The organism is Streptomyces sp. NPDC059008, from assembly GCF_042749045.1.
Classification (GTDB): domain Bacteria; phylum Actinomycetota; class Actinomycetes; order Streptomycetales; family Streptomycetaceae; genus Streptomyces.
Genome location: NZ_JBHYJC010000004.1, coordinates 262,174 through 316,168, shown reverse-complemented (window position 1 = coordinate 316,168; position 53,995 = coordinate 262,174). Strand labels below are relative to the sequence as shown.

Annotated in this window: 52 protein-coding genes, 1 tRNA gene and 1 riboswitch; of the genes, 30 read left to right on the top strand and 23 right to left on the bottom strand. The window is 71.3% G+C overall.

Annotated elements, in window-relative coordinates; translation table 11 throughout:
- Positions 1-530: cbb3-type cytochrome c oxidase subunit I (locus ACFWZH_RS09215; protein ID WP_384427312.1), on the bottom strand; the 530-nt coding region annotated here is incomplete at its 3' end.
- Positions 531-657: 127 nt separating this feature from the next.
- Here ACFWZH_RS09215 and ACFWZH_RS09210 point away from each other — a divergent pair.
- The 6 genes from ACFWZH_RS09210 (at position 658) to ACFWZH_RS09185 (ending at position 7,397) form a co-directional block, all read left to right on the top strand.
- Positions 658-1,197, top strand: a complete 540-nt coding sequence (locus ACFWZH_RS09210) for an RNA polymerase sigma factor (RefSeq protein ID WP_384427310.1) — start codon at positions 658-660, stop codon at positions 1,195-1,197.
- Complete coding sequence (locus ACFWZH_RS09205; RefSeq protein ID WP_384427308.1) at positions 1,190-2,242, top strand: CU044_5270 family protein; 1,053 nt, start codon at positions 1,190-1,192, stop codon at positions 2,240-2,242. The genes ACFWZH_RS09210 and ACFWZH_RS09205 overlap by 8 nt, the downstream gene beginning before the upstream one ends.
- 540 nt (positions 2,243-2,782) lie before the next feature.
- Complete coding sequence (gene proP, locus ACFWZH_RS09200; protein WP_384427307.1) at positions 2,783-4,294, top strand: glycine betaine/L-proline transporter ProP; 1,512 nt, start codon at positions 2,783-2,785, stop codon at positions 4,292-4,294.
- 183 nt (positions 4,295-4,477) lie between these two features.
- A complete protein-coding gene (locus tag ACFWZH_RS09195) occupies positions 4,478-5,560 on the top strand; it encodes a DUF2330 domain-containing protein (protein ID WP_384427341.1) in 1,083 nt (360 codons plus the stop codon).
- Between the two features lie 224 nt (positions 5,561-5,784).
- The gene (locus tag ACFWZH_RS09190; RefSeq protein WP_384427305.1) at positions 5,785-6,102 is read left to right on the top strand and encodes an antibiotic biosynthesis monooxygenase family protein; all 318 of its coding nucleotides are present in this window, start codon (positions 5,785-5,787) and stop codon (positions 6,100-6,102) included.
- A 761-nt stretch (positions 6,103-6,863) separates the two neighbouring features.
- A complete protein-coding gene (locus ACFWZH_RS09185; protein ID WP_384427303.1) occupies positions 6,864-7,397 on the top strand; it encodes a GNAT family N-acetyltransferase in 534 nt (177 codons plus the stop codon).
- 58 nt (positions 7,398-7,455) lie between these two features.
- On the opposite strand, the gene ACFWZH_RS09180 is transcribed toward ACFWZH_RS09185, so the two are convergent.
- Together ACFWZH_RS09180 and ACFWZH_RS09175 are read right to left on the bottom strand one after the other, a co-directional pair.
- Entirely contained in the window at positions 7,456-9,543 is a 2,088-nt protein-coding gene (locus ACFWZH_RS09180) for a DHA2 family efflux MFS transporter permease subunit (protein ID WP_384427301.1), read from the bottom strand.
- A gap of 502 nt (positions 9,544-10,045) precedes the next feature.
- A complete protein-coding gene (locus ACFWZH_RS09175; RefSeq protein WP_384427299.1) occupies positions 10,046-10,207 on the bottom strand; it encodes a hypothetical protein in 162 nt (53 codons plus the stop codon).
- A 144-nt stretch (positions 10,208-10,351) separates the two neighbouring features.
- Between ACFWZH_RS09175 and ACFWZH_RS09170 the strand changes: the two genes are divergently transcribed.
- Together ACFWZH_RS09170 and ACFWZH_RS09165 are read left to right on the top strand one after the other, a co-directional pair.
- Entirely contained in the window at positions 10,352-11,008 is a 657-nt protein-coding gene (locus tag ACFWZH_RS09170; protein ID WP_384427297.1) for a peptidoglycan-binding protein, read from the top strand.
- Between the two features lie 300 nt (positions 11,009-11,308).
- Positions 11,309-11,989: an HAD-IA family hydrolase gene (locus ACFWZH_RS09165; RefSeq protein ID WP_384427295.1), complete on the top strand. Its 681-nt coding sequence runs from the start codon at positions 11,309-11,311 to the stop codon at positions 11,987-11,989.
- A gap of 191 nt (positions 11,990-12,180) precedes the next feature.
- Here ACFWZH_RS09165 and ACFWZH_RS09160 read toward each other — a convergent pair whose 3' ends face one another.
- Both ACFWZH_RS09160 and ACFWZH_RS09155 read right to left on the bottom strand, forming a co-directional pair.
- Entirely contained in the window at positions 12,181-12,762 is a 582-nt protein-coding gene (locus tag ACFWZH_RS09160) for a TMEM165/GDT1 family protein (protein ID WP_384427293.1), read from the bottom strand.
- 187 nt (positions 12,763-12,949) lie between these two features.
- A complete protein-coding gene (locus ACFWZH_RS09155; RefSeq protein WP_384427291.1) occupies positions 12,950-13,708 on the bottom strand; it encodes an ABC transporter permease in 759 nt (252 codons plus the stop codon).
- 208 nt (positions 13,709-13,916) lie between these two features.
- On the opposite strand from ACFWZH_RS09155, the gene ACFWZH_RS09150 reads away from it, so the two are divergent.
- From ACFWZH_RS09150 to ACFWZH_RS09120, 7 genes are all read left to right on the top strand, one after another.
- Positions 13,917-14,561, top strand: a complete 645-nt coding sequence (locus ACFWZH_RS09150; protein WP_384427289.1) for an HNH endonuclease family protein — start codon at positions 13,917-13,919, stop codon at positions 14,559-14,561.
- 194 nt (positions 14,562-14,755) lie between these two features.
- Positions 14,756-16,480 (top strand): alkaline phosphatase D family protein, encoded by a 1,725-nt coding sequence (locus ACFWZH_RS09145; protein ID WP_384427287.1) that lies wholly within the window; start codon positions 14,756-14,758, stop codon positions 16,478-16,480.
- A 207-nt stretch (positions 16,481-16,687) separates the two neighbouring features.
- On the top strand, positions 16,688-18,652 hold the full coding sequence (locus ACFWZH_RS09140) for an FAD/NAD(P)-binding protein (RefSeq protein ID WP_384427285.1): 1,965 nt from the start codon (positions 16,688-16,690) through the stop codon (positions 18,650-18,652).
- 78 nt (positions 18,653-18,730) lie between these two features.
- A complete protein-coding gene (locus tag ACFWZH_RS09135; protein WP_384427283.1) occupies positions 18,731-19,195 on the top strand; it encodes a DoxX family protein in 465 nt (154 codons plus the stop codon).
- A gap of 183 nt (positions 19,196-19,378) precedes the next feature.
- A complete protein-coding gene (locus ACFWZH_RS09130) occupies positions 19,379-20,023 on the top strand; it encodes a DedA family protein (protein WP_384427281.1) in 645 nt (214 codons plus the stop codon).
- 88 nt (positions 20,024-20,111) lie between these two features.
- The gene (locus tag ACFWZH_RS09125; protein WP_384427279.1) at positions 20,112-20,735 is read left to right on the top strand and encodes a GNAT family N-acetyltransferase; all 624 of its coding nucleotides are present in this window, start codon (positions 20,112-20,114) and stop codon (positions 20,733-20,735) included.
- A 205-nt stretch (positions 20,736-20,940) separates the two neighbouring features.
- The gene (locus ACFWZH_RS09120) at positions 20,941-22,116 is read left to right on the top strand and encodes a methyltransferase (protein WP_384427278.1); all 1,176 of its coding nucleotides are present in this window, start codon (positions 20,941-20,943) and stop codon (positions 22,114-22,116) included.
- 15 nt (positions 22,117-22,131) lie between these two features.
- Here ACFWZH_RS09120 and ACFWZH_RS09115 read toward each other — a convergent pair whose 3' ends face one another.
- Positions 22,132-22,743: a TetR/AcrR family transcriptional regulator gene (locus ACFWZH_RS09115; protein WP_384427276.1), complete on the bottom strand. Its 612-nt coding sequence runs from the start codon at positions 22,741-22,743 to the stop codon at positions 22,132-22,134.
- Positions 22,744-22,837: 94 nt separating this feature from the next.
- Between ACFWZH_RS09115 and ACFWZH_RS09110 the strand changes: the two genes are divergently transcribed.
- The gene (locus tag ACFWZH_RS09110; RefSeq protein WP_384427274.1) at positions 22,838-23,296 is read left to right on the top strand and encodes a cupin domain-containing protein; all 459 of its coding nucleotides are present in this window, start codon (positions 22,838-22,840) and stop codon (positions 23,294-23,296) included.
- 84 nt (positions 23,297-23,380) lie between these two features.
- Positions 23,381-24,037, top strand: coding sequence for a nucleoside/nucleotide kinase family protein (locus ACFWZH_RS09105; protein WP_384427272.1), 657 nt, complete (start codon positions 23,381-23,383; stop codon positions 24,035-24,037).
- Positions 24,038-24,040: 3 nt separating this feature from the next.
- On the opposite strand, the gene ACFWZH_RS09100 is transcribed toward ACFWZH_RS09105, so the two are convergent.
- Positions 24,041-24,412 (bottom strand): hypothetical protein, encoded by a 372-nt coding sequence (locus tag ACFWZH_RS09100; protein WP_384427270.1) that lies wholly within the window; start codon positions 24,410-24,412, stop codon positions 24,041-24,043.
- 114 nt (positions 24,413-24,526) lie between these two features.
- Here ACFWZH_RS09100 and ACFWZH_RS09095 point away from each other — a divergent pair, with 114 nt between their 5' ends.
- The 3 genes from ACFWZH_RS09095 to ACFWZH_RS09085 all read left to right on the top strand — a co-directional run bounded on the left by ACFWZH_RS09095 (position 24,527) and on the right by ACFWZH_RS09085 (position 27,533).
- Positions 24,527-25,117, top strand: coding sequence for a MarR family winged helix-turn-helix transcriptional regulator (locus ACFWZH_RS09095; protein ID WP_384427268.1), 591 nt, complete (start codon positions 24,527-24,529; stop codon positions 25,115-25,117).
- A 42-nt stretch (positions 25,118-25,159) separates the two neighbouring features.
- Positions 25,160-26,008 carry an alpha/beta fold hydrolase gene (locus tag ACFWZH_RS09090; RefSeq protein WP_384427266.1) on the top strand — a complete coding sequence of 283 codons (849 nt, stop codon included), beginning with the start codon at positions 25,160-25,162 and terminating at the stop codon, positions 26,006-26,008.
- A 127-nt stretch (positions 26,009-26,135) separates the two neighbouring features.
- Positions 26,136-26,351: riboswitch (cobalamin riboswitch) on the top strand.
- Between the two features lie 30 nt (positions 26,352-26,381).
- Positions 26,382-27,533 (top strand): HoxN/HupN/NixA family nickel/cobalt transporter, encoded by a 1,152-nt coding sequence (locus tag ACFWZH_RS09085; protein ID WP_384427339.1) that lies wholly within the window; start codon positions 26,382-26,384, stop codon positions 27,531-27,533.
- Positions 27,534-27,560: 27 nt separating this feature from the next.
- On the opposite strand, the gene ACFWZH_RS09080 is transcribed toward ACFWZH_RS09085, so the two are convergent.
- From ACFWZH_RS09080 to ACFWZH_RS09070, 3 genes are all read right to left on the bottom strand, one after another.
- The gene (locus ACFWZH_RS09080) at positions 27,561-28,061 is read right to left on the bottom strand and encodes a VOC family protein (RefSeq protein WP_384427264.1); all 501 of its coding nucleotides are present in this window, start codon (positions 28,059-28,061) and stop codon (positions 27,561-27,563) included.
- A 355-nt stretch (positions 28,062-28,416) separates the two neighbouring features.
- Positions 28,417-28,632 (bottom strand): 4-oxalocrotonate tautomerase family protein, encoded by a 216-nt coding sequence (locus tag ACFWZH_RS09075; protein WP_384427262.1) that lies wholly within the window; start codon positions 28,630-28,632, stop codon positions 28,417-28,419.
- Between the two features lie 386 nt (positions 28,633-29,018).
- Positions 29,019-29,090 (bottom strand) — tRNA-Val (locus ACFWZH_RS09070).
- Positions 29,091-29,231: 141 nt separating this feature from the next.
- Between ACFWZH_RS09070 and ACFWZH_RS09065 the strand changes: the two genes are divergently transcribed.
- The 7 genes from ACFWZH_RS09065 (at position 29,232) to ACFWZH_RS09035 (ending at position 35,743) form a co-directional block, all read left to right on the top strand.
- Complete coding sequence (locus tag ACFWZH_RS09065) at positions 29,232-30,617, top strand: hypothetical protein (protein ID WP_384427261.1); 1,386 nt, start codon at positions 29,232-29,234, stop codon at positions 30,615-30,617.
- Positions 30,618-30,822: 205 nt separating this feature from the next.
- Positions 30,823-31,530, top strand: coding sequence for a DUF4383 domain-containing protein (locus ACFWZH_RS09060; protein ID WP_384427259.1), 708 nt, complete (start codon positions 30,823-30,825; stop codon positions 31,528-31,530).
- 149 nt (positions 31,531-31,679) lie between these two features.
- Positions 31,680-32,384, top strand: coding sequence for a FadR/GntR family transcriptional regulator (locus ACFWZH_RS09055; RefSeq protein ID WP_384427257.1), 705 nt, complete (start codon positions 31,680-31,682; stop codon positions 32,382-32,384).
- 160 nt (positions 32,385-32,544) lie between these two features.
- A complete protein-coding gene (gene dgoD, locus ACFWZH_RS09050) occupies positions 32,545-33,690 on the top strand; it encodes a galactonate dehydratase (protein ID WP_384427255.1) in 1,146 nt (381 codons plus the stop codon).
- Positions 33,691-33,817: 127 nt separating this feature from the next.
- Complete coding sequence (locus tag ACFWZH_RS09045) at positions 33,818-34,438, top strand: bifunctional 4-hydroxy-2-oxoglutarate aldolase/2-dehydro-3-deoxy-phosphogluconate aldolase (RefSeq protein WP_384427253.1); 621 nt, start codon at positions 33,818-33,820, stop codon at positions 34,436-34,438.
- The gene (locus tag ACFWZH_RS09040; protein ID WP_384427251.1) at positions 34,426-35,502 is read left to right on the top strand and encodes a sugar kinase; all 1,077 of its coding nucleotides are present in this window, start codon (positions 34,426-34,428) and stop codon (positions 35,500-35,502) included. The genes ACFWZH_RS09045 and ACFWZH_RS09040 overlap by 13 nt, the downstream gene beginning before the upstream one ends.
- Positions 35,503-35,527: 25 nt before the next feature.
- The gene (locus ACFWZH_RS09035; RefSeq protein WP_384427249.1) at positions 35,528-35,743 is read left to right on the top strand and encodes a zinc ribbon domain-containing protein; all 216 of its coding nucleotides are present in this window, start codon (positions 35,528-35,530) and stop codon (positions 35,741-35,743) included.
- Positions 35,744-35,845: 102 nt separating this feature from the next.
- Here ACFWZH_RS09035 and ACFWZH_RS09030 read toward each other — a convergent pair whose 3' ends face one another.
- The 3 genes from ACFWZH_RS09030 to ACFWZH_RS09020 all read right to left on the bottom strand — a co-directional run bounded on the left by ACFWZH_RS09030 (position 35,846) and on the right by ACFWZH_RS09020 (position 38,498).
- Positions 35,846-36,505 (bottom strand): O-methyltransferase, encoded by a 660-nt coding sequence (locus ACFWZH_RS09030; protein ID WP_384427248.1) that lies wholly within the window; start codon positions 36,503-36,505, stop codon positions 35,846-35,848.
- 203 nt (positions 36,506-36,708) lie between these two features.
- On the bottom strand, positions 36,709-37,368 hold the full coding sequence (locus tag ACFWZH_RS09025; protein WP_384427246.1) for a LuxR C-terminal-related transcriptional regulator: 660 nt from the start codon (positions 37,366-37,368) through the stop codon (positions 36,709-36,711).
- Positions 37,359-38,498, bottom strand: coding sequence for a sensor histidine kinase (locus ACFWZH_RS09020; RefSeq protein WP_384427244.1), 1,140 nt, complete (start codon positions 38,496-38,498; stop codon positions 37,359-37,361). The genes ACFWZH_RS09025 and ACFWZH_RS09020 overlap by 10 nt, the downstream gene beginning before the upstream one ends.
- Positions 38,499-38,607: 109 nt before the next feature.
- Between ACFWZH_RS09020 and ACFWZH_RS09015 the strand changes: the two genes are divergently transcribed.
- Positions 38,608-39,246 (top strand): DedA family protein, encoded by a 639-nt coding sequence (locus tag ACFWZH_RS09015; protein WP_384427242.1) that lies wholly within the window; start codon positions 38,608-38,610, stop codon positions 39,244-39,246.
- Here ACFWZH_RS09015 and ACFWZH_RS09010 read toward each other — a convergent pair.
- From ACFWZH_RS09010 to ACFWZH_RS09000, 3 genes are read right to left on the bottom strand one after another with little or no spacing between them, the layout of a single operon-like run.
- Positions 39,209-40,030: an HAD family hydrolase gene (locus ACFWZH_RS09010; RefSeq protein WP_384427240.1), complete on the bottom strand. Its 822-nt coding sequence runs from the start codon at positions 40,028-40,030 to the stop codon at positions 39,209-39,211. The two genes, ACFWZH_RS09015 and ACFWZH_RS09010, sit on opposite strands and share 38 nt — an antisense overlap.
- Positions 40,030-42,567 carry a phosphoribosyltransferase gene (locus ACFWZH_RS09005; protein WP_384427238.1) on the bottom strand — a complete coding sequence of 846 codons (2,538 nt, stop codon included), beginning with the start codon at positions 42,565-42,567 and terminating at the stop codon, positions 40,030-40,032. The genes ACFWZH_RS09010 and ACFWZH_RS09005 overlap by 1 nt, the downstream gene beginning before the upstream one ends.
- A gap of 15 nt (positions 42,568-42,582) precedes the next feature.
- Complete coding sequence (locus tag ACFWZH_RS09000; RefSeq protein ID WP_384427236.1) at positions 42,583-43,755, bottom strand: HpcH/HpaI aldolase/citrate lyase family protein; 1,173 nt, start codon at positions 43,753-43,755, stop codon at positions 42,583-42,585.
- 217 nt (positions 43,756-43,972) lie between these two features.
- On the opposite strand from ACFWZH_RS09000, the gene ACFWZH_RS08995 reads away from it, so the two are divergent.
- Positions 43,973-45,094, top strand: coding sequence for a TerD family protein (locus ACFWZH_RS08995; protein WP_384427234.1), 1,122 nt, complete (start codon positions 43,973-43,975; stop codon positions 45,092-45,094).
- A gap of 47 nt (positions 45,095-45,141) precedes the next feature.
- Here the strand turns inward: ACFWZH_RS08995 and ACFWZH_RS08990 are convergent, their stop codons facing one another.
- The 6 genes from ACFWZH_RS08990 to ACFWZH_RS08965 all read right to left on the bottom strand — a co-directional run bounded on the left by ACFWZH_RS08990 (position 45,142) and on the right by ACFWZH_RS08965 (position 49,711).
- Entirely contained in the window at positions 45,142-45,888 is a 747-nt protein-coding gene (locus ACFWZH_RS08990) for a Tellurium resistance (RefSeq protein ID WP_384427232.1), read from the bottom strand.
- A gap of 94 nt (positions 45,889-45,982) precedes the next feature.
- Positions 45,983-47,113, bottom strand: a complete 1,131-nt coding sequence (locus tag ACFWZH_RS08985; RefSeq protein ID WP_384427230.1) for a DUF475 domain-containing protein — start codon at positions 47,111-47,113, stop codon at positions 45,983-45,985.
- Positions 47,114-47,166: 53 nt separating this feature from the next.
- Positions 47,167-47,742, bottom strand: a complete 576-nt coding sequence (locus ACFWZH_RS08980; RefSeq protein ID WP_384427228.1) for a TerD family protein — start codon at positions 47,740-47,742, stop codon at positions 47,167-47,169.
- A gap of 188 nt (positions 47,743-47,930) precedes the next feature.
- Complete coding sequence (locus ACFWZH_RS08975; RefSeq protein ID WP_128505933.1) at positions 47,931-48,506, bottom strand: TerD family protein; 576 nt, start codon at positions 48,504-48,506, stop codon at positions 47,931-47,933.
- A gap of 169 nt (positions 48,507-48,675) precedes the next feature.
- Positions 48,676-49,134 (bottom strand): peroxiredoxin, encoded by a 459-nt coding sequence (locus tag ACFWZH_RS08970; protein ID WP_384427226.1) that lies wholly within the window; start codon positions 49,132-49,134, stop codon positions 48,676-48,678.
- A gap of 148 nt (positions 49,135-49,282) precedes the next feature.
- Complete coding sequence (locus tag ACFWZH_RS08965; protein ID WP_384427224.1) at positions 49,283-49,711, bottom strand: DUF3052 domain-containing protein; 429 nt, start codon at positions 49,709-49,711, stop codon at positions 49,283-49,285.
- A gap of 518 nt (positions 49,712-50,229) precedes the next feature.
- Between ACFWZH_RS08965 and aceE the strand changes: the two genes are divergently transcribed.
- The gene (gene aceE, locus ACFWZH_RS08960) at positions 50,230-52,962 is read left to right on the top strand and encodes a pyruvate dehydrogenase (acetyl-transferring), homodimeric type (RefSeq protein WP_384427222.1); all 2,733 of its coding nucleotides are present in this window, start codon (positions 50,230-50,232) and stop codon (positions 52,960-52,962) included.
- Between the two features lie 77 nt (positions 52,963-53,039).
- On the opposite strand, the gene ACFWZH_RS08955 is transcribed toward aceE, so the two are convergent.
- Positions 53,040-53,453: a peptidase inhibitor family I36 protein gene (locus tag ACFWZH_RS08955; RefSeq protein ID WP_384427220.1), complete on the bottom strand. Its 414-nt coding sequence runs from the start codon at positions 53,451-53,453 to the stop codon at positions 53,040-53,042.
- Positions 53,454-53,995: the final 542 nt, after the last annotated feature.

The following is a 53,995-nucleotide window of genomic DNA, read 5'->3' as shown; positions in this document are numbered from 1 at the left end:
ATGCCGGGAGCCCGCATGCAGATGATCGTCGTGATGAAGTTGACCGAACCGAGGATCGTGCCGAAGCCGGAGAAGGCCAGACCCATGATCCACATATCGCCACCGATTCCCGGGGAATACACGGAGTCGGAGAGCGGCGCATAGGCGAACCAGCCGAAGTCCGCGGCCCCTTGTGGTGTCAGAAAGCCGCCGACCGCGATCAGCGAGCCGAAGAGATAGAGCCAGTACGCGAGCATGTTCAGCCGGGGAAAGGCGACATCGGGCGCGCCGATCTGCAACGGCATGATCCAGTTCGCGAAGCCGGCGAACAGCGGGGTGGCGAACATCAGCAGCATGATCGTGCCGTGCATGGTGAACGCCTGGTTGAACTGCTCGTTCGACAGGATCTGATGGCCGGGACGAGCCAGCTCGGCACGCATCACCAGGGCCATCAGCCCGCCGACGCAGAAGAACGCGAAGGCGGTGACCAGATAGAGCGTGCCGATCGTCTTGTGGTCGGTGGTCGTCAACCACTTCACGGGGAGCTTCATGCCCCGTAGGTGTCCGGAGCGGATGCGAACCTCACCGCCTACGGGCGCGCGGGGCCGTTTCGACGGGGTGTGAAGTTTCACCCGAGGCGGGTGTGAAGATCGGGGGCATGCCGGACACCAAGGGTTCATGAGTACGGACGACGCCTTCGCCGAGGCCTACCGCGCGTACTACTGGGCGGTCAGCCGCTTTGTGGCGCGGCGGCTGGACGGGCAGGCACACGACGTCGAGGAAGTGGTGGCGGAGGTCTTCTCCATAGCCTGGAGACGCCGCTCCGAGCTGCCGGACACCCCGCTGCCGTGGCTGTACGGGGTGGCCCGCAACTGTCTGGCCAATACGGTGCGGGGCCTGGGCCGCTACCGGCGGCTGCTGCACCGGCTCGGCAACCACGAGGCGGCACACCAGCGGCAGACCGTGGACAGCCCGGACACGGAGCGGCCCGGCTCCTGGGTGCACGAGGCACTGGCCCGCCTCTCCCCCGGCGACCAGGAGGTGCTCCGGCTGACGGCCTGGGAGGAACTGACCATCGAGGAGCTGGCGATGACCCTCGGCTGCGGTCAGAGCGCGGCAGCCATGCGGCTGCACCGGGCGCGCCGCCGCCTGCGCGCCGAGATCGACCGTACGCGGACGACCGTGTCCGCACGAGCAGGAGGCGACGGCAATGAGTGACGAACTGGGCCTGCTGCGCGCGGCCAATCCGGTACGGGCCGGCGAAGGCCCCTGGCGGGACCGCCCGCTGCACGCCCGCGCCGAACGCGACCTCAACCGTCTGCTGCACAGCAGGCGCACCAGGCGGGCCGGGCGCCGCCTGGTCCTGCGGGCCGAGGCCGCGGTGCTGGCCCTCTTCGCCGTCCTGGCCTTCACCTTCTCCGACGCCGGCAGCAGCCCCGCGGCCGCCGCGCCCGCGGCGCTCGTACCGCACTCCAGCGCCCCGCCCGTCTCCCTGGACGCACTCGCCCGCAGGGCCGAGGCCGGCGCCCGGACGGCCGGCGCCGCGGACGGCCCGCGCCGGGGCAGCCATCTGCAGACCTGGTACATGAGCATGGAGTCCGGCCCGGATGCCGCGCCTCCCGTCACCGTTCCCGAGGAGCGCATCACCCGCTGGAACGCCGACGGCAGCGGCTCGGAACTGGTCGTGGCCACCGACCCGCGGCACCCCGGCCGCCCGGTGATCCACGACGACGACGGCCACTGGCGGACCGTCAGCGACGGCAAGGTCCTGCACCGCAGGACCTATCCGGCGGGCTCGGCCGCGCGGCACGGCGGGCTGGCCGCCCGTACCAGGCCGCCGACGGACCCCGTGGCGCTGCGCGAACATCTGGCGTCGCTCTACGGCGGAGCCGGGGGTCCCTCCCGCCCGAGCGGAGTCGAGCGTGGGGCAGGCGCCGGCACCACGCCCCAACTACTGCTGGCGCTGGACTCGTTCCGCCAGGAGTGGACACCGGGGCCACGGGAGACCGCCGCCATCGTCCGGATGCTGGCCGACGCGGGCGGACTGCGTCCGGCGGGCGCGGTCACCGACCGGCTGGGCCGGCGCGGGCAGGCGTATGTCTACGACGGTCCCGACGGCGCCTCGAACGCGACCCGTCAGATGGTGATCCTCGACCCCCGCAACGGCGGGCTGCTGGGCCTGGAGGTCACCTTCACCAAGGACCTCCCCGACTTCCAGATCACCTCGGGCGAGGTCATGTCGTACGTCGCCTGGATGCCGTGACGGGGCCACAGGGGCGATGTGGCGGCCGACCACGGACGCGGCACCGAACGGGGCGTGGCGCGGCAACGCCGGTGCCGCCCGAGTGGCGCGACAGGCCGGCATGGCTGATCCTTGAGGGAACGCGACGATCCACACCGGCGCGGCGGTACCCCGTACCGCCGCGCCGTTTTGCGCGGTCCGGACTCCCCCTCACGATCCGGGCTCCCCTTACGATCCGGGCTCCCCTTGTGCGGCCGCGTCACCCTCTGTGTAGCCGGGCCCGCCCCTCGCGTGAGGCAGGTCACCACGCGTCAATGGTTGCAGTCGATCACCGCGAGATGGATCACAGACCAACGTCCCGCGCATTGCTCCACGAAAGGGAGTTTCCCCTGCAAGGAGCGGGTATACGGGCGACTGTGCGGTCATCCGCACACTGTCCGTAATGAACATGTCTGCCCCTATGGTCGAACTTTGCCCGTCGCTCCATGGCGGGCTCCGTCCCGCCGTTCCGCGGCGGGCGATGTCATGTAGTCGTCCCAGAGAGCGCAGGCGAGCGAACACGTGCCGACGCAGTCCCCCGTCGCACCCGGCCCCCGAAACCCCGTCGGCAGTCGTGCCGGCGCCGCATCCGGTCCGCAGCCGGAGAGCAGAGCGGATCTGCACGAGCAGGTCCCGGGCGAGGTGACCGTCGTCGATCCCGCGATGGTCAAGCGTGCGGTCTCGGCGGCAGCGCTCGGCAACGCGATGGAGTGGTTCGACTTCGGCGTCTACAGCTATATCGCGGTCACTCTGGGACATGTCTTCTTCCCGTCCGGGAATCCGACCGCGCAGCTGCTGTCGACGTTCGGCGCCTTCGCGGCGGCGTTCCTGGTGCGTCCCATCGGCGGCATGGTCTTCGGGCCGCTCGGCGACCGGATCGGCCGGCAGAAGGTCCTCGCCATCACCATGATCATGATGGCGGTGGGCACCTTCGCCATCGGCCTGATCCCGTCGTACGCCTCCATCGGGGTGGGCGCGCCCATCCTGCTCCTCGTCGCCCGCCTGGTACAGGGCTTCTCCACCGGCGGTGAATACGGGGGCGCCTCCACCTTCATCGCCGAGTACGCGCCCGACAAGAAGCGCGGATTCCTCGGCAGCTGGCTGGAGTTCGGCACGCTGGCCGGTTACGTCGGCGGTGCCGGTCTGGTCACCCTGATGACCGCCCTGCTGTCCACCGAGGACCTGCACTCCTGGGGCTGGCGCATCCCGTTCCTGATCGCCGGACCGATGGGCATCATCGGCCTCTATCTGCGGATGCGGCTCGAAGAGACCCCGGCCTTCGCCCAGTTGGAGAAGGAGGCGCGGACGAAGGAGAAGGCGCGCCGCGACGCCGAGAAGCGGATCGGCATCCGCGAGATGATCTTCGGTCAGTGGCGGGCGATGCTGCTGTGCATCGGACTGGTCCTGGTCTTCAACGTCACCGACTACATGCTGCTGTCGTACATGCCGAGCTATCTGACCTCGGAGCTGAAGTACGACGAGACGCACGGGCTGCTGGTCGTGCTCGCGGTGATGGTGCTGATGATGGGCGTCCAGCCGTTCGCGGGCCGGCTCTCCGACCGCTTCGGCCGCCGACCGGTCATCGCCGCGGGCTGCCTGGGCTTCCTGGTGCTGTCCGTGCCGGCGCTGCTGCTGATCCGGCAGGGGTCGCTGCTCGCCATCGCGCTGGGCATGGGGGCGCTCGGGCTGCTGCTGGTCGCCTTCACCTCGACGATGCCGGCCACCCTGCCCGCGCTGTTCCCGACCAAGGTGCGCTACGGCTCGCTGTCGATCGGCTTCAACGTCTCGGTGTCGCTCTTCGGCGGTACGACGCCGCTGGTGGTCACCGCCCTGATCGGCGCGACCGGCAACAAGATGATGCCCGCCTACTACATGATGGCGGCGGCCGTGATCGGCGGCATCGCCGTGCTGCTGATGTCGGAGAGCGCCCGCAAGCCGCTGCCCGGCTCCCCGCCGGCCGTCGAGACCGAGGCGGAGGCCGCAGCCCTGCGTACGGCGGCCGGCCGGCCGGTCACGGCGGGCTCGGCGGCCTGACCTCTGAACGGGCGAACCGCCGCCCCCGGGGAAGGGGAACCGCCCCTACCGTCTTCGCCGTCTGTGTCGCTGCCGCCGATCGAGTGATCGGCGCGCGGCGAACGGGGGACGACGATGGGCGTGGGGACGGGCGCAGCCGCTGTGGCGCGGACCGGTAGGCGGCGGGTGCTGCTGGTGGTGCTGGTGCTGCTGGCCGTACAGCTGGTGTCGCTGGCCAGGCCCGCGTACGCCTGTGGGTGCGGTGCCATGGTGCACGACCCGAAGACCACCATGGCGGTGGACCGCGAGACCTCGGCGGTGCGCTGGGACGGCAGGACCGAGCAGATCGTGATGAGCCTGACGGTGAACGGCAGCGCGCCGGACGCCGCGTGGATCATGCCGGTACCGCACCGGGCCACGGTCAAGCTGGGCGACCCGGAGCTGTTCGACGAGCTCTCCGCGCTGACCGAGCCCGCCGTCCGACAGCGCCACTACTTCTGGCCGCGCGGCGGCGACTGGCCGTTCCAGGACGTGGACGGCGCCGCCGCCCCGCCACCGGATGCGCGCGGCCCGGGAGTCGGGGTGGTCGGCCGCGAGCGCCTGGGCCCCTTCGACGTCGCCCGACTGACCGCCACCGACCCCGACGCCCTGCGCAACTGGCTGAAATCCCAGGGCTTCCGACTCCCCGCGTCCCTGGCGACCGAACTCCGCCCGTACGTGGCACAGCGCTGGGAGTACGTGGCGATCCGCCTGGCCCCCGCAGAACGGCACCGCCCGCTGACCGGCACCCTCGATCCGCTGCACCTGTCCTTCGCCAGCGACCGTCTCGTCTACCCCATGCGGCTCTCCCGCCTCGCCACAACACGGCAGTCACTGGGCCTCTACGTCCTCGCACCACACCGGATGGAGCCGCGCAGCACGATCGGCGGCGCGCGGCCCGAGGTCTTCTACGCCGGCCGGATCAAGCCCGAGGGTGCGGTGCGCGACCTCGGCGGCAGCGGTGGCACCTTTCTGACCGCCATCGACCAGAGCTTCCCGCAACCGCAACGCATCACCGGCGACCACGAACTCCGCCGCGCGGACCACGACACCCCGTTCCAACGGTTCCGGTACACCGACACGCTGCTGAAGGTGGGCGGTGTCCCGGCCTGGATCCTGACGGTCCTCGGCGTGCTGTTGCTACTGGCGGCCGCGGTGGCCTCGGCAGTGGTGATCGCCCTCCGGGCACGCCGACGCGCATCCACGTCGGAGGCTCGAAGGACCGTCTCCTCGTCCACGCACTCGTGACTCCCTGCGTATCGAGCGAGGCCAGGGGCTGAGTCGGTACCGATCGGGGATCGGGCACTCCCCCGCTGAGACACGGAGTCAGGGGCTCAACTCCCGCGCGTCATCCCGAAAGCCACGGGGGCGCGCGGGAGGAGCCGGACAGGTCCTGCGCCCAGCCTGGTGAGGATCAACGTGCTGACCGTCCCCTCACACTCCGCTCACACCCCATGCGGCAAGATGGGCGCATGAGCGTAGTCAAGATCAACGTGCTGACCGTCCCTGCTGAACAGCGGGAAACCCTGGAGAAGCGCTTCGCCTCCCGCGCCCACGCGGTGGAGAGCTCTGACGGCTTCGAGTGGTTCGAACTCCTCCGCCCGGTCGAAGGTACCGACGACTACCTGGTGTACACGCGGTGGCGTGACGAGGAGTCGTTCCAGGCATGGATGGAAGGGCCCATGAAGGCGGCGCACCAGGGCGGCAGCGACCGGCCGAAGCCGGCCGCCAGCGGCTCCACGGTGTGGTCGTTCGAGGTCGTGCAGCAGGCAGCGCCCAAGACTGCCTAACGTCTCGCCCAAGACTGCCTACAGTCTGAAGCCGTCAGCCTTAGCCGTCGGGCACGTCGACGAACGTCAAAAGGATCGGTAAGCACGCTGCACGTTGCTGCGCGTGAGCTTGGAGGGCCTTGGGGCGGCGGCCTCGCATGGCAGTCAGGTGAGTGTCGGCGCGGCGGTGCAACATCCCAGCCGTGGGTGGTACAGGAGGCATGGTGAGCTCCCAACCGCCGACCGGCCCGCCCAGGGCCCCCTGCACGGGGAGCCAGCACCGACGCCGCCGCCCACTCCGCCGCCCCCTCGTCAGCCCCGGCGGCGTGCCACACCCGCAATCATCGGCGCGGCCGTTGCCGTCGTGGTGATTGCGTCGGTGCTCGCCGTCTTCGCATCCCTCGGCAGCGAAGACGGCGGCGAGCCTTCGCCGACCCCCTCCACGCCTCCGAGCGTCAGTTCATCTGCAGCGGCTCGTGAACTTGCGAAGCGGGTGACGTTGACGGCCAAGGACTGGGGGAGTTCGTACTGCAGTCGTACGTCAGCCGCCCCGGGGCCAAGACGCAGGGGCGGAACCTCAATGAGGCGGTCAAGGCCCTCTCCCTCATGCTGAGCCGTCTTGAGAGCGGTTGACTTCACGTGGGGACTTTGTACTGACTGCGGACGGGACGAGTACCGCTGCGCACCGGCGGCGGCCCTGCTGCCGGGCTGAGGAACGGCTGCCGGTCCGGCGCCCGCAAATCCGTTGCGTGCCGGGCCGCACCGGCCGCGACAATGGCGCCATGAGTGACGCCGCCGCCCTCCGTCTCCCCTTGGCCGTCGCCGTGGAGGCGAGCGACTCGCCGGCTGCCACGGCGCTGCTGCGCGAGTACTACACCGAGGTGGCGGACCGCTACTTCGAGCTGCACGAGGGCCGCCGCTCGACGCCGGCGGAGATCGCCGAGGGGCTGGCGGAGTACCCCAGCGCCGATCTGATGCCACCCCACGGCGTGCTGCTGGTGGCGCGCCGCGGCGAGGCGGTGGTGGGCTGCGCCGGAGTGCGGCTGCTGGACGCGCGCACCGCCGAGCTCAAGCAGATGTACGTACGGCCCGCGCTGCGCGGTCTGGGCGGCGCGGGCGGGCTTCTCGGGGCCGCCGAGACGGCCGCGGCGCAGCTGGGCGCCGAGCGGATCCGGCTGGACACCCGGCTGGATCTGGTCGAGGCCATCGCGCTCTACCGGCGGCACGGCTTCACCGAGATCCCGCCGTACCACGACGACGTCTACGCGGAGATCTTCTTCGAGAAGCGGCTGGACGGGGGCCCGTCGGCGAAGTAGGGCCCGTCGCGCGAAGGGCGCCCCAGGCGTCGGCTGCCGGCCGGGCCGCCGGGCGGGCTCATTTCGCGAGGTCCGGTGGCCGTGGCGGCCGCGGCGTGTGGGGCGGCGTACGCGGCACCGGCTCGCGGGCGTCGCCGTCGCGCGGCTCCTCCGCGTCCGAGCCGCACAGCTCCGCCGTCAGCTCCTGGACGAGTTCGGTGAGGTCGGTCGGCCGGTCCTTGGTCCACCAGTCGCCGAGCATCTGGGCGAGCGACTGCTGACGGGCCGCCGAGAGCCGGTCGGCGACGTCCCGCCCGTCGTCGGTGAGCAGCAGCAACAGCCCTTCGCGCGCGGCGAGTCCGCGCTCCTCGACCTGGCGGACGCTCTCGGTGATCACGCCGAGCGGGACGGTACTGCGCTCGGCCAGCAGCCCCGGCTCCACCGATCCGTAGCGGTGGATGCGCAGGAGCAGCCAGCTGGCGGCCGGTTTGAGGTCCAGGCCGGCGCGGGCGGTGATCTTCTCGTAGATGTCCTTGCGGCCCTCCATGCTGCCGAGTTTGGACAGTGCGCGGGCGCATTCGTCGCGGGAGGACCGCTCGACGGGGTTGGAGGAGAGCACCTCGCTGGTGTCGGGGGCGGTCACGCTGCTGCGCAGTGGTTCCTCCCGGAGGAACCAGGCCAGGGCGAACGCCACCAGGACGACCGGGACCGCGTAGAGGAAGACGTCGGTGATCGAGACGGAGTAGGCGTTGAGGACACCGGCCGCCTGCCCGGCCGGCAACCGGGCGACGGTCCGCGGGTCCTCGGCGATGGTCGACGGGTCTATACCGGGCGGCAGTTGCTGCCCGGCGAGGGCGTCGGCGATCCGCGGCCCCAGGTTGTTGGCGAAGATCGTGCCGAATATGGAGACGCCGAACGAGGCGCCGATGGAGCGGAAGAACGTGGCGCCGGAGGTGGCGACGCCCAGGTCCTGGTAGGGGACGGCGTTCTGCACGATGAGCACCAGCACCTGCATGACCAGTCCGAGCCCGAAGCCGAAGACGAAGAAGCAGGCGCTCATCTCGGCGTCGCTGCTGGCCGGGTCGAGCTGGTGCAGAAGCAGCAGGCCGACCGCCACGACGCCGGTGCCGGCGATCGGGAAGACCTTGTAGTGGCCGGTGCGGCTGACGATCTGCCCGGAGCCGGTGGAGGCCAGCAGCATGCCGAACACCATCGGCAGCATGTGCACACCGGACATGGTCGGCGAAACCCCGTGTACGACCTGCAGGAACGTCGGCAGGTACGTCATCGATCCGAACATCGCGAAGCCGATGACGAAGCCGATGACGGCGGTGAGGGTGAACGTGCGGAGCCGGAACAGACGCAGCGGAATCACGGGTTCGGCGGCCCGACGCTCGATGAGGACGAACGCCCCCAGCAGGACGGCTCCGAGGACGCCGAAGCCGATGATCTGCCAGGAGCCCCAGGGGTAGGTGACGCCGCCGAGCGAGGTCATCAGGACGAAGCAGGCGGCGACCGCGGCGATCACGGCGGTGCCCAGGTAGTCGATCCGGTGCGGGGTGCGATGGCGCGGGATGTGCAGCACGGCGGCGATGACGGCGAGCGCGACGATGCCGACGGGGACGTTGATGTAGAACACCCACCGCCAGCTGAGGTGGTCCACGAACAGCCCGCCGAGCAGCGGCCCGAGGACGCTGGTACCGCCGAAGACCGCACCGAACAGGCCCTGGTACTTACCGCGTTCGCGGGGCGGCACGATGTCCCCGACGATCGCCATCGACAGCACGATCAGGCCGCCGCCGCCCAGTCCCTGGACGGCTCGGAACGCGATCAGCTCGCCCATGTTCTGGGCGATACCGCAGAGCACCGAGCCGATCAGGAAGATCACGATGGCGGTCTGGAACAGCTTCTTGCGGCCGTACTGGTCACCGAGCTTGCCCCACAGGGGCGTCGCGGCCGTCGAGGCCAGCAGGTAGGCGGTGACCACCCAGGAGAGGTGGTTCAGGCCGCCGAGGTCGCTGACGATCGTGGGCAGCGCGGTGGCGACGATGGTCTGGTCGAGCGCCGCGATGAGCATGCCGAGCAACAGCGCGCCGATCGCGACGAGGATCGTGCGCTGGGACCGGCTCTCGCCGGGGACGGCAGGAGCGCTGGTGTCCTGCGCCATGGGGCGTCTCCTCCTGTTCCGGGGGTTCCAGTGCGGCACCGGGAGTACGGGGCGCGGTGCCGGGCGGCCGTGGTGGGCGCTGCGGGCCACCCACACCCGTTGCGGGCCACCGCGACCGCGCCCGTCCGGGCCACGGCGACCGCACCCGTTGCGGGCCGCCGTCGGGCTTATTCCATCCTGGGTGGTTCCGCCGGATATGGCCCGCCGAGCGGTGAGCGCGCCGTGCGATCGCGCCGTGCCATGGGGGGCCGTGGCCACCTGGGGCGTCGGTCGTGGGCGCCTGGGGCATGCCGGGCGGATGTCCGCGAGCGCCTGCGCGGGCGGGTGCGGCGTCTGGATAATCGCTGCCGGTTCGAGGCCTCCAGGGAGGGGACCACTCGTGACGGCATTACCGACGTGCCCGCACTGCTTCGCCCCGGTCCGCAGCGACGGCCGGCCGACCTGTCTGTGCGCGGCGGTCGATGCGGAGGACTTTGATCCGCTGCGCGTTCGGCCGTACGTGTCACTGCCCGACGAAGACGGGGGCGAGGGCGGGGGCGGGGACGACAGCGGGGACGACAGCGGCGACGGCGGCGACGGGGGCCACGAGCACCGGGCCGGCGCCCCTTTGGGCGACCGGGGCGACCACCTGGACGGTTTGCCGGGCGAGGACGCGGCCGTACACACGGCCAAAGGCCCACTCGGGCCCCCCGGCGCCGTCCGTGATCCGGCGTCCGCGGCCGGTCCCTACTCCGCGCCACTGATACCCCGGGACTCCCCGCCACTGATACCCCGGGCGGGCCACCGCCCGGGCCCTACCTCCCGGACGGTGGGCTCGGCCCCCGAGGAACCGGCGGCCCGCGCCTCCGGGCGCCCCGCCCCCGCCTCGTCCCGCCGCCGGCGCGCCCTGCCGGCCGTACTTGTGGCCGCCGGCGCGGCAGCGGCCGCCACCGCCGTCCTGATCGGCTCCGACGCGCTGTCCGGCGGCACCCACGACCGGGCGGCACCCCCCGACGGCGGCCCGGCCTCCGCCACCGCCGCGTTCCCCACCGGCAACGACGCCCCCCGTACGCCGAGCGGCACCCCCTCTTCGCCCGCCGCACCCGCCTCCCCCTCTCCGGGCGCGACCGGCGCCGGCGGCCCGGAGACCACCGCGCAGCGCCACCGGACCGCGACACCCGCTCCACCCGCCCCCACCCGGGCCTCCGGCAGCGTCACGGACTCCCCCGACAGCCAAGCCCCCAGCACGGCGCCCACCGGGCCGATCGTGCTGCGCGAGGGGTCCAGCGGCCCGGAAGTGACGGAGCTCCAGGGGCGGCTGCGGCAGCTGGCCCTGTACTCGGAGACGGAGGACGGCCGGTACGACGCGCAGGTACGCGACGCCGTGTCGCGCTATCAGCGGTCCTACCAGGTGACGGGCGATCCGGACGGCGTCTACGGCCCGCAGACCCGGGCGTCCCTGGAGGCGCGCACCGGGGAACCGTAGGCCGGGGCGGGGCTCCGCGAACCCGCGCCGGCACCGCGAGTCGGCCCGCCCCGGTACCGCGAGCCGCCCCGGATGGACACCGGGAACCGAGCCGCGCGCCGACCCGGCTCCGACCAGCCCTGACCGGTCTTCGACCAGGGGCGGTTGTCGGCACCCGGAAACGTTTTGTATCGTAGGAGAACAAAGTGGTCCTGCCCGCACTCCCTGACCAGCGGGCGGGGCCACTTGTCCTTCTTGTCTGCCCTTCTCGTTCGTACGGCCCGTACCGTCCGTTCGCCCGTAGCGCACAGGAGCCCGCCGATGACGGCAACCACCACGCTCACCGCCCGCGCCCTCCTGCTGGACATGGACAGCACGATCGTGAACTCCGAGGCCGTCGTCGAGCGCTGCTGGCGCCGCTGGGCGGCCGAGCAGGGGCTGGACGCGGACGAGGTCCTCCAGGTCGTCCACGGCAGGCAGGGCTGGGCCACGATGGCCGCACTGCTGCCGGACCGCCCCATGGAGCTCAACCTCGCGGACAACCGCCGGATGCTGGCCCAGGAGACGTCCGACACGGACGGTGTGGTGCCGGTCCCCGGCGCCCCCGCCTTCATGGCCGCCCTGGCCGGGCTTCCGCACGCCCTGGTGACCTCCGCCGACATACCCCTCTCCGACGCCCGGATGAGTGCGGCCGGGCTGCCCATGCCCGCCGTACGGATCACGGCGGAGAGCGTGAGTGCCAGCAAGCCCGACCCGGAGGGATTCCTCAAGGGCGCCGCGGAGCTGGGCTTCGCCCCCGAGGACTGCCTGGTCTTCGAGGACTCCGAGGCCGGTATCGAGGCCGGCCGGGCGGCCGGCATGCGGGTGGTCGGCATCGGCGAGCGCGCGGCCGCGTTCGCCCCCACGGTGCAGGTGCCCGACCTCACACAGGTCCGGGTCGAGGCGAGGCCGGACGGCATGATCGCGGTACACATCGGGGGCACCGGGGGCATCGGGGGCTGAGTGCCCGGCGCTCGCCTCTCTACGCCTCTCCACGGCCTCTCCACGGCCTCTCCACCCGCCCACCCCCCGAAGGGGGGTGGGCGGCGAGGGGAAAAGCTCCCGCCCCCGGAGACGATCCCCGGGAGAAGAGCCCCCCTCCCAGGGAGGCACCCCCGCCCCCTCACCTCACCTCACCCGGCGATCGCCTGGTATCACCCAGCGATCGCCTCGTACAGGCTGAACCCCGCCAGCAGTGCCATCACGGCCGCCGCGATCTTGGTGATGAGCTTGAGCGGGACGTGCTTCATGAGGGTGCGGCCGCCCAGGATGCCCAGACCGGCCACCGCCCACAGGGCGAGTACGGCGCCGACACCGACCGAGACGGGGTCGTCGTAACGGGCCGCGAGGTTGGCGGTCATGATCTGCGTCAGATCGCCGAACTCGGCGACCAGGATCATGGTGAAGCCCGCCCCGGCGACCTTCCAGAAGCTCTGGTCGGCGGGCTTCTTCACCTCTTCCTCATCGTCGTCCTTCTTGAACAGCAGCACGGCGGCGCCCGCCAGGAAGAGCACCCCGACCACGCCCTGGACCACCCGGTGCGGGAGCAGCGTCAGCACGCTGCCTGCGGCGATCGCGAGTGCGACATGGACGAGGAAGGCGGCCGCGACGCCGACGAAGACGTACGAGGCGCGATAGCGGGTGCCGAGCATCAGGCCGGCCAGAGCGGTCTTGTCGGGCAGCTCGGCGAGGAAGATCACGCCGAAGACGACGGCGGCGATAGTGAAACTGAACACGGGGTGGGATACCTCGATCGGTCGGGCCGCGCCAGAGGGCCCGGAAGGGGTCGCTTCGGCACGGCAGCGTCGAACACTGCGGCCGAAGGTCTCGCTGGCGCCGTACGCATGCGTACCGCGCTCCGGGCGCCGGCCCACCTCGTCGTCGGGCGACGGGCGAGCAGTATGTCGACGGTCCGGCAGAGAGCTACTCCCCTTCTGCTGCCGACAAGGGTACGCGGTGCATACGTCCGCGCGCGACCAGCTCCAGCACCACCGCGCACGCCGCCGCCTGCACCGCCAGCAGGGCGACCAGCACGAACAGCTGTACCGCTCCTGCCTGGACGGGGGAGGCGCCACCCAGCAGCATGCCGACGAAGGCCCCCGGGAGCGTGACCAACCCCACGGTCCGGGTCTGGTCGAGCCCCGGCAGCAGCGCGTCCGACGCGGCCGGGCGGGCGACCTCCAGCCGCGCGTCCCGGTCCAGCAGCCCGAGCGCGAGCCCGGCCTCGAACTCCCCGCGCCGCGTCTCCAGCTCGTCCAGCGCCCGCCGCCCGGCCAGGACGGTGGCGGTCAGCGCACCGCCGATGAGGATGCCGGTGACGGGGATGAGGGTGAGGCCGCGGGGCGGTACCAGGCCGGTCGCCAGCAGCAGACCGACCACCGGTGCGACCCCGGTGGCGATCGGCGCGGCGGCCCACCACCAGGTGCGGTTCGGGGTGATCCGGCGGCCGGCGGTCCGTACCGCTACCGCGAACATCAGCGCCAGGAAGCACAGCAACCACGGGAGGGCACGCACCACGACGCCGATGAGAGCGGAGACCGCGGTGAGTTGGGCGGCCGCGCGCAGCCCGGCGACCGCGACGGCCCGGGCGTGGCCGAGGTGCGCCAGTGCGGCGACGGCCACCGCGGCGACCAGCAGGACGGCGAGGACCACCCCGAGCGTGACGTTGACCGGCATCAGCACGCGCTCACTGTAGGACGGCGGCGGGGATCGCACCGTCCGGAAGTCGCTCAACCGGAGTGCCGGAGAGCACTTCTGGCGCCCTGTCAACCCTTGAACTGACGTGGGCATGTCGTCACCCTGTTACCTGGTGCCCACCCCATGGAAACCCCACATCGTCACCATGGGCCCGCACCGCACGGCAACTTCCCCCCACTTCAAGGGAGTTTCGATGGCAAAGGTCTACGCGCGTCGCGTCACCATAGCGGCGGGTTCGGCCGCGGCTCTGGTCTGCACGCTGGCGCTGAGCTGCCAGTCCGCCCAGGCCGCGCCGCCCAGCCCGCCGGACGCGGCCACCGCACGGACGTACCTCACCGAGATCAAGGAGCAGGCCGAGGGCCCGCAGGACGGCTACAGCCGCGACAAGTTCCCGCACTGGATCGACCAGGGGAACAACTGCAACACCCGCGAGGTGGTGCTCAAGCGTGACGGTACGGACGTACAGCAGGACGGCGGCTGCGCGGCGGTGAGCGGCAAGTGGGTCTCGGCCTACGACGACGCGACCTGGACCCAGGCGGCCGACCTCGACATCGACCACGTCGTCCCGCTGTCGGAGGCCTGGAAGTCGGGTGCCGCGCAGTGGACCACCGAGCGCCGCCAGGAGCTCGCCAACGACCTGACCCACTCCCAGCTGATCGCCGTCACCGACAACATCAACCAGGAGAAGGGCGACAAGGACCCGGCGAAGTGGCTGCCGCCGAAGGCCTCGTACCACTGCGAGTACGCCCGGATGTGGGTGTGGGTCAAGCACGAGTACGGCATGACCGCGGACTCCGCCGAGAAGGCCGCGCTGAAGAAGATCCTGGACGGCTGCTGAGCAGTCGCCGCCCCCGCTAGGGCGATCGCCCAGGGCCGGCCACCGGACTGCCGCGTGCCCCGCGGCGTCCGCCGGGCAGGCCCTGGCGCGCCCGCAGGCCGGATTCCGCCGGTCTGCGGGCGCGCCGTCGTACCGGTGGACCGCCGCCCCTGTTGTGCTCTTATCCTCTGAGCCACGACAACGGGAGGGCACCGATGGCCGGACTGCGCTTGGGGCCGCTGCTGCGCCACGTCGACGCGGACAGCGCGACGGTGTGGGTGGAGACCGACCGGCCGTGCGTGGTGCGCATCCGCTGCGACAGCGGGGCGTCCGGTGCCCAGCGCACCTGGCAGGTGGCCGGCCACCACTACGCGCTGGTACCGGTGACCGGCCTGGCGCCCGGCAGCGAGACGCCCTACCAGGTCCTGCTGGACGAGCAGCAGGTCTGGCCGCTGCCCGACGGCCGGTTCCCGCAGAGCACGATCCGCACCCTCACGACCTCCGGGCGGGCCCCGCTGAGCATCGCCTTCGGCTCCTGCCGCTGGTCCGCGACCCCCGCGACCGCCGCCCACGACCCCGCCGGCCCGGACGCGCTCGACACCCTCGCCGCCACTCTGGCCGCCGATCCCACCCGCGAACGCCCGGACGTGCTGCTGCTGTTGGGCGACCAGGTCTACGCCGACCAGACCTCCGAGGCGACCGCACAGAAGCTGGCCGAGCACCGCGACACCAGCCGACCGCCGTGGAAACAGGTCGCCGACTACGAGGAGTACACCCACCTCTATTACGAGTCCTGGCTCGCCCCGGAGGTGCGCTGGCTGCTGTCCACCGTCCCCAGCTGCATGATCTTCGACGACCACGATGTGATCGACGACTGGAACACCTCCGCCGCCTGGCTGAGCCGGATGCGGGCGACCTCCTGGTGGCACGAGCGCATCCTGGGCGGCCTGATGTCGTACTGGGTGTACCAGCATCTGGGCAATCTCCCGCCCGCGGAGCTGGCCGCCGACGAGCTGTACGCCCAGGTGCGGGCGGCGGACGACGGCACGGACCTGGTGCGGGAGTTCGCGGCCGGCGCGGACGCCGATCCGGCGGGCGCCCGCTGGAGCTACCGCCGCGACTTCGGCCGGGTGCGCCTGGTCATGATCGACACCCGCGCCACCCGCGTCCTGGACGAGGGCAGCCGCGCGATGCTCGACAAGGCCGAGGGCGAATGGCTGCGCCAGGCCGTGCTGGACGGGCGCGGCGACTACGACCACCTGCTGCTGGGCAGTTCGCTGCCCTGGCTGCTGCCCCATCTCATCCATGCCGCGGAGGGCTGGAACGCCGCGCTGTGCGCCGGCGAACGCGGGCCCCGCTGGGCCCGGAGCAGCGAGTTCCTGCGCCAGCGGGCCGATCTGGAGCACTGGGCGGCGTTCCCCGGTTCGTTCGCCGCGCTCACCGATCTGATCGCCGAGGCGGGCTCCGGAACGAACGCCCCGGCGACGGTCTGTGTGCTGTCCGGGGACGTGCACCACGCGTACGTGGCGGAGCCGCACTGGCGCGAGGCCGGGCGGCGGCCCACGAGCCGGGTGCTGCAGCTGACCTGCTCCCCCGTCCACAACAGCATCCCCGGCTCACTGCAGGCCGGCTTCCGGTTCGGCTGGAGCCGGGCCGGCCGGTGGCTGGGGAAGCTGGTGGCCCGGCACGGCCGGCTCGGGCGACCGCCGGTGAAGTGGCGGCGTACGGGCGGCCCCTGGTTCGGCAATCAGCTGATGACGCTGACTCTGGCGGGCCGTACGGCGCGGATCGCGCTGGATCAGGCCCGCCGGGAGAAGTGGAGCGGAAACATCCGGCTGGTCACGGTGTGGCGTGAGGTGGTGGCCGATGCCCGTGTCGGCGGGGAAAACGGCGATGTGCACGAGTCCGTCCCCGAGGCCGATCGCCCGAATCCTGGATGATCCGGGCGGCCCGCCACCCACGGCCTGCTGATCGGCCGTCAGCCTGCCGTCGTCCGGTCCGCGGATGTGGCCGAATTCTCTGCCCCTCCGGGTGCTGCGCCGGCGGGTCGGGCGGTGATGATGGTGCGCACCTCTGCTCGTCGCCCGAACTTCTGGACGGCCGCGCCCGCGCGCCGGCCGCCAGCCCCGCCCCAGGGAGAGCCCCACTTGGCCGCCGACCGCATCGCCGACCGCCACCGCCCCGCCATCGCCGTCGTCGGCGCGGGGCCACGCGGAACGAGCGTGCTGGAAAGGATCTGCGCCTCGGCCGCCGAACTGGCCCCGGGTGCCCGCCTGACCGTCCATGTGATCGACCCCGCCCCGCCCGGCGCCGGCCAGGTATGGCGCACCGCCCAGCCGCCCGAGCTGCTGATGAACACCGTGGCGTCGCAGGTGACGCTGTTCACCGACGAGAGCGTCGAGTGCGCGGGGCCGATACGCACGGGGCCGAGCCTGTACGCCTGGGAGGGGTGCGAGGTCGGCCCGGACGACTATCCGGGGCGCGCGCTGTACGGCCGCTATCTGGAGTGGGTCTTCCGGCACACGGTGCGCACCGCCCCCGAGGGGGTGACCGTCGTGCCGCACACCGCCCGCGCGGTGCGGCTGACCGAGGCCGTCGACGGCACACAGTCGCTCGCCCTCGACGACGGCCGGGAGCTGACCGGCCTGGGGGCGGTGGTGCTCGCCCAGGGCCATCTGCCGACCGCCCCGGACCCCGAGCAGCGGCGCCTCGCCGACTACGCCGCCGGGCACGGGCTGCACTATCTGCCGCCGGCCAACCCCGCCGACCTCACCACCGAGCTGGCGGCGCTGGCACCGGGCCGCCCGGTGCTGCTGCGCGGTCTCGGGCTCAACTTCTTCGACCACATGGCGCTGCTGACGACGGCGCGCGGCGGCCGGTTCGCGCACGGCGCGGACGGCGCGCTGAGGTATCTGCCGTCCGGGCGCGAACCCAGGCTGTACGCGGGGTCCCGGCGTGGCATTCCGTACCACGCGCGCGGCGACAACGCGAAGGGCGCGCACGGGCGTCATCTGCCGCTGCTGCTCACCGCGGACGTGATCGCCGCCTTCCGCAAGCGCGCCGGGTCCGGCGATCTGCCCGACTTCCTGGCGGAGGTCTGGCCCCTGGTGGCCAAGGAAGTGGAGTCGGTCTACTACGAGGCGCTGCTGGCGCGGCGGGAAGCGTCCGGCCCGTTGGACGACTCGTTCCGCGACCGCTTCCGGGAGCGCTTCCTGGGGTGCGCCCACCGCAGCCCCGAGGAGGCCGCCGCGCTGGACGCCTTCGGTATCGCGCCCGCCGAGCGCTGGGACTGGGAACGGGTCTCCCGGCCGCACGCGGGGCGGTCGTTCGCCGGCCGCGCCGCCTTCCGGGAGTGGCTGCTGGACCATCTGCGCGCGGACGTCGCACACGCCCGGCTGGACAATGTGTCCGGGCCGGTCAAGGCGGCCCTCGACGTGCTGCGGGATCTGCGCAACGAGCTGCGGCAGATCGTCGACCACGGCGGGCTGGCCGGCGCGTCCCGCCGCGACCACCTGGACCGCTGGTACACCCCGCTCAACGCCTTCTTGTCCATCGGGCCGCCGCGGCGCCGGATAGCGGAGACGGCGGCGCTGATCGAGGCCGGGGTGCTGGAGGTGGTCGGCCCCCGGATGGTGGTCCGGCCCGGTGCCGCGGACGGCCACGGGCCCGGTTTCACGGCGTACTCCCCGGACGTCCCGGGGTCGGAGGTGACGGCGGCGGCGCTGATCGAGGCGCGGCTGCCGGAGCCGGATCTGCGGCGTACGGCGGATGAGCTGCTGGTCCGGCTGCTGGCCGAGGGCGGCTGCCGGCCGCACACCGCGGCCGGCTACGAGACCGGTGGGCTCGATGTGTCGCCGAGCCCGTACCACCTCGTCGAGGCCGATGGACGGTGCCATCCGCGGCGGTTCGCCATCGGGGTGCCGACGGAGGGCGTGCACTGGGTGACGGCGGCGGGGGCCCGCCCGGGGGTGGGCTCGGTCACCTTGGCCGATACGGACGCGGTGGCGCGGGCGGCGCTGCGGACGGCGGTCGGGTCCTGCCCCGTGGGCTCGGGCGCGGCGGCTTCGGAGGCGGCTGCTTCGGTCCAAAGGTCCCATATGACCAAAGCTTGAACTTGCAAGTACCTTTAGGGTTCCCTAACCTTTACCTTCACGGTTCCCTTCGTCCCCAGAAACCGTAGGAGTCCCCACATGTCCGCACCGCTGAACTCGTTCACCCAGAGAACGGCTCCGCACGCCCTCGCACTCTTCCGCGTCGTCATCGGGCTGCTCTTCGCCTGCCACGGCGCGTCCTCGCTCTTCGGCGTTCTCGGCGGCGCGATGGGGCAGGGCGGCACCGTGCCCACCGGCTCCTGGCCGGGCTGGTACGCCGCCGTCATACAGCTGGCCGGCGGCATCCTCGTGATGCTGGGCCTCGGCACCCGCGCCGCGGCGCTCGTCAGCTCCGGCTCGATGGCGTACGCGTACTTCTCCGTCCACCAGGCCGGCGCACTGATGCCGATCCAGAACGGCGGCGAGTCCGCCGCGATCTACGCCTGGGCCTTCCTGCTGATCGTCTTCACCGGCCCCGGCACCTGGGCGCTGGACCGCGTCTTCTTCGGTACCCGCGAGCAGGAGGCGGCCCCGAGCGCGCAGCGGGAGCCTTCCGCCGCCTGATCCCGACGTGTCCCACACGGCCCGTACGGCACCTTCGCCGTACGGGCCGTGCCGTCTTCTCGGCGGGCGGCACCGCCACCCCGCACCGGCCGGCGGAAGGGCCAGGCGTACGCTGTATGGCGCTAGAGCCGCCCCTGCCGCACCGAGCGACGTCGCGGCGGGGTCCGGAGCGGGAGAAGCACGTTGGTGGAAAGCCTGGGGTCGCTCAGCGGCACCCCCTGGGTGTACGTGATCGTCAGCCTGTCGATCGTCCTCGACGTGTTCGTCCCGATCCTGCCCAGCGGAGTCCTGGTGATCGCCGCGGCCACCACGGCCGCCGGCACCGGGACCGCGGCCGACGCCGTCGATGTCGCCTCGTCCGTCCACGGCGGAGCCCATCTGGCCGAGATGCTCTCCCTGGTGCTGTGCGCGGCCGGCGCCTCGGTGCTGGGCGACATGGTGGCCTACCGGCTCGCCTGGCGCGGCGGCGACCGCTTCGACCGGGCCATCGGCCGCTCGCGCCGTCTGACGGCGGCGCACAAGCGCCTCGGCACGGCGCTGACGCGGGGCGGGGGCGGCATCGTCGTACTGGCCCGTTTCGCGCCCGCCGGGCGGTCCGTGGTCAGCCTGGGCGCCGGCGTCGCGCACCGTACGGTCCGCGAGTTCCTCCCCTGGTCCGCGCTGGCCGGCCTCGCCTGGGCCGCGTACAGCGTGAGCCTCGGCTACTTCGGCGGCCACTGGCTCGGCGCGTCCTGGGTGAGCACCGCGCTCTCCGTCGTCGCCCTCTTCGCCGCCGGGTCGGCCGCGGCGTTCCTGATGCGGCGGCCGGAGAGGCGTACCGCGCACTGACGCGGCGCCGCACGCGGAGACGCGGAGACGCGGAGCGGTACGGGAAAAGCCGTGGCCGGATGTCAGACCCGGCTGCGACCATGACGGCATGAGCGGTACGAACGACACCGACGGCACGAAGCGCTCCGACGGCCCGCAGGACCCCGGCGGCACGCCCGGCACCGGCGAGGGGACGACGGCGCCCGCGCCCGCCGCGGTGCGCCCCTGGTATCCCCGCCCCGAGACCGCCGACGACATACCGGCCGTCCGCCGGATCAATCTCGCCGCTTTCGACACGGCCGCGGAGGCGGATCTCGTCGACGCCCTGCGCCGCGATCCCGCCGCCTGGCTGCCCGGGCTCTCGTACGTCGCCGACGCGCCGGACGGCACCCCGGCCGCCCACGCCCTGCTGACGCGCTGCCATGTCGACGAGGTCCCCGCCGTCGCGCTCGCCCCGTGCGCGGTGCTGCCCGGGTACCAGAAGAGCGGTGCGGGCAGTGCGGTGATCCGCGCCCTGCTGGAGGCCGCGCGGGCCGCCGGCGAGCACACCGCGATCGTGCTGGGCCACCCGCCGTACTACCCGCGCTTCGGGTTCGTGCCGGCCGTCGACCGCTTCGGCATCCTGCCCCCGCAGCCCTGGCCGGACGAGGCCTTCATGGCGCTCTCCCTGGACGGCTCCATACCCCCGCGCGGCACGGTGCGCTACGCGGAGGCCTTCGGCATCGACGACTGACCCCGGCCTGCGCCGCCGGCCTCCGTCCCCGGTGCCCCACACCGACGCGACCAGGACCGATGGCGATTCGGAGTAAAGTCGAGCGTCACACCACCCGCCCGCCGCCACCCGCGAGCGCACCGAGCCCTCCCGGGAGCGTGCCGGACGCCGCGCCGCAACGGCACCCCACGGGACGGGCCGAACCACACACGCGAGGCACACTTCGGTGAACGCAGCACCGGTCGTCGAATGGACCGAGGCCGACCGGCCCCGCTCCGCCCGTTGGCGTTCCGAGAACGGCTCCCCGCCACCCCGGCGGATCGTCATCGCGGACGACCGGACGCGGGCCGACGACGCCTACAAACTCGCCTGTGAGGGGACCGCGCTGCTGTGGCGGGGCGACTTCCACAACGCCCGCCAGCTGCTGACGGCGATGGCCCGCCGCATCGACCGCCGCCCGCGCAAGGCACCGCCCGCCGATGCCACTCAGGCGTTCCATCTGCACCGCGCCGCGCAGAACCAACGCGCCCGCATCCTGGGCATGCTGCTGATCCCGCTCGACGCCACGCACGCCGTCCCGCTGCACCGCGCCCCCGACGTCCGCGAGGCCTGCACCAGGGCATACGGCCCCGGAGAGCCCGCTCCCGCGGAGACCTTCGACGCCGAGGGCCCGGCCCCGGCCGCCTCGCTGGTGTCGCTGCGTGAACTCCTCGCCCTGATCGGCGCCAACGAATGGCGCAGGAAGGGCGTGCAGATCCCGGCGCTCGGCGGCGACCGCATCCACCCGCACTACGGCGTCTTCTCGCCGGCCCGCGGTGAGTACGTCGACCTGGTCGCCGAGGCGCCGCTGCCCGCGCAGGACCTGGCGTTCGACATCGGCACCGGCACCGGCGTGCTGGCCGTGGTGCTCGCCCGGCGCGGTGTGCGCACCGTGGTGGCCACCGACCAGGACCCGCGCGCGCTGGCCTGCGCCCGCGAGAACACCGAACGCCTGGGTGTCGCCGGGCAGGTGGAGGTGGTCGAGGCGGATCTGTTCCCGGCCGGCCGCGCCCCGCTGGTCGTCTGCAATCCCCCGTGGGTGCCCGCGAAACCGACCTCCCCGGTGGAGCGCGCGGTGTACGACCCGGGCAACGCGATGCTGCACGGATTCCTCAACGGCCTCGCCGACCATCTGACCCCGGGCGGCGAGGGCTGGCTGATCCTCTCCGACCTGGCCGAACACCTCGGCCTGCGCCCGCACGCCGAGCTCCTCGACGCCTTCACCAAGGCCGGTCTGACGGTCCTGGGCCGGCTCGACATCACCCCGCGCCATCCGCGCGCCCGCGACACCTCCGACCCGCTCCATGAGGCCCGCGCGGCCGAGGTCACCTCGCTGTGGCGGCTGGGGGTCTCGAACGGGTAGCCCGCCCGACCGGCCTCAGCCCCGGTCCGTCCCCGCTCCACCGGGCGCGCCCTGGGGCCGTAGCCCCGCACACGCGTTGCTGACGTAGCGGCGCCAGTCACCGGCGTCGTGACGGATCACCGCCGCCAGTCCGCACACGATCATCACCACGTCGCCCACCTCGACGTCCGCGCGCACCGCGCCCTCGTCCTTGGCGCGGGCGAGCAGTTGGCCTGCGACCGCCTCGGCCTGCGTGCGGCCCTCCCCGGTCGGCTCAGTGGAGCCGAACGCCGCCTCGATCGACGCGGACAGCCCCCGCTCGGCGTCCAGCACCTCCCCGATGTGCTCGACATAGGCGGCCAGCCCGTCGGCGGCCGTGGCGCTGGGCAGGCAGCGGGTGCGCCCGAACTCCACGATCTCCGCCTGGCGTTGCTCCCCCACAGCGGCGATCAGGGCCGCCCTGCTGGGGAAGTGCCGGTAGACCGTTCCGACGCCCACCCCCGCCGCCCGGGCGACCTCGGGCATCTGTGCCTCGTCGCCCCGCGCGCGGAACACCTCCCGCGCGGCGTCCAGCACACGGGTGCGGTTGCGCTCGGCGTCGGCGCGCGGCCTGCGCTGCGGGGTGGGGGAGGTCGAAGAGGCTGCCACATCGCCGATGCTACTGCTACGCTCCTCAAACGGAATCGGATTCCGATTCCACTTTCCGCCCTGCGCACCCACCAGGAGAGGACCGGCGATCACCATGCCCGAGGAGCGATTCTTCGTCCTGCGGCCCGGCGAGCGACGCCCGGGCCGCGTGCCCCTGCCGCCCGGCTTCGGCGTCAAGGCCCGTACGCACGACACCGAGGGCCGGCTCGCCATCCTGGAGAACCAGCTCGACGTCGACATTCCGCCGCATGTCCACCACCACGCCGACGAGTTCGTCTACGTCCTCGAAGGCGAGATGGAGGTCGACTTCGACGGCGCCACCCACCGCCTGACCGCGGGCATGTGCGCCCTGCTCCCCCACGGCGTCCCGCACGCCATGCGCAACGCCTCCCAGCCGCCCGCCCGCTGCCTGCAGATCTCGTCACCGGGCAGCTGGGAGGAGTTCGTGGAGGACATGTTCGAGGCCGGGCCGGTCGTCATGAAGGGCGGCCACCCCGACCTCGCCCGCCTCAACGCGATCGGCGCGAAATACGGCATGGAGTACTACGACTAAGGCGCGGCGGCCACGGCCGAGGCACCGAGGGAGCCGGACCGATCCGCCGCCGGCCGGCCGCCGATCAGGCACGATGGCCCCATCATGGATCCCCGGCACCTCCTCTCCCGCGCCCGCCGGCTCGCCGGCTCCGCGACCCCCGCACGACGCCGACTGCTCGGCATCACCGGCCCACCGGGCGCCGGCAAGTCCACCCTCGCCGCCCACCTGGTGGCGGAGCTGGCCGGGCAGGCGGCGCTCGTCCCGATGGACGGCTTCCATCTCGCCGAGGCGGAGCTGCACCGCCTCGGCCGCACGGACCGCAAGGGCGCGCCCGACACCTTCGATCCCGCCGGGTACGAGGCACTGCTGGCGCGCCTGCGCACGCCGGAGCCGGACACCACCGTCTACGCCCCGTCCTTCGACCGTCGCATCGAGGAGCCGGTCGCCGGCAGCATCGCCGTCGCACCACACATCCCGCTCGTCGTCACCGAGGGCAACTACCTCCTCCTCGACTCCGCGCCGTGGCCACGGGTCCGCGCGCTGCTCGACGAGGTCTGGTACGTGGAGCTGGACAACCCGGAGCGAATCCGGCGGCTGATCGACCGCCATGAGCGCTTCGGGCGCCCACGCGCCGACGCCGAACGGTTCGTGCACACCTCGGACGAGGCCAACGCCCGCCTCGTGGCGGCGACTCGCGACCACGCCGACCTCGTCATCTCCTTCGCCCCCGAAACGGCCCCCGCCCCGTCCGGCGACTGACCCCTACCGCCGCCCGCCGGCCAACAGACCGACCACCGACAGCGCGCCCCACCCCACGGACACCGCGGCCGCCTTCGCCCTCCGGTCCCGACCCGGCAGCGTCGCACCGACCAGGACGGCGTCCCCGAGATCCGCCGCGATCCTTATGTACGCGGCGGTGCGCAGCGCCGGCCCCTCGGGCGCCAGCGCGAGCGCGAGCCCGCTGGCCACCTCCCGCCAGGCCAGCGGGCGCAACGAGACCCGGGTGGCCCGCTCGACCCTTCCCTCACCGTCGACCAGCCCCGAAGGCCGCGCCAGCAGATCGGGCACCGCCGTCACCGCCACCCCGTACACCGCCGTGGCCACCCCGACCGCACGCAACAGACCGACCTTCATCCGCTCTCCCGCTCTCCCTCGCCGACGCCTTCCGCCCTCACCGCCTGCTTCCCCTCAACTCCTTTCCGCATCAAGCCCCTTCCCAAACGACATCATCGATGTCATCATGACATCATGAGTGTCAATGAGGGGGATGCCGCAGAGCATGGCACCGACGCGAACGGCGCTGGAGCGCACAGCTCCACCGCGCGCGACGCCGACAGGGAGGGGACCGACGGACCCCCTCCCGCCGAGGACCTGCTGTACGGCGTCATCAGACGCCTTTGGCCGCTGCACCGGACGGTCGTCCGCGCGGTGGAGCGCGAGCTGACGGACACGGGCATGACCGCCGGTGAACACGCATTGCTGGACGCCCTGCACAGCGAAGGCCCCAGGACCGTGCCGCAGTTGGCCCGCTCCATGGGGCTCGACAGACAGCCGGTGCAGCGCTGGGTGAACCACGCCGCGGAGCTGGGCCTGGTCGTGACGACACCCAACCCCGCACACCGCCGCTCCTCCCTGATCGAGCTCACCGCCGAGGGCACGGCGGCAATACGCGGGATCCAGGAGTTCGAGGCGACGGAGCTGCGACGACGACTGGCCGACCTGCCCGCCGAGGACGTCCGCACGACCCTGCATGTACTCGACCGACTCGGCGAGGAATTCCGGCACCTGGCGAACGGCTCACACGTTCCACCGGAGAATGCCGACATCACCGACAAGTAATGTCAGCACCACGCATCTCACGCGCAAAGGACGGTCCGGAGCATGACCCGAGCAATCACCGACTGGTCCGAGGTCGACAACGGCCTCGTGCCGGTCGACAGCGGCGAGCTGTTCTATGAGACGGCCGGCTCGGGTCCCGCGGTGGTGCTGCTGCACGGCGGCATGCTCGACCAGCACATGTGGGACGAACAGTTCACCTGGCTGGTGAACTCCGGCCTCCGCGCGATCCGCTACGACTTCCGCGGCCACGGCCTGTCCTCCACGGTGGACGGGGACTACGCCAACCACGACGACCTGTGCACGCTCCTGGACGCGCTCGACGCCCCCAGCGCCGTCCTCGTCGGCCTCTCACACGGTTCGCGGGTCGCCCTCGACACCGCGATAGCCCACCCGGACCGGGTGACGGCCCTCGCGCTCGCCTCCCCCGGCATCAGCGGCCGCCCCTTCACCGACCCCTTCGTCCTGGAGCACATCAAGGAGCAGGTCGCGGCCATCGGCGCACCGGACGGCGCGGAGCGCTATGTCGAGCACTTCCTGCGGATGTGGGTGGACGGTCCGCATCGCGAACCATCCGCCGTGCACCCGGGGTTCCGTGAGCGGATGCGCGCCTCGGCCACGGCCAATGTGGAGGTGCATGCCGACGGGCTGGGCGCCGGGATGCCCCTTGAGGTCGGCGCCGCGGACCGTCTCGGCGAGATCCGGGTGCCGACGGTCGTGCTCGACGGCGACCTCGACAGTACGGACATCTCCGCCAACGCCCACGCCATAGCGCTGGCCGTCCCCGGCGCCCGAAGAGTCCGAATACCGGGCGCGGCCCATATGGTCAATCTGGAGAACACCGGGCTCTTCGACCGCGAACTGCATGCCTTTCTCTCGTCCTTGGAGTACTGACCCGGCGCCCCTGGCCCACCGGCCCCGCCGGAGCCCCGGCCCTCCCGGCGACCACCGGCCGTGAGTCCGCTGCCACTGGCCCGCACCTCCACCCGTCCTCCTCGACAGATCCCGCACTCCCCGGCAGATAGAGTGACCGAGCCGTGGTGTTCGGGAAGACCGGTGCCGGACCTTGTGTCCCAGGCCGGAGCGGCCCTCGCCACTGTGATCGGGGAGTTTCCAGCCCTTTCCGTATGCGCATGGCGCGCGTACGGCGCCACTGACCGCAGCCCGCGGCCGGGAAGGCGGGGAGGGACGCGTGCACCCGTAAGCCAGGAGACCGGCCACGGCATCTCACGAAGTGATCCACGAGGTGCTGGAGCGTGACCGCCGGATGGCCCTGTCCACCGATACCCCGAACACCCCTGCCCCCGCCGCGTTCCGGTGGCGCCGGCAGGACACCCTCCGTACCGCCGGTCTGATGGCCGTCATAGCCGGTCTGCACGTCGTCGCCTTCGGCGTGCTCTTCCTGCTCGTCGTCCCGCACCACTACTCCGTGGGCAGCCAGGTCTTCGGCGCCGGACTCGGCATCACCGCCTACACCCTCGGCATGCGGCACGCCTTCGATGCCGACCACATCGCCGCGATCGACAACACCACCCGCAAGTTGATGGCCGACGGCAAGCGGCCGGTCTCGGTGGGCTTCTGGTTCGCGCTCGGCCACTCCAGCGTGGTGGTCGCGATGGCCGCCCTCGTGGCGGGCGGCGCCCAGCTCGCCGGGACCCTGCTCAACGACGAGTCCCGTACCCACCAGATCCTCGGCACCATCGGCACCACGGTCTCGGGGACGTTCCTCTACCTCATCGCCGCCCTCAACCTCATCGCGTTGGCCGGGATCTGGCGGGTCTTCCGCGGTATGCGCGACGGCCGGTACGACGAGGCCGAGCTGGAGCAGCGCCTCGACTCGCGCGGCTTCATGAACCGCTTCCTGGGGCGCTTCACCCGCTCGATCTCCCGCCCCGGCCAGATGTTCCCGCTCGGCTTCCTCTTCGGGCTCGGCTTCGACACCGCGACCGAGGTGACCCTGATGGTGATGGCGGGCAGCGGCGCCGCGGCCGGCCTGCCGTGGTACGCGATCCTGTGCCTGCCGCTGCTGTTCGCCGCCGGGATGAGCCTGTTCGACACCCTCGACGGCACGTTCATGAACTTCGCCTACCAGTGGGCGTTCTCCAACCCGGTGCGCAAGGTCTACTACAACCTCACCATCACCGGACTGTCGATCGCCGTCGCCTTCTTCATCGGCACGATCGAGCTGGTGACCGTGCTGCACGACAAACTCGCCCTCGACGACCCGCTGACCGGCTGGATCTCCAGCCTCGACCTCGACAACGTCGGCTTCATCATCGTCGGCCTGTTCGTCGTGGTGTGGGCCGCGGCGCTGGCGTACTGGCGACTGAGCGGCGTGGAGAAGCGCTGGGCGCAGCGAGCGGAGGCGGCGGACCGGGCGAAGCCCGCAGAGCAGGCGGCACCGGCGTCGGACTCCTGAGGCACGGCGCGCGGGCCGCGCCTCACCTCACGTGGCCGAACCGGCCGCGGCGCCCGTCACCAGATCCGGCCCCCAGCGCCTCAGCGCCACCGCCAGATCCAGCGGCCGCAGCCGGTCCGCCACCTCCGGCCCCGGCCAGTCCTCCCGCGGAACCCGCCACATCACCTCGAACTCGTTGCCGTCCGGGTCCCTGGCGTACAGGGACTTGGAGACGAGGTGGTCGGTGGCGCCGACCAGGGCGCCGCGCTCGCCGAGCCGCGCCTCGGCCGCGGCGAGTTCGCCGAGCGTGCCGACCTCCCAGGCCAGGTGGTACAGCCCGACGCGCCCGGCCTCCGGCCCCGGCGCGTCCGCCCCTACCGCGAACAGCCCCAGGTCGTGATCGTTCAGCGAGCCGGGCGCGCTGAGGAAGGCCGCCCGCCCCGGTATCTCCACATCCACGGTGAGCCCCAGCGCCTCACCGTAGAAAGCCACCGCCCGTGCCACATCCCGGACGTACAACACCGCGTGATTGAGCCGTCGTACGGCCATGAACCCGCTCTCCGATCTCCCACCACGACACCACGTGGCCCATTTACTTGAAACTTCAAACTACTGTGGACGATACACCCCCACACGCCACAAACAACAGCCCCCAGCGGCCCCCGGAGCACCTCCACCCCCGCCACCCCACCGCCCCCGGGCACGAAAACGGCCCCCGACTCAAACGAGCCGGGGGCCGCTGACCTCACGGTCCACCACTACGGGCACCACAGGATCCGAACCTGCGACACCTACTTGCAGGAGAGCCTCTGCTCCCAGGCCGATGCCTCGGGGCGGGCCTCCAGGCCACGGATGTGCTGCCGCCTGGCGACCGGCAGGAGCTCGAATACCCCCACCGGCCGGGCTAGCCGGCCCTCTTCGCCCGAACGTCCTCGGCCGTCAGGGCCTTACCACCGACTGCCCATTCGCCGCTGGGCGTCTCGGTGACCACCACATGCGTCACCGGTCGCAGTGCCTCGCCTTCGATGGCGATCAACGCCTCGGAGACATCTTCGACCATCTTCTGCTTCTCTTCGGGGGTGAATACTCCGGCGATCACCTTGATGTCGATGAATGGCATCGGATGCCTCCCACAGATGGTGAGATCGAGCCGCCATGTCGCCTTGGCACCAGGGCCGAATGCGGTGTGGGCTTCGCGTCCTCTTCGGAGAGAAGGGCACCGGCGAGCCGCGCGCTGACTCTCGCAGCCTGCCCGAACAACACTCGCAGGCGGCGCCCGGTCCCCGTCCGGCCGGCCCGGTTCACCGTCGAGCGGCGACGCCGATCGCCAACCGCCGCTGCCGGCCTTCCGGCGCTGACATGCTGCTACCAGTGTCGCAGATCAACCCCTGTGACGTGCGGCAGCGCGGTTCGGATGGGCCGCGCATCCACGGCAACAAACGATCAAGGCCCAGGAATCCGAGTACATATCGGATGGCCTGGGCCTTCGTCGTTTCGCGTGGTGAGTGGGCACAGACGGATTTGAACCGCCGACATCTGCTTTGTAAGAGCAGCGCTCTACCGCTGAGCTATGCGCCCTGGTCGAGCCGACAGACTACCTTGCCTTCGGGGCTGAACTGCAAACCAGTGCGCGAAGTGCGAACTTACCGGCCGGTGTGTTCGTTTCCGGTGAGTGGGAGAATGGCATCCGTCCTGGGGCGAACCGATCGGGAGAGGGAAGTGACGGCGACACACACGCAGCCGCATGAGCAGCGAGAACGCCGTCGCGCGCGTGGAGGCCCGGTCCGGGATGCGGTGACGCTCGCGTTGCTGCCGTTGCCGTTGCTGATCGCGTTGGCCCCGATGGCGTTCGCCGGTGGGGGGACGCGTCGCTGGTTCGGGCGCGGGGAGAGCCAGCGGGCCGATGCGCAGGCCGCGAAGGATGCCGCAGCGGCGGCCTTCTACGAGCTGGACACCGCACACCGGGATCTGCGGATCTCCATAGAGACGATCACCGCGGTGGACAGTTCCCCTCAGGCTCAGCGGGCCGCGGCGGACTACGAGGGCTTCGGGCGGCGGATCGACGAGGTGAGTCACGGCTATATCACCGCGGTCGACTCCCATGATCTCGACCGTGATGATCTGGACGGCGCCGCGATGACACGGGCGCGGGCCGATCTGACGCGGGCCAAGGAGGAGCTGGACCGGGTCAAGGGCGACCTCGACCGGTTCGCACAGGGGCTGGGGCCGCTGCTGCAGTCCGCCGAGACGCAGCTCGCGCAGCTCGCCCCGGCGGTGGAGCGGGCGCGGCAGGCGCTGCTGGCGGCGAGCAACGCGCTGGACGCGGTCCGGGCCCAGGGCATGCGGGCGGACGATCTCGCGGCCCGGCTGGCGGCGCTCGGGCCGGAGCTGACCAAGCTCAATCAGGGCGCCGGGCAGCACGGCGTACAGGAGACCATCCGGCGCGCCGACGACGTGCTGCGCAGGTCCGAGGGCATACGGGCCGAGGCCGAGCGGTTGCCGGCGAAGGCCGCGGAGATCGACAAGCGGCTGGTGTCACTGCGGACCCGGGCGCAGGCGATCACGACGCGCGCCGGGAAGGTCGATCCGGTCCTCAGCGAGCTGCGGCGGCGCTACAGCGCGGCATGCTGGCAGGACCTGCAGCACGTCCCGGAGCAGGCGGCGCAGTCCGTGCAGCAGGCCGAGGTCAAGCTGCGGGAGGCGCAGCAGGCGCGGGACGAGCAGCGCTGGGCGGATGCCACGAGCCGGCTGGCGACCGTACGGGCGCTGCTGGACTCCACCGACGACGCGGTGTCTGCGGCCGGTGACCGGCTGCAGCGGCTCGATGCGGTGTCGTTCGACCGGCAGAAGGAGGTCGAACGGACCCGCTTCGCCCTCCGGGACGCGCAGCGGCTGGCGATGGCCGGGCGCAGCACCCCCGACCCGCGGCATGCCCGCCCCCTGGACGACGCGGTGGCGCGGCTCGACCGCGCGGTCGCCGGTCTGGAAGGGCGGCATCCGGACTGGTGGCACTTCCTGACGGAGACGGAGGCCGTGCGGCAGACGGCGGCCCGGGTGGTGCAGGAGATCCGGGACGCCAGGGGCGCGGCGGGGACCGCCGGCTGAGGCTGGCGGCTTCGCCCAGGCGACGCTGAGTGCAGTTCCCTGCCGGGGCAGGAGTCGCCCCGTTCCGGAGACGTTCTTCCAGGTGCGATGGCGTGAAGCGGCCCTTGGGCGGATCCTGGAGATTGAGTACGGCCCAGGCGGCACATCTGCGCGAAGGAGGCCGGACATGGCTACTGGGGCTACTGGCCATACCCTGCACGGGCCCATGGGGCGGTTCCACCGGGCCAAGGGGCACCGTCGTGCCCGGCTCGACGAGCATCTGCCCGTGGATCACGGGCTCAGCAAGGTCTACCGCATCGGCGCCGGGCTGATGGGCCTGGTGCTGGTCGCATTCGGCATCCTCGGACTGACCCACCACATCGGCTTCTTCGACACCGGCGGCGACACCGTCGCGGGGCTGAACACCAACGGTTCCCTGAGCGTGCTGTCGATCGTCGTCGGAGCGATCCTCTTCGCCGGCATGGTGATCGGCGGGAACTTCGCCTCGACCCTCAACATCGTGTTCGGCGGCCTCTTCCTGCTGAGCGGATTCGTGAACCTGGCGCTGCTGGACACCGGCGCGAACTTCCTCGCCTTCCGCATCCAGAACGTCCTGTTCAGCTTCGTGGTCGGGCTGATGCTGCTGGTCTTCGGGATGTACGGACGGGTCAGCGGCGGCCTCCCGCAGGACAACCCTTACTGGCGCGCCCGACACCCGGATGAGGCGGAACAGTTCGACCGCGGCCAGATGCACCCGGTAGCCGGCATGACGGCCGGCCGGCTGGTGGCGCGCCGGAAGATGCAGGGCGCCCCGCATGCCGGGCGCGGCTCGTTCGGCCCCGGTACCAGTAGCAGCATCACCCGAAGGAGCACCGGTGCCGGCTCCGGGAGCACGGGCACCGGCGCGGGCGACTCCGGCGGCAAGGGGGCCTGACCGGGGCGAGGGACACGTCAGGGCGTACCGAGGTGGGATTGGGGTGCTCGGTACGCCCTGACGACCGGTGCCGGCAGGCGGCGGGTGGTTCGGGGGCAGGGGGAGGCGGGGCGCGGGGACCAGGGGCAGGGGGAGCAGGGAGCAGCACCATGAGCCGGTCGGAGCGCGCCGCCTCCGCCGCGGGCCACGGAGCGCACGGCGCGACGGTCGAGGCGCTCGCCAGGCGGATCCTCCAGGGCACCTACGGCGAGGGGGAAACCCTGGTCATGCCGGAGTTGATGGCGGAGCTGGACGTCAGCCAGACCGTACTGCGTGAGGCGGTCAAGGTACTGACCACCAAGGGGCTCCTGGGCACCCATCAGCAGCGCGGCACCTTCGTCCGCCCCCGGGAGGAGTGGAATCTCCTGGACACGGACGTGCTGCGCTGGAAGCTGGCGGCCGGGGTGTCCTCGGACTTCTTCGCCGACGTGCTCGAACTGCGCCGCTCCATCGAGCCGGCCGCGGCCGCGCTCGCCGCCGAGCGCCGTACCGACGACGATCTGGCCGCACTGGACGCCGCGCTGAGCGCGATGGCCGCGACCGACGACGATCCGGTGCTGCTCGTACGCGCCGACGCCTCCTTCCACACGGCGATGCTGATCGCGTCGAACAACCGCTTCTACGCGCAGATGCACCGGGTGATCGTGCCCGTGCTCGTCGAGCGCGACCGGGCGGTGCTCGCCGCCGATCGCGCCTTCGAGCATCCGCATGCGGTGCACGCCGCGGTCGTCGAAGCCGTACGGAACCGGGACGTCGACGGCGCGTACATGGCGATGCTCGAACTGCTGGACAAGTCGGCGCGCGAGCATCCGTAGGCCGGGCCGGGCCGGCCAGGGCGTGGCGCGTGCCGTGGGGGCGGCGGCGACGGCCCTCCCCGTTACGGCGACGTCCCCCGCGGGCAGTAGATCGCGCACGGGCCCACCGGGGACCCACGTCCCGCCGTACGCCGCGCACGCCGAAAGGACGGTCCGGTCCATGGAGATCAGCCGCATCGAGACGTTCCTCGCCCCGCCGCGCTGGATGTTCGTACGGGTGGAGACCGATGAGGGCCTCGTCGGCTGGGGTGAACCGGTGGTCGAGGGGCGGGCGGAACCCGTCCGGGCGGCCGTGGAGGTGCTGTCCGCATACCTCCTGGGGCAGGATCCGGCGCGTATCGAGGACCACTGGCAGGTCATGACCAAGGGCGGCTTCTACCGGGGCGGGCCGGTGCTGTCGTCCGCGCTCGCCGGTCTGGACCAGGCCTTGTGGGACATCAAGGGCAAGCGCCACGGTGTCCCCGTCCACCAGCTGCTGGGCGGGCCGGTCCGAGAGCGGATCCGCGCCTACGCATGGGTCGGCGGCGACGAACCGCAGGCCATCCGGGAGGCGATCACCGCGCAGATCGAGGCGGGCTTCACGGCCGTCAAGATGAACGGCTGCGGCCGGATGAGCCCGGTGGCGACCCGCGCCGAGGTACGCGCATGCCTGCTCCGCGCCGAGACCGCACGCGAAGTCCTCGGTGAGGAACGGGACTTCGGCCTCGACTTCCATGGCCGGGTCTCCCCCGCCAACGCCCGCAGGCTCCTCCCCCTGCTGGCCGAGACCGCACCGATGTTCGTCGAGGAGCCGGTGCTCGGTGATTACATTCAGGCCCTCCCTGATCTCGTCAACGCCTCCAGCGTCCCCCTCGCACTCGGTGAACGTCTTTACAGCAGGCGAGAGTTCCTGGCCCCGCTGCAGTCCGGCGTCGCGATTCTCCAACCGGATGTCTCGCATGCGGGCGGTATCTCCGAGCTGCGCCGGATCGGCGCGCTCGCGGAGGCATACGGGGCGCAGCTCGCCCCACACTGTCCGCTCGGCCCGGTGGCACTGGCCGCCAGCCTCCAAGTCGCCTTCACCACGCCGAACTTCCTCATCCAGGAGCAGTCCATCGGGATCCACTACAACCAGGGCGCCGAGCTGCTGGACTACGTCGTGGACCCGGAGCCCTTCCGCTTCCAAGGCGGGTCGCTGCTGCGCACCGAACGCCCCGGGCTCGGTGTGGAGGTCGACGAGGCCGCCGTACGGGCGGCGGACAAGCGGGGGCACGCCTGGCGGAACCCGGTGTGGCGCTACGAGGACGGGGCGTTTGCGGAATGGTGACAAGGTGCCGACCGAAGCACCCCACCCATGCGGCCGGCCCGGAATAATCAGTGGCACCACCCGCGCGCCCGAACGACCCGCCCGCGCGGCACACGCGCAGCGGGGAGCGGAGAAAGCAGGAATCGCCATGGACTTCAGCGAAGCGCTCCGGAACGACCGGCTGGTCGCCATCATCCGGGGCAGGGATGCGGAGGCGTCCTTCCGTACGGTCATGGCGCTGGTGGAGGCAGGCCTTCCGTTGATCGAGGTCTCCCTCAGCGGCAAGGACGCGCTGAGCGTGATCCGGCGGGCCCGCAGCGAACTCGGCGATGCCGCCTGGCTCGGCGCGGGCGCCGTCCTGACCGGCGACGACGCCCGACGCGCCGCCGAGGCCGGCGCGAATCTCATCGTCACGCCCGGTCTGGGCGCGGGGCTGGAGGAGTCCGTACGGCAGGGGCTGCCGACGCTCGCCGGGGTGATGACGCCGTCCGAGGTGATCGCCGCGGAGGCACTGGGCGTGTCGGCGCTGCAGCTGTTTCCGGCGTCGGCCGGCGGACCCGCGTATCTGCGGGCGCTGCGCGCTCCCTTCCCGGAGCTGCCGTTCGTGCCGGTCGGCGGGGTGGACGCGGCCGTCGCCCCGGCGTACTTCGACGCGGGAGCGGTGGCCGTGGGCGTCGGCTCGCCGCTCATCGGGGACGCGGCGGACGGCGGCGACCTGGACGAGCTGCGCAAACGCGCGGCGGAGTTCAAGGCGGTGTGCACGCAGTGACGGGGCGGCCGCCCGCGGCCGGCGGGGACGGGGAGGAGCAGCGCGGTGGCGAGGCCCCCGGTGGCGTCTGCGCCGTTTCGAGGCTCCCGGGGGAACGGGGCCGTCCGGACGTCTTCACCGTCGGCGAGACCATGGTGGCCCTGCGCGGCAGCGGCCCGCTGAGGCTCGGCGGCACGATGCAGGTCTCCATCGCCGGGGCGGAGAGCAATGTCGCGATCGGGCTGGCCAGGCTCGGGCACGCCGTCCGCTGGGCGGGCACGGTCGGTGATGACGAGGCGGGAGCGCTGGTGCTCCGTACGCTGCGGGCCGAGGGCGTAGAGGTCTCCGCCGCGGCCACCGATCCCGGCGCCCCGACCGGGCTGCTGCTCTTCGAGCCGCGGCTGCCGGAGGTCACCCGGGTGCACTACTACCGCGCCGGATCGGCCGGCTCCCGGCCGGCCGCGGACGCCGTCGACCGCGCCTTCCGCGCCGCTCCGCCGCGCGTGCTGCACCTGACAGGGATCACCCCGGCGCTGAGCCCTACCGCCCGCTCTGCGGCGTACCAGGTCCTCCACCTGGCACGCCGATATCGCTCGGCGGTCTGTCTCGACGTCAACTTCCGCGCCCGCCTGTGGACCGCCGAGGAGGCCGCCACGGTCCTTCGCGAATGGATGCCCTTCGTGGACGTCCTGATCGCCTCCGACGACGAGCTGCCGCTGTGCCTGCCCGAAGGCGCGGGCGCCGCGGCGCCGGGCCACGCGGACCAGGCCCGGCTTCTGCTGGAGGAGGGGGTCGGTGAGGTGGTGGTCAAACTCGGCGCGGAGGGGGCGACGGCCTTCACCCGCGACGGCCGTGTGCACCAGCCCGCCAGGGCGGTACGGGCCGTGGATGCCGTGGGCGCCGGCGACGCCTTCGTGGCGGGGTACCTCTCGGCACTGCTCGACGGCGAGGGACCTGCCGGACGCCTTGAGCGCGGCGTCACGACCGGCGCGTTCGCGGTCGCCTCGCACGGCGACTGGGAGGGCGCACCGACCCGTGCGGAGCTCGGCATGCTGGACGCATCACCCGGCACCGTCGTGCGCTGACCAGCGGCACGGTTAATCTGTGGCCATGCCTCGTTACGAATACCGGTGCCGCCCCTGTGGCTCCCTCTTCGAGCTGAACCGGCCGATGGCCGAGTCCTCCGCCCCGGCCGTCTGCCCTGAAGGCCACGAGGACACCGTGAAGCTGCTCTCCACGGTCGCCGTCGGCGGCTCCGCGGCCGCCCCCGCGCCGAGCGGTGGGGGCGGAGGCGGCGGCTGCTGCGGAGGCGGCTGCTGCGGCTAGGCCGGCGGGGAGACCCGCCCTGGGCGGCGGCCGCGTGCGCTTCGGGAGGCGGCGGCCGCGTGCGCTTCGGGAGGCGGCGGCCCCGTCCGTTGGTCGCGGGCGCTACCGCTTGCGGGCCAGCGTCAGACCGTCCGCCACGGTGAGCAGCACCGACTCCATGCGCCGGTCCGCCACCACATGGTCGTTGAACGCCCTGATCGCCAGGGCCGACCCGGTCGCCGACGGGTCGGCCACCTCACCGCGGTACAGCACGTTGTCGGCGACGATCAGGCCGCCGGGCCGCAGCCGCGGCACCAGCTCTTCCCAGTAGGCGATATAGCCCCCCTTGTCCGCGTCGAGATAGGCAAGATCGATGTGCGGCTCGCTCGGCATCGCCCGCAGCGTCTCCAGCGCGGGCGCGATCCGCAGCTCGATGCGGTCCGCGACACCGGCCCTGGTCCAGGCCTCCCGGCCGTACGCCGTCCACTCCTCGGACACATCGCAGGCGATCAGCGTGCCGTCCGCGGGCAGAGCCTGAGCCATGGACAGCGTCGAGTAGCCGGTGAACGTCCCCACCTCGACGACATGCCGCGCCCCGATCAGCCGCACCAGGAACGCGAGCAGCGGCCCTTGCTCCTCCGCCGACTGCATCCCCGCCGCCTTGGGAAACTGCTGCCGGGTGAGCTGCACGATGCCCCGCTGCGCTGGGTTCAACTGCGGATTGTGGGCGAGGACGTAGTCGTACAACTCCGGCGTGATCGGTGTGCTCTTGGACTCAGCCACTTGCTCTCCTCTGGTTCAAGGATCGCGGTCTCGGCCGATCACCGGACGGTGCAGCCGCCCGCCTCGGCGAGACTAGCCGAGCCACTTCGCCGCCGGCCGCTTTTCCCCCCTCCCCTCCACGAGCCTTCGCTCATCCGTCCCCGCCTGCCACACCTTGCCTGCCACGCCGTGGCGGTCACGCCCTGCCGGTCACCCCGTATCTGTCACGTTCCCAAGTACCGCAGCACCGCCAGGACCCGGCGCGAGTATCCGGACGTACCGATCAGGCCGAGCTTGTCGAAGATCGCGTTGGCGTGTTTCTCCACGGCGCTCTGCGAGATGTGCAGCCGGCCGGCGATCGCCGCATTGGTGTGACCCTGCGCCATCTGCGCGAGCACCTCCCGCTCGCGTGCGGTGAGGGTGCCCAGCGGATCCGAGCGGCGGGTACGCGTCAGCAACTGCCGTACGACTTCGGGGTCGAAGGCCGCCTGGCCGGCGCCCACCCTCTCCAGCGCGTCCAGGAACTCGTCCACCTGGACCACCCGGTCCTTGAGGAGATAGCCGACCCCCTCGCCGTCGTCGGTCAGCAGCTCCGTCGCATAGCGGCGCTCGACATACTGCGAGAGCACCAGCACGCCGACACCGGGCCAGCGCTCCCGGATCTGCACCGCCGCCCGCAGCCCTTCGTCGGTGTGGGTCGGGGGCATCCGGACGTCCACGACCACCGCGTCGGGCTTCGTTCCCGTCTCCGCCGCGCGCTCCAGCACGGCGATCAGCCGATCGGCGTCACCGACCGCGGCGGCCACCTCGTGGCCTTCCTCGGCGAGGAGGCGCACCAGGCCCTCCCGCAGCAGGGTCGAATCGTCGGCGAGCACTACGCGCACGGCAGCTCCGCGGTGATGGTGGTCGGTCCGCCGACCGGGCTGTCGACCCGGAACCGGCCGTCGAGGGCGGCAACCCTGCGGGCCATCCCGAACAGGCCGCTGCCGGAGGCATCCGCGCCGCCCAGTCCGTCGTCCTCGATGCATACGAGCACGGCGTCCTCGCCACGGGCGACGCGGACGGTTATCAGCCCGGCGTCGGAGTGCTTGACGGCGTTGGTGACGGCTTCGCAGACCACGAAGTAGGCGACCGTCGCCACCGTTGCCTCGGGATCGGCGGGGAGTTCGTAGTCCAGCCGCACGGGGATGGCCGAGCGCTCGGCGACGGTCTCCAGCGCCGCCCGCAGACCTGCCTCGTCCAGCACCGTCGGGTAGACCCGCCATGCCACTTCTCGCAGCTCGGCCAGGGCCTGTCCGCTCTCTTCGTGGGCCTGGCGCAGGAGTTGCTCGGCACGCTGCTGGTCCTGGCTGCGCAGCGCGCGGCCGAGCAGCATCCCCAGCGCGACCAGCCGCTGCTGGACGCCGTCGTGCAGATCACGCTCGATGCGGCGGCGCTCGTCGTTGACGGCCGCGACGACACCGGCACGGCTGGCCGCCAGATGCTCGATGCGCCGCTCCAGTTCCTCCTGGCGGCTCGGGCCGAGGTGGCGCCGCGCCAGCTTGGCCTCCAGGCCGGCGACCCCGAACGCGCCCTGCATGCTGAGGAAGAGAAGGAAGAGGCCGCCGATACCCGAGAGGACGACGGTGCCGAAGTGCCGGACGTCGCCGAGCAGCGGGATGAAGATCCACGCGGTGCCGTACGCCGCTCCGATCAGGGCGGTGCTCAGCACGAAGACGCCCAGCAGGCCCAACGACCAGCGCAGCGAGAGATAGTGCAGGGCGCGGTGGTCGGTGTAGGCGTCGGAGGTCTCGGTCGTGAGGTAGTCGCGCAGGCGGCGCCGGTTGGCCTCGGTCAGGGCCCGTCCGCCGGCCGCCACGGGTCTGAGGACCGCGCGGCGTCCGCGCGGCCAGGCGAGCACGAGCAGCAGGGACAGCCCGGAGAGCACGACGAAGGGGAGCTCGGCGGCGGACGTCACCGCGCCGAGCACCAGCCCTGTCGTCAGGCGCAGTCCGCGCCGTGCGATTCCCAACATGATCGAAACGCTAGCCGCACCGCTCGCCGCCGCACACTGCGGAAAACCGCAGTCTTTTGTGCGGTCTTCCGCAATGTGCGGGCGGAGCGGAATTCATAGCTTTGAAAACATGATCGAGAGCATCGGAAACACCGCACCAGGCTGGATCATCGACCTCATGGACGCGCTCGGCGCGCCCGGCGCGGGTCTGGCGATCGCCGCCGAAAATCTCTTCCCGCCGCTGCCGAGCGAGGTGATCCTGCCGCTGACGGGCTTCGCGGCCGGCCGCGGCAGTATGCATCTGGCGTCCGCGCTCGCATGGACCACCCTCGGCTCGATGACCGGTGCCCTGGCGCTGTACGGCGTGGGGGCGTTGCTCGGGCGCGAACGTACGGTCGCGATCGCCTCGAAGCTGCCGCTGGTCAAGGTCTCCGACATCGAGAAGACGGAGCGCTGGTTCCAGCGGCACGGGACGAAGGCGGTGTTCTTCGGCCGGATGATCCCTCTCTTCCGCAGCCTCATCTCGATCCCCGCCGGCATCGAGCGCATGCCGATACCGGTCTTCCTCGCCCTGACCACCCTCGGCAGCCTGATCTGGAACACGATCTTCGTCCTGGCCGGCTATCTGCTCGGCGAGCGATGGGAAGAGGTGACGGGATTTGTTGACGTCTATTCCAAAGCGGTCCTCGCGGCGGCGGCGCTGGCGGTGGCGGCCTTCGTGTCGGTATGGGTCAGCCGGCGCGGCCCGGGGATTCGGCGCCGCGGATGAAGGCCCGCGTGATCTCCTCGCCGGCGGCGACCCCCCGCACGCCGAGCGCCGTGACATGCGGGGCTTTCCAGCCGGAGTCCGCCAGCTCACCGTGCCCCGGGCGCCATCCCCGGTCCGCGGCCAACAGCAGGTCGGCGTCGAGCAGGGAGTCGCCGGCCGCGAGGATCTCGGACGCCCCGGTACGGCGCGCCACTTCCGCCACGGCCGCGCTCTTGGTCAGCGGCCGCGGTACGGCATAGATCTTGCGGCCCTGCAAGGAGACGGTCCAGCCGCGCTGCTCCGCCCAGGCGGCGAGGTCCTTCACCCAGGTCTCGGGCAGCAGGGACCGCTCCACGACGAGATAGGCGAAGAGGTCCTCGGCGACCCGCTCCTTGAGCAGCCAGGCCGGGTCGGCGGTGCGGACGAGGTGCGTGCGGATCTCGTCCAGCGGCGCGCAGTGCGAGGCGAGCCGCTCGGCGACCGTGCGCTGCCAGTCCGGGTCCGACTCGCCCCGTACGAGCAGATGGCCGCCGTTGGCGCAGATCGCGAACTCCGGCGCGGGGCCGGGGAGATGGATGCGTCCGTACTGCTCACGGGTGCGGGTGGTGGTCGGCACGAAGGTGGTGCTGCCGGCCAGTTCGGCGAGCAGCCCGGCGGCCGTCTCCGTCATATAGGACAGCGGCTTGCGCTGGTAGGTCTCGACGCACAGCAGCCGCGGGGCCTCGGCGTCGGGCATGGCCAGGTCCAGTGCGGCCGCCGAATAGATCAGGGTGCGGTCGAGGTCGCTGGCGACGATCGTGCTCATCAGCCGGCCACCGCCTTGCCGTCAGCGCCCGTCGCCCCGCGGGTGAAGCGGGGATGGATCAATCCGACACAGGTGTAGGGGAGTTCGTCGACCTCTTCGACGGGCACACCCCTTTGTTCAGCCAGGAGGCGCACATGATCGAGATCGGCTCCGGCGCCCTGCCGGGCCAGGATCTTCCAGGGGACCCTGCGCAGCAGTACCCGCGTGGTCTCGCCGACACCCGGCTTCACGAGATTGACGTCGTGGATGCCGTACTCCTCACTGATCCGCTCGACGGCCGCCCAGCCCGCCCAGGTGGGGGAACGGTCGGCGGCGGCCAGCTCCTTCACCTTGGCGGCGACCTCCCCGGCGACCTCGTCGAACCGCGCGCCGACCGCGTCCAGGAACGCGCGCGACACATCGGACGTGGCCAGCTCGCGGTAGAACTTCGCACCGTGGAAGTCGTCCGGTCCCACGAGGTCGTCGCGCAGGACCGTGCGCGATATGAGGCCGGAGACGGTGGAGTTGAGGCAGGCGGACGGGATGAGGAAGTCGTCGCGGGTGCCGTAGGTCTCGACGCACCCGCCGGGGTCGGCGAGCACGGCGATCCGCGGGTCGAAGCCCGGGAACTCCTCCAGGGCCTGGGCGAGTTCGCGGGTGATGGCGCCCTTGCCGGTCCAGCCGTCCACGAACACGACGTCCGCCGGATCGTGATGGGCGGCCAGCCAGCGCAGCGCGGTGGTGTCGATACCCCGGCCGCGGACGATCGAGACCGCGTAGTGCGGCAGGTCCAGGCCGTGTGCGTGCTGCGCCCAGCGCCGCATCAGCACCCCCACGGGCGTACCGGCCCGCGCCAGCGACACCAGCACGGGGCGCCGGCTGCGTTCGGCGAGCACGGTCTCGGTGACGGTCCCGACGGCGCACGCGATCCGGTGCGCGGAGGCCTGCAGCGCGCTGTGGAACAGCGCCTGATACTGCTCGCTCGGCTGGTATTCGACCGGCAGCGACTCGGCGTAGTGGGCGCCGCCGCGCTGAATCGCCTCCTCGCGTTCCTCGGTGGGCGCCTCCAGCGTGATGTCGGACAGGTCCTGCAGCAGCCAGCCGACCTCGTCGGCGTCGTAGGAGGAGAAGGCGGGGCCGCGCAGCGGCTCGGGGAGGGACATGGACGGGGCCTGGGGTTGCGGGGCGTACGAGGGGACGACGGCGAGCAGCAGCCGGTCGGCGTGCTCGGCGAGACGGTCCAGCAGACCGTCGGCGGCGTGCAGTTCGGGGAGGTCGCCGTGCGAGTCCACGACGGCGACGATGGCGTCGAAACGGCGCGCCGGGTCGGTGCCGGCCGCGACGTTGTAGGCGTACCGCTCCCCCGGCCCGTCGGCGGGCCGGTCGTGGGCGGGGAAGGACAGCCGGGTCCGTATCGCGTAGCCGGGGTCGTCCACGGCGAGCACAGGCGAACGGGTGGTGGTCGAGAAGTAGACGCCCGGCCCCGCGGCCGGCTCGGACGGCTCGTCGGGCCGCAGCGCACCGGCGTCCTCCCCTCGCCCGGTGACCAGGCCGTCCAGCGCGCCGGCTATCCGCAGCGGTGCGTACATCAGCTCTTCGTTGCCCAGGACGAGGATGCGGCGGGCGCCGTCCAGATGCCGCGTGATCCGGGCCGCCATGCCCGGCAGAGCAGCCTCCAGCCGCTCGCGGTGCGCGGGTGTGAAGCCGTGCCGCCCGCCGTCGGGCAGCCCGGTGGGCCAGTCGAGGTCGATCCGCACGACGTCCGCGCGACGGCTGCCGACGGGCCCCGCCGCGCTGCCGGATCCGGCCGCCGGCCCGCGTGCCGCGAGGGCCTCGTGCTCGGCGACGAGTTCCTGGCCGCGGACCAGGACGTCCTCGGGCAGGCGTACGCCGCCCGCGGCCAGCGCCACGAGGTCGACGCGGGCGCCCAGTTCCGCCGCGAACTTCTCCAGCCGGCGGCGGTCCGCGTCGGAGCGCATATCGACCAGGGCGACGACGACGTACCGCTCACGCGGGAAGCGCGCGTGCAGCGCCTTGATGGTGTTCAGAACGGTCCTGCCGGTGGAGAACTCGTCGTCGACGAGCACCAGCGGCCCGTCGCCGGCCAGGAGTTCACGGTCCTCCGGGAGCAGCAGGTGCGAGGTGGCGTGGCTGTGCTCCTCTTCGAACCCTCCCGCCTGCGCCACGCCGTCCACCGGTCGGCGGGTGGAGTGCAGATAGGGCGCGAGCGCCAGGCCGTCCGCCACGGAGTGGCCCAGGCCGGTGGCGGTCTCGGCGTAGCCCAGGACGACGGAGCGGGCGGCGGCCTCGTCACCGAGCAGCTCGCGCACCCGGCGCCCCAGCCCGAAGCCGGCGCCATGGACCACGTCCGGTCGCTGCGGCACGTGCTTGCCCAGCACGTTCGACACGAGCAGATGGGCCCGCTTGGGGTTGCGCCGCAGCGCCAGCCCCAGCAGTTCCGGCAGCTCGTCCCCGCCGCTCAGCGAGACCCCGAGCCGACCGGCGACCCATTCTCCCGTCCACACCACGCGTTCCGTCTCCTCCGTCGTACCGTTCATGTCGTTCGCCGTATCTCAGGTCTGCGGCAGGCTTGCCGTCAGCAGCTCCACGAAGCCGATGCCCTCCCGGGCGACCCCGAAAGCCTCCGCGCGCAGCAGGGTCCGTTCGGCCCAGGCGCGGTGCGGCTTCACCTCGTTCATCTTGTTCGTGTAGGCGGAGCGCAGGACCCCGCCGTCGCACCGCTCGGGCCGCAGGATGTCCGCGGCGTCGCTGAACTCCTCATGGCTGACGACCGAGAGGGCGTGCACCGGCGCGACATGCGAGGGGTGGATACAGGTCTTGCCCTGCAGGCCGTTGGCGCGGTCCAGTTCGATCTCGCGCAGCAGACCGTCCATATCGTGCTCGATCAGGGCTGTACGCAATTCCTCGGCGCGTCCGAGAAACGGGCTGCGCCGCAATTGTGGCTTGAACATCCGCTCGTGCAGCCGGAAGTACTCCCACACCGGGCCGGTGACCGTGAAGCCCGTGCCGTCCGCCCGACCCAGCACGTTCACCACATCGGAGATCACCGAGGCGACGATCTGGACGTCGTAGGCGGTCATGTCGGGCGGTCTGCGCAGACCGTAGGCGGAGCAGAAGTCCGTGACGCCCAGCCGCAGGGCAAGGACCCGGTCCCGGTACTTGTCCACGGTCCTGGCGATGCCCTGAAGGGTCTCCGCGCGGCTCTCCAGATGCAGCAGCTGCGGGGATTCGAGCACCGGCATCGCGAACAGCCGCCGGCCGCAGGCCGACTCGGTGGCGGTCAGCGCCTCAAGGAAGGGGACTCCACGCTCTTCGGTGAACTTCGGAAGTACAAATCCAGACAGCCTGCGTACCGTCGGGCCCAGGCGGCGCACCAGATCGGGTATCTGGCCGGGGGTGCGGACGCGGATGAACAACAGCGGAAGGTCCCCTCCCGCGTCGGCGGCCTCGTCGAGCAGGCCGAACTGCCGCACAAGGTTCGCCTCGCCGGCCTCGACGTCCCCGTCCCCTATGGAATCTTCGAGGCACAGCACCATGGACATCACGCCACGCCCGGCCTGCTTGAGGACGTCGGCGGCGAGCCGGGGGCGAGTGGCGGGGCTGTAGAGCGTGGCACCGAGGGCGACCGAGAGCGTGCGGGCCGGGGAGTCGGCGGTGAAATCCACCGGCTCCTGATGGAACAGCGCCTTCCGAATATCGGGCGGAAGGTACCCAAAATGCCGCATATATCTCCCCGTATGGATGCGGGACCGGGCATCCCCGCTGCGTCTCGCTGTCTGGATCCAGCCGGTAATCGTACGTGCGTGGGGGTGTGGTTAGTTCCCGCGTGCGTGAAAATCACGTAACCCGCATGAGGCCTTCAGATGTCCGCGACCGCTCCCCCTGCACCGCTCCGCGGCCCCCGCGTTGTCCCTGCGACCTCCGGGAAGGCAGGATTGCGGCATGACGCACGCGATGCTGAAAGGGTCGAACGTACCCCTCGATGCCACGGCTGTCCGGGCCGTCCTGCGCTGGACGCCCGGCGCAGGAGTCCCCGATGTCGATGCCTCGGCCCTGTTGGTGGGGCCCGAGGGAAGCGTGCGCTCCGATGAGGACTTCGTCTTCTACAACCAGCCGCGGCACCCCAGCGGCCTGGTCCGGCACCTGCCCAAGGCCCAGCTCGCCGACAGCCTGACGGAGACCATCGAGGCGGAGCTGGCCACCCTGGATCCGTCAGTCGACCGGGTCGTGCTGGCCGCATCGTCGGACGGCGGCGTCTTCGCGGACGTAGGGGATCTGCGGGTCCTGCTGTACGACGCGGCGGAGAGCGACGGTGAGCCGCTTGCGGTCTTCGACGTGGTGCCCGAGACCGGCGACGAGACGGCCCTGATCTGCGGGGAGTTGTACCGCCGCGGCGAGGGCTGGAAGTTCCGCGCCCTGGGGCAGGGTTACGAGACCGGCCTGGTCGGCCTGGCGACCGAGTTCGGGATCTCGGTGGAGGACAAGGACACGGCCGCCGAGAGCGCGGCTGCGCCGGCTCCGGAGACACCGTCGACGCCGCCCCCGGCACCGCTCGGCTCGGAGCCCACGGAGGCCCTCCCCGCACCCCAGCGGAGCGAGCCCGCCACACCGGCGACCCCGCCGCCGAGCGCCTGGCCGGAAGAGGCCTCCGGGCCGCCCTCCGCGGCCGGTCCGCAGACCTCTGCCCCCGGCTCGCAGACCTCTGCCCCGTCGCACCCCGACGCCGTCACCCAGCATGTGCCGGACGCGATGCCGGAGCCGTTCTCGGCCGCACCGCTGTCGCCTGCCGCCGCGGCCTCCCCGGCGCCCGCGCCGACGAGCGGCGGCTACGGCTACCCGCACAACGTTCCGCCGCCGCCCGCCCAGCCCCCGGCCCAGCCCGCCTACGGCTACCCGGGGCCGCCGCCCCAGTACCAGCCCCAGCAGCAGCCGCCCACGTACGGCTATCCGCAGCAGCAGCCGCACCCGGCGGCGACATACGGCTATCCGATGCAGCAGCAGCCGTTCGTGCCGGACCCGTCGTTCGTCCTGCCACCCCAGGGCCCGCAGTTCCAGCGCCGTTAGGGGACAGCCGGGGCGCCTGCTGACGGCGGTGCCCCGGCGCCGGCGGGTCACACCTTCGACTTGTACCCGCGCCCCCACTGCAGCCCCCAGCCGTACAGCCGGTCGAGCTCCGCCTGGAAGCCGTAGACGTACTTCACCTCGCGGCGCACCGTCAGCTCGCCCTTGTTGTTCTCCAGCATGAAGATGGCGCAGGAGCGGGCCTGCGGCGCCCGTTCGTCGAGTTTGATCTCCATCCGCGGACCGTTGCTCGGGTAGAGCGTCACGACCGCGTGCGTACGGTCGAAGGCGGGCGTGCCGTCGTAGATGTAGACGAAGATCAGCATCCGCTTGATCTCGTCGCGTTGGTCCATGTTGATGTACAGCGTCTCGCCGGACGGGGAGCCGAAGCGGTCGTCGCCGCTGAGCTTCACGAACGGCGCGGCGTTGAGATCGCCGAGGAAGTTGCCCAGCGGCTGCACCACGCCCTTGGTGCCGTCCTTGAGCTCGTACAGGCAGGCCAGGTCCAGGTCGATCTTGACCACGGCCGGTCCCTGCGCCTGGACGATCTCGGGCTTGAACAGCTTGCCCGGGTGGCGCAGCAGACTGCCCTTGCCCGGCCCGCCCCGCTCATGGAGGTCCGAGGTCCGCATCTGCCAGTGCAGATTGACCCGCAGATGCCCCGTGGCCGCCCCCTGCTTGGTCAGGGAGATGACCGGATTGCGTTTCGTCAGCTCGACGACGTACGACGCCCCGCCGCTGTCGAAGTCCATCTTCGGCGCGCCACCGCGCCACAGGTTCCCCAGGAACGACACCATGCCCACCCCATTGCTCGGCCCCAATTACAGCGGGGCGGCCCGAGGTCCGCACCCCAGGCCGCCCCGCAGAGAGCGTTCCTCAATCAGCGTCCTGTCACACTCCGGACGCCACTTCCGACTTCGCCCCGCCCTCGGCGCCCGGTTTGCCGTCCCGCCTGTTCTTCATCACGGAGGACCAGTACGAGAGAGCGATCAGCACGACGCCGATCAGGCCGGTGACGACCTCGGGGATCTCGTACTTGATCGTGATGAGCAGGATGACCGCCAGCGCGCCGATCGCGTAGTGCGCGCCGTGCTCCAGGTACACGTACTCGTCCAGCGTCCCCTTGCGGACCAGGAAGACCGTCAGCGAGCGGATGTACATCGCGCCGATGCCCAGACCCAGCGCCATCTCGAAGATGTCGTTGGTGATGGCGAACGCGCTGATGACACCGTCGAAGGAGAAGGACGCGTCGATGACCTCGAGGTAGAGGAACATGAAGAACGCGGCCTTGCCGGCCAGCCCGACGGCCGCGCCGGTTCCCTTCTTCGCGGGCGCCGCGGCGGCCTCCTCCTCTTCTTCCTCCTCGGCGTCCTCCAGCTTGTCCTCGAAGTAGCCGGAGATACCGCCGACGACGAGGTACGTGATCAGACCCGCGACGCCGGACAGCAGGACCGTGGCGCTCTTGTCACCGCCGCCGTGCGCGACGTCGGTGGCCACCGTCATGGCGCTCACCAGCAGCGCGACCAGCGCGATGATGATCGAAAGCGTGTCGAGCTTGCCCAGCTTGGCCATCGGCCGCTCGATCCAGGCCAGCCACTTGTAGTCGCGCTCCTCGAAGATGAAGTCGAGGAAGATCATCAAGAGGAACATTCCACCGAAGGCCGCGATGGCCGGGTGGGCGCTGGTGACCAGCTCCTCGTAATGCGCCTTGTTGTTGATGGCGAGATCGACCGCTTCGATCGGCCCGATCTTCGCGGTGATCGCGACGATGACGACCGGGAACACCAGCCGCATGCCGAATACCGCGACGATGATGCCGACGGTCAGAAAGATCTTCTGCCAGAAGGCGTTCATCTTCCGCAGGATGCCTGCGTTGATCACGGCGTTGTCGAACGAGAGCGAGATCTCCAGGATGGACAGGATCCCGACAATCGCGAGCCCTTGCCACCCCCAGAGCACGCCGGCCAAGGCGAGGCCGAGCACCGTGACGGCGAACGACCAGCCAAAGGTTTTCAGGAGCACTGCCTACCCAATCCCTCGCTGTATGGGGTCCCCCGCGCGCAGCGCGCGGCGCTTTACGAAACGTTGACCCCGAAGTCTAGAGCGATGCCCCTCAGGCCCGACGCGTACCCCTGGCCTACCGCACGGAACTTCCATTCACCCTTGTGGCGGTATACCTCGCCGAAGATCATCGCGGTTTCGCTGGAGGCGTCCTCGCTGAGGTCGTAACGGGCGAGTTCGCTGCCGTCGGCCTGATTGACGATCCGGATGAAGGCGTTGCTGACCTGGCCGAAGCTCTGGCCGCGGAGATCGGCATCATGGATCGAGACCGGAAAGACGATCTTGTCGACCTGCTCGGGCACCTGCGCGAGGTCCACCAGGATCGACTCGTCGTCGCCGTCTCCCTCTCCCGTCAGGTTGTCCCCGGTGTGCTCGACGGAGCCTTCGGGGCTCTTGAGGTTGTTGTAGAAGACGAAGTACTGGTCCCCCAGCACCCGACCCGACTGGCACAGCAGCGCGCTGGCGTCGAGGTCGAACGGTGCTCCGGTCGTGGACCGCGCGTCCCAGCCGAGGCCGACCATGATCTGCGTGAGATTCGGAGCGGCCTTGGACAGGGAGACATTGCCCCCCTTGGCGAGCGTGACGGTCATCGTGCGCTTCCTCCCCGGTATCGGCACGGGCCATGCCGGGCGCGGCCCGCGTCTTTCAAGCGCGTCCGGCGCCGCACTCCCCCGGACGGGGGCGTACGGCGCCGGACGCGGTTGCTCTGCGGCACGGGCGATCACTGTGGTGGCGTCGCCCGGCCGGATGTCGACGATCGGATCCCGGATCCGGTCGATCAGACGTTGACGCCGAAGTCCTGTGCGATGCCGCGCAGGCCGGAGGCGTAGCCCTGGCCGATGGCCCGGAACTTCCACTCCGCGCCGTTGCGGTACAGCTCGCCGAAGACCATGGCGGTCTCGGTCGAGGCGTCCTCGCTCAGGTCGTAGCGCGCCAGCTCATTGTTGTCGGCCTGGTTGACCACGCGGATGAAGGCGTTGCGGACCTGGCCGAAGCTCTGCTGACGGGTCTCGGCGTCGTAGATCGACACCGGGAAGACGATCTTGGCGACATCGGCCGGCACGCCGGCCAGATTCACCTTGATCTGCTCGTCGTCGCCCTCGCCCTCGCCGGTGATGTTGTCACCGGTGTGTTCGACCGAACCGTCCGGGCTCTTCAGGTTGTTGAAGAACACGAAGTTCTGGTCGTTGGCCACCTTGCCCTGGTCGTTCGTCAGCAGGGCGCTGGCGTCCAGGTCGAAGTCCGTACCGGTGGTGGTACGCGCGTCCCAGCCCAGACCGACGATGACGGCGGTCAGATTGGGGGCTTCCTTCGTCAGCGAGACGTTGCCGCCCTTGCTGAGGCTGACTCCCACGAGTCCTCCCATAGATTCGAGGGGTACGTAAAGATTTGCGCCCCCGTCGTGCATGGCATCGGATCAACGAATTGATCCTAGTGACCGGTTCCCGCCGATTGCAGATATCGACCCGGATCAGCGCGGATGTCGGCCGGTAGGACGCCGGTGCGTCCCGGCGCGCGTCGGCTCAGAGGGTCCCGAGGGCCTTGACGTAGTCGTTCAGGTCGCGGGCGTCGGGCAGGCCGTTGACGACCGTCCAGCGCACCACGCCCTCCTTGTCGATGACGAACGTGCCGCGCACCGCGCAGCCCTTCTCCTCGTCGAAGACGCCGTACGCCCGCGAGGCCTCGCCGTGCGGCCAGAAGTCCGACAGCAGCGGGTACTCCAGGCTCTCCTGCTCGGCGAAGACGCGCAGCGAGAACGGGGAGTCGTTGGAGACGGCCAGCAGCTGGACTTCGTCGTTGACGAACTTCGGCAGCTCGTCGCGGAGCGCGCACAGCTCACCGGTGCACACGCCGGTGAAGGCGAAGGGGTAGAAGAGGAGGACGACGGCCTTCTCGCCGCGGAAGTCGGAGAGCCTGACCAGCTCGCCGTGCTGGTTCTTCAGCTCGAAATCCGGAGCCTTCGTGCCGACCTCGATCGCCATGGGGTGCTTCCCTTCCGCTCACGCTCAACAGAACGCGACCAACCCTACGCGCCGGGGTGAGCGACCGGGGAACCTGTGCACAACGGCTCCGAGCCCCCTCCTGAACAGGGCGGAGGGGGCTCGGCGGCGAACGTCGAAGCGGTGCTGCTCAGCGCTTGGACTTGGGCGTCACCAGTCGGCTGCCGGCCCAGTCCTTGCCTGCGTTGATGCTCTTGGTCTGGGACAGACCCGCGGTCTGCGCGGCCTCATTGATGTCGCTCGGCTCGACATAGCCGTCGCGGCCGGTCTTCGGGGTCAGCAGCCAGATCTGCCCGCCCTCGTCGATCAGGCCGATGGCGTCCACCAGAGCGTCCGTGAGGTCGCCGTCCTCGTCGCGGAACCACAGCAGCACGACGTCGCAGACGTCGTCGTAGTCCTCGTCGACGAGATCCTGGCCGATCACGGTCTCAATGCCTTCGCGGAGATCCTGATCGACGTCGTCGTCGTAGCCGATCTCCTGGACCACCTGTCCGGGCTCGAACCCCAGCCTGGCGGCAGGGTTGGTCCGCTCCTCCGCGTGGTCCGCGGTCGCGCTCACGGATTGCCTCCTGTCATGTTTCGGGTAATGCTCGGGGACCCCGCGCGTGCGCGGAGCATTGGGCGTAGTCCACACGGGCCGGGCGGATCGCGCAAGTACCCGGCGGTCCAGACCGCCGAAACGGTGACGTTTGGAGGCGTCTCACCGCAACTACGACCCCAACAGGACAGGCTGAAGTGATTCACGCCACAGCGTTCTGCGGGGTATATCGGGTAGTCGCGCGCGACTGGTCCCTTCGGGGGGCGGCGAGTGCCGTTCCGGATCTCCATTCGAGGGCCGCACGTCCGTGCGCAAGGCACTTTCGACATGGGCGTATGGTTGCGATTTGGCCGACCTGAGAAAGCGGCCTTTTCAGCGCCATCTCTCAGCGGGTGGTTACCCATCGGTAGAGGTGACGTATCCCTGTGGCTCGGTACACGATGGAAGACGGCGCGACACCCAGGCATAGACAGCATTCGTCCCGTGCACAGCAGCAATAGCGTGCAGAGCACGACACGACCCGAACACGAAGGAACAGCGTGGCTTCCGGATCCGATCGAAACCCGATCATCATTGGCGGCCTTCCCAGCCAGGTCCCGGACTTCGATCCCGAAGAGACCCAGGAATGGCTCGACTCGCTCGACGCGGCTGTTGACGAGCGAGGCCGGGAACGTGCCCGCTATCTCATGCTCCGGCTGATCGAGCGGGCCCGCGAGAAGCGTGTGGCCGTGCCCGAGATGCGCAGCACGGACTACGTCAACACCATCGCGACCAAGGACGAGCCGTTCTTCCCCGGCAACGAGGAGATCGAGCGCAAGGTCCTCAACGCGACCCGGTGGAACGCCGCCGTCATGGTCTCCCGCGCCCAGCGTCCGGGCATCGGCGTCGGCGGCCACATCGCCACCTTCGCCTCCTCCGCCTCCCTCTACGACGTGGGCTTCAACCACTTCTTCCGGGGCAAGGACGAGGGCGACGGCGGCGACCAGATCTTCTTCCAGGGCCACGCCTCGCCCGGTGTCTACGCCCGTGCGTTCCTCCTGGACCGACTGAGCGAGGCGCAGCTCGACGCCTTCCGCCAGGAGAAGTCCAAGGCCCCCCACGGCCTGTCCAGCTACCCGCACCCGCGGCTGATGCCGGACTTCTGGGAGTTCCCGACCGTCTCGATGGGCCTTGGCCCCCTCGGCGCCATCTACCAGGCGCGGATGAACCGCTACATGGAGGCGCGCGGCATCGCCGACACCTCCAAGTCGCACGTCTGGGCCTACCTCGGCGACGGCGAGATGGACGAGCCCGAGTCGCTCGGCCAGCTGTCCATCGCCGCCCGTGAGGGCCTGGACAACCTGACCTTCGTCGTCAACTGCAACCTGCAGCGCCTGGACGGTCCCGTCCGCGGCAACGGCAAGATCATGCAGGAGCTGGAGTCGCAGTTCCGCGGTGCCGGCTGGAACGTCATCAAGCTGGTGTGGGACCGCAGCTGGGACCCGCTGCTCGCGCAGGACCGCGACGGCATCCTGGTCAACAAGCTCAACAGCACGCCCGACGGTCAGTTCCAGACGTACGCCACCGAGACCGGTGCCTACATCCGCCAGCACTTCTTCGGCGACGACCACCGTCTGCGCGCGATGGTCGAGAACATGACCGACGACCAGATCCTGCACCTGGGTCGCGGCGGCCACGACCACAAAAAGATCTACGCGGCGTACGCGGCGGCCAAGGCGCACAAGGGCCAGCCGACCGTGATCCTCGCGCAGACGGTCAAGGGCTGGACGCTCGGCCCGAACTTCGAGGGCCGCAACGCGACCCACCAGATGAAGAAGCTGACGGTCGAGGACCTCAAGGGCTTCCGCGACCGGCTGCACCTGCCGATCCCGGACAAGGACCTGGAGGACGGCCTGCCGCCGTACTACCACCCGGGCCGCAACTCCGAAGAGATCCAGTACATGCACGACCGCCGCAAGGCGCTGGGCGGCTATGTGCCCACCCGTGTCGTGCGCGCCAAGCCGCTGCCGCTGCCGGACGACAAGGCGTACGCGGGTGCCAAGAAGGGCTCGGGGCAGCAGAAGATCGCCACGACCATGGCGTTCGTGCGGGTCCTGAAGGACCTCATGCGGGACAAGGAGATCGGCAAGCGCTTCGTGCCGATCGCGCCCGACGAGTACCGCACCTTCGGTATGGACGCGTTCTTCCCGTCGGCCAAGATCTACAACCCGCTGGGCCAGCAGTACGAGTCCGTCGACCGCGAACTGCTCCTGGCCTACAAGGAGTCGCCGACCGGTCAGATGCTGCACGACGGCATCACCGAGGCGGGCTGCACGGCCTCGCTGATCGCGGCCGGCTCCGCCTACGCCACGCACGGCGAGCCGCTGATCCCGGTGTACGTCTTCTACTCGATGTTCGGGTTCCAGCGCACCGGTGACCAGTTCTGGCAGATGGCCGACCAGCTGTCGCGGGGCTTCGTGCTCGGCGCGACCGCCGGCCGTACGACGCTGACCGGTGAGGGTCTGCAGCACGCCGACGGCCACTCCCAGCTGCTGGCCTCGACCAACCCGGCCTGTGTCTCCTACGACCCGGCCTACGGCTACGAGATCGCGCACATCGTCAAGGACGGTCTGCGGCGGATGTACGGCGAGAACGCCGAGGACGTCTTCTACTACCTGACCGTCTACAACGAGCCGATCCAGCACCCCGCGGAGCCGGCCGACGCCGACGTCGAGGGCATCCTCAAGGGTCTGCACCGGGTCAGGGCCGGCGAGAAGGGCGAGCACGCCGCCCAGATCCTCGCCTCGGGTGTCGCGGTGCCGTGGGCGGTCGAGGCCCAGCAGATCCTCGCGGACGAGTGGAACGTCAAGGCCGACGTCTGGTCGGCGACCTCCTGGAACGAGCTGCGCCGCGATGCCGTCGAGGCCGAGGAGCACAACCTTCTGCACCCGGAGGAGGAGCAGCGCGTCCCGTATGTGACGCACAAGCTCCAGGGCGCCGAGGGTCCGAAGATCGCGGTGTCGGACTGGATGCGTGCCGTCCCGGACCAGATCTCGCGCTGGGTTCCCGGCACCTACCAGTCGCTGGGCGCCGACGGCTTCGGCTTCGCCGACACCCGCGGCGCGGCCCGCCGCTTCTTCCACATCGACGCGCAGTCGATCGTCCTGAGCGTGCTCACCGAGCTCGCCAAGGAGGGCAAGGTCGACCGGTCGCTGCTGAAGCAGGCCATCGACCGCTACCAGCTCCTGGACGTCGCGGCCGCCGAAGCCGGTGAGGCCGGCGGCGACGCCTGACCTCCTCGCGGCATACCGCATCGCCTGAGCGACGCCCCCGGCAGCACCCCGCTGCCGGGGGCGTCGCATGTCCGCGCTCAACGCTCCCAGACCTTGAACGCCCGTACCCGGTACGGGGACCGGGGCACATAGCTGCCGCCGCCCGGGTAGGTGTCGAACTCGGCTGTCTCGGCGCACTGTGCGCTCTGGTACGTGGTGACCGGCCGGCCCATGCGGTTGGCGAGCGAGGCGGCGGTCATCCCCTTGGGCAGCGCCACACAGCTCTCGATGTCGGTGCCGGACAGCTCGTAGGTCCGCCGCTCACCGGCGAAGTCCGCCCGCGTCCAGACGCAGAGTTCGCCCGCGCCGCAGTGGCCCGTCGCGGCGGACCGGTGCCCGCCGGTGGCCGCGTGCGCGGCCGGTGTGCCGAGGGCGGGCGGCAGGGTGAGCGCGGCGGCCAGCGCGGTGAGGCCGGTGAGGAGCGCGGTGGTGTGGGACGGACGCGGACGCATAGGAATCTCTCCCCCGTGGAGTAGGACGACGGTGCCCCGCGGCGGGCCGGTGGGCCGCGGCGGGTTCGTCATCGAGCTTCGCGAGCGTGCCGCGCGGTTGCCAAGGCCGTGACGGCCCCGCCACCCGGATCGGGTATGTGGACGAGCGGTACGCGCCGGGGCTGGGTGCCGTCGCGCCGTGTTGACGCGGGGCGGATGGCGCGGGCGGGCCGCAAAAACCGTTCTCCCGGGGCCTGGTGAGGCGCGGTGCGCACCCGCGGCGCCTGGAATGCCGCGCTCGGCGCGAACGGTTCCCGCGACGGCTCATCCGGATGAGCGATGCACCTCGCCGACGGGGCCCAACTCCCGCCCGGCATACGGCGGGTGGCAGGGAATGCGGGTCACCGGCGGTGGTTGACGGTCGAGGCTGACGTCCGGCACCCGCCGCCGGGCACGACAACGGCGCGCGACCGTCCGAGGAGTCTTAAACGGCCGCCGCGCGGCGCCCGCCCGGGGCACGGGAAACGCTGACAATTGGGCGCCGCCGGCGCCCGCCACCGCGG

Excerpts from the sequence above, each read along its gene's own strand:
- ACFWZH_RS09210 (WP_384427310.1), top strand. The coding sequence starts at position 658 with ATGAGTACGGACGACGCCTTCGCCGAGGCCTACCGCGCGTACTACTGG.
- ACFWZH_RS09205 (WP_384427308.1), top strand. The coding sequence starts at position 1,190 with ATGAGTGACGAACTGGGCCTGCTGCGCGCGGCCAATCCGGTACGGGCC.
- ACFWZH_RS09190 (WP_384427305.1), top strand. The coding sequence starts at position 5,785 with ATGAGCGTAGTCAAGATCAACGTGCTGACCGTCCCTGCTGAACAGCGG.
- ACFWZH_RS09185 (WP_384427303.1), top strand. The coding sequence starts at position 6,864 with ATGAGTGACGCCGCCGCCCTCCGTCTCCCCTTGGCCGTCGCCGTGGAG.
- ACFWZH_RS09180 (WP_384427301.1), bottom strand. The coding sequence starts at position 9,543 with ATGGCGCAGGACACCAGCGCTCCTGCCGTCCCCGGCGAGAGCCGGTCC.
- ACFWZH_RS09165 (WP_384427295.1), top strand. The coding sequence starts at position 11,309 with ATGACGGCAACCACCACGCTCACCGCCCGCGCCCTCCTGCTGGACATG.
- ACFWZH_RS09150 (WP_384427289.1), top strand. The coding sequence starts at position 13,917 with ATGGCAAAGGTCTACGCGCGTCGCGTCACCATAGCGGCGGGTTCGGCC.
- ACFWZH_RS09145 (WP_384427287.1), top strand. The coding sequence starts at position 14,756 with ATGGCCGGACTGCGCTTGGGGCCGCTGCTGCGCCACGTCGACGCGGAC.
- ACFWZH_RS09135 (WP_384427283.1), top strand. The coding sequence starts at position 18,731 with ATGTCCGCACCGCTGAACTCGTTCACCCAGAGAACGGCTCCGCACGCC.
- ACFWZH_RS09125 (WP_384427279.1), top strand. The coding sequence starts at position 20,112 with ATGAGCGGTACGAACGACACCGACGGCACGAAGCGCTCCGACGGCCCG.
- ACFWZH_RS09110 (WP_384427274.1), top strand. The coding sequence starts at position 22,838 with ATGCCCGAGGAGCGATTCTTCGTCCTGCGGCCCGGCGAGCGACGCCCG.
- ACFWZH_RS09105 (WP_384427272.1), top strand. The coding sequence starts at position 23,381 with ATGGATCCCCGGCACCTCCTCTCCCGCGCCCGCCGGCTCGCCGGCTCC.
- ACFWZH_RS09100 (WP_384427270.1), bottom strand. The coding sequence starts at position 24,412 with ATGAAGGTCGGTCTGTTGCGTGCGGTCGGGGTGGCCACGGCGGTGTAC.
- ACFWZH_RS09095 (WP_384427268.1), top strand. The coding sequence starts at position 24,527 with ATGAGTGTCAATGAGGGGGATGCCGCAGAGCATGGCACCGACGCGAAC.
- ACFWZH_RS09090 (WP_384427266.1), top strand. The coding sequence starts at position 25,160 with ATGACCCGAGCAATCACCGACTGGTCCGAGGTCGACAACGGCCTCGTG.
- ACFWZH_RS09085 (WP_384427339.1), top strand. The coding sequence starts at position 26,382 with ATGGCCCTGTCCACCGATACCCCGAACACCCCTGCCCCCGCCGCGTTC.
- ACFWZH_RS09080 (WP_384427264.1), bottom strand. The coding sequence starts at position 28,061 with ATGGCCGTACGACGGCTCAATCACGCGGTGTTGTACGTCCGGGATGTG.
- ACFWZH_RS09075 (WP_384427262.1), bottom strand. The coding sequence starts at position 28,632 with ATGCCATTCATCGACATCAAGGTGATCGCCGGAGTATTCACCCCCGAA.
- ACFWZH_RS09060 (WP_384427259.1), top strand. The coding sequence starts at position 30,823 with ATGGGGCGGTTCCACCGGGCCAAGGGGCACCGTCGTGCCCGGCTCGAC.
- ACFWZH_RS09055 (WP_384427257.1), top strand. The coding sequence starts at position 31,680 with ATGAGCCGGTCGGAGCGCGCCGCCTCCGCCGCGGGCCACGGAGCGCAC.
- dgoD (WP_384427255.1), top strand. The coding sequence starts at position 32,545 with ATGGAGATCAGCCGCATCGAGACGTTCCTCGCCCCGCCGCGCTGGATG.
- ACFWZH_RS09045 (WP_384427253.1), top strand. The coding sequence starts at position 33,818 with ATGGACTTCAGCGAAGCGCTCCGGAACGACCGGCTGGTCGCCATCATC.
- ACFWZH_RS09035 (WP_384427249.1), top strand. The coding sequence starts at position 35,528 with ATGCCTCGTTACGAATACCGGTGCCGCCCCTGTGGCTCCCTCTTCGAG.
- ACFWZH_RS09020 (WP_384427244.1), bottom strand. The coding sequence starts at position 38,498 with ATGTTGGGAATCGCACGGCGCGGACTGCGCCTGACGACAGGGCTGGTG.
- ACFWZH_RS09015 (WP_384427242.1), top strand. The coding sequence starts at position 38,608 with ATGATCGAGAGCATCGGAAACACCGCACCAGGCTGGATCATCGACCTC.
- ACFWZH_RS09010 (WP_384427240.1), bottom strand. The coding sequence starts at position 40,030 with ATGAGCACGATCGTCGCCAGCGACCTCGACCGCACCCTGATCTATTCG.
- ACFWZH_RS09005 (WP_384427238.1), bottom strand. The coding sequence starts at position 42,567 with ATGAACGGTACGACGGAGGAGACGGAACGCGTGGTGTGGACGGGAGAA.
- ACFWZH_RS09000 (WP_384427236.1), bottom strand. The coding sequence starts at position 43,755 with ATGCGGCATTTTGGGTACCTTCCGCCCGATATTCGGAAGGCGCTGTTC.
- ACFWZH_RS08995 (WP_384427234.1), top strand. The coding sequence starts at position 43,973 with ATGACGCACGCGATGCTGAAAGGGTCGAACGTACCCCTCGATGCCACG.
- ACFWZH_RS08990 (WP_384427232.1), bottom strand. The coding sequence starts at position 45,888 with ATGGTGTCGTTCCTGGGGAACCTGTGGCGCGGTGGCGCGCCGAAGATG.
- ACFWZH_RS08980 (WP_384427228.1), bottom strand. The coding sequence starts at position 47,742 with ATGACCGTCACGCTCGCCAAGGGGGGCAATGTCTCCCTGTCCAAGGCC.
- ACFWZH_RS08970 (WP_384427226.1), bottom strand. The coding sequence starts at position 49,134 with ATGGCGATCGAGGTCGGCACGAAGGCTCCGGATTTCGAGCTGAAGAAC.
- ACFWZH_RS08955 (WP_384427220.1), bottom strand. The coding sequence starts at position 53,453 with ATGCGTCCGCGTCCGTCCCACACCACCGCGCTCCTCACCGGCCTCACC.